This window comes from Novipirellula aureliae (assembly GCF_007860185.1).
Taxonomy (GTDB): domain Bacteria; phylum Planctomycetota; class Planctomycetia; order Pirellulales; family Pirellulaceae; genus Novipirellula_A; species Novipirellula_A aureliae.
On sequence record NZ_SJPY01000002.1, the window covers coordinates 115,343 to 173,013 of the forward strand.

The following is a 57,671-nucleotide window of genomic DNA, read 5'->3' on the forward strand; positions in this document are numbered from 1 at the left end:
CGGTGCCAAGTGATCCGGTTTCAATCCCTATCCGGCGAGCATGCCGTCAAACTAATGCGCGACGTCCACCATGTTGAGGCTGCCGAGGAAAAGATCATCGAAGCCACCGAAATCGCTGGCGGTGATATGCACGTCGCATTACACCTCTTGGGTGGACAAGCGGATCAATTTCGCGAGGCATTGTCGGCGTTGTTTGCGGCACCACAGCCCGACCCTGTCCGCATCGTCCGAGTGATCAATTCCCATATCGATCAAGCGGGGAAAGAACCTTCGAAACGTCGCGCTGCGATGCGAGACGTTTTTTCGTTTGCGGTCCAGTACTATCGTCAACAATTGCGGCGAGATGCAAGCGAACGGCTTTCAGCCAACCGATCACTCAACCGACTCGATCGATCGATACGCGCGCTTCGCGAAACCGATCGCAGCGCAAACCAAGCTAGTTTGGTGGAGTGTTACAGCGCCGACATCGCCGCCGCGATCACAGGCGACCGCGGCGAAATCGGCTAAGATGGTTTTGTCATGCTCACAATCAAAAAGCCGATGAGCGTTCTTGGAAAGCGATGCAGGTCTTCTTCAATGAGTTGTTCAGCACGAAGGCGTTGGAATCCAAGCTTTAGCCGCTCCGCGCCTCCTCGAATCGGCTAATACCTGGACTCGAACCATCACTCGCCTCCACAACGAAGAAGAAACATGAGCCTCGAAGAAATCCAACTCGCACAGCAGAAAACCGGCGCCCTTACCGACGCTTTAGCGGAGGTCATCCGTGGCAATCGCGAGTGCATCGAGGTACTGGTTCTATCGCTCTTGTCGAACGGATCGGTGCTCATGCAAGACGTACCCGGTGTGGGCAAAACGACGCTGGCAAAAGCGGTCGCTCGAGCCATTGACGTCGACTTTCATCGTGTCCAATTCACGCCCGATTTATTACCAGCCGATATCCTCGGCTCGTCGATCTACAATCCAAAGGAAGGCTCGTTCGACTTCCGACCTGGTCCCGTGTTCTGCCATGTCTTGTTGGCTGACGAAATCAATCGCGCGTCACCACGAACGCAATCGGCATTGCTGGAGGCAATGAGTGAAATGCAGGCGACGATCGAGGGAACGCAGCACGACCTGCCATCACCCTTTCTTGTTTTGGCGACCCAGAATCCAGTCGAATTCCATGGGACGTACCCGCTGCCCGAAGCACAACTCGATCGTTTTTTAGTGCAACTTGAATTGGGCTATCCCGACGCAGAAACCGAAGTTGAGATTCTTCACGCTCAAGCGATTTCACACCCTCTCGACCGCATGCAGCCAGTCTTGACCAAGGATGACGTGGTCCGTTTTCAAGACTTGGTCCGAAATATCCGTGTCGATAGAATTGTCTCGCACTATATCGTCGATCTTGTCCGACAAACTCGACACGACCCGCGGTTGAAACTGGGCGTTAGCCCTCGAGGATCTCTGATGCTGTTTCGTGCAAGCCAAGCATCGGCGTTGGCCAACGGACGCGACTTTGTTCTGCCGGACGATGTTCAGCGGTTGGCTCCTTACGTTTTACCACACCGCTTGATCATGAACCCCAAGGCAAAGTACGGGGGTGTGTTAGCGAAGGATATCGTGACTGAAATCCTCCAGGCCACGACGGTTCCATCATGAACTGGGAGCGATCGAGTGCTTATCGCTATCTGCGTTTCCTATGGCATTTTCGATTCACGACGTCGGGAAAGTGGATGGTCGCCGGTTTAATGTTATCGGCAATGCTGGGCAGTGCGTCGGTCGAAACGCCGATCTATCAGATCTTCTGTGCACTGTTTGCCTTCTTTTTTATCGACCGGATCGTCGGCTATACGATGCGGCCCAAAATCGATGTTGCCTATCAATTCCCCGATCGAACGACTGCAAAAGAGTCTGTCCAGGGAACGTTCAAACTTGACAACCAAGGACGCTGGACCGCTTATGACGTAGGCGTTCGATTTTTCCGATTGCCAAAAAACATCGAGCAGCCCGATGTCGAAACGACGTTCGGACAGATAGCATCCGGTGGTTCATTGAGAACCACGCTGCGTTTGAAGCCTAACCGCCGAGGGCTCTACACTCTTCCACGGCCTCGTGCCTACTCGACCTTTCCATTTCATCTGTTTCGAGACGGTCGTTCGAAGTCGGAAGCTCTAACGTTATTGGTCCTACCGCACTTTCATCCGCTGGTCAACCGGGCGGAATCGCATTGACGTCGGACATTGGTGAATCGCCCGAGTACATTGGAAACCGCGAATACGTTGCGGGCGATTCGGCTCGTCGGATCGACTATCGTTCATGGGCTCGGTTAGGGCGTCCAATCGTTCGCGAATATCAAGAAGAGTACTATTGCCGTGTCGCATTGGTGCTCGACACCTTCGTAGACGCACGCTCCAAGAGAAGGTTTGCCAACGCTAGTCGGGACGTTGACTGCGAGTTTGAAGCTGCGGTCAGTCTATCGGCTTCGATCGCCGATGCGCTGTCGCGAGGCGAGTACTTGCTTGACCTTTTCGCGGCTGGCCCTGAACTGTACGTCTTTCGTGCTGGGCGACATACAGCTCACCTCGAAAACGTTTTGGAGATTTTGGCTTGTGTCGATGCTTGCCCGAAAAACCCTTTCGAAAAGGTATCGCCAGCGATCTCGGAGGAGCTCAACAACATTTCAACGGTCATAGGCGTTTTTCTCGACTGGGATGCCTCGCGTGCTCAACTCGCTCGCACGGCCGCCGAGCGGGGATGTCGCGTTGTCATCTACGTCGTTCGAGATGGCGAGACGAGTGAACCGATCGAGTTTGACGAAGGCAGGGTGATTCAAATCCAAACCGATGCGATTCGCAGCGGAGGCATTGAATCGCTATGAATCCTCTCCATCTCAATCATGCCCGTATCATCGGTTTGGTACTCATCGCACTTCAAGTAGTGGCACTCGGTTTTTTTTTTAAGACACCGCTGTTTTGTGGTGGCATGTTGGCCGCCATCGGTTTTGCCGCATTCTCAAAAAAGCGATTTGCATCGCCGCAATCCGCTAAACGCTGGCCCATCATTTTCGTTGTACTCTTTGTTGTATCGCGTACGTTATTGCCGACATCGCTGTACGCGGGTCGGCAAAGCTTTCTGGTTCCCGATGCCTGCCTGATCGCGATGCACTTTGTCGTTTATCAGACGGCTCTATTCTTCGTTCGCTCCAAACGTGATCGACCACCAAATCACTTGCCCATCCTTGCGATAACGGCGATGATATTTACAGGCGATATCCAAGTCCAGACGAGTGAGCGTTTGTTCTTTCAGCTGCTCTCTATTTTGCTAGTAGTGCTTTCGATCGGATATTTTTTGGCCTGCCGCAACTCCAGTCCAACGACGGGGAATCCCATTGGCGGGTCAACGTTCACGAAACAGCGATGGTGGTTATTGGCAGGTGTGGCAATCGCTTGCTCGGCGATAGCGTGGGCCTCGGCCAGTAATCTGTACCGCTACGCTCGCGAAATCGAAGACACGATGAATCGGTTCATCCACCCATCACTCAAACCAGAATCCGTTGGCTTTTCGGGCCAGGGCAGACTGGGGAGCGTCGCGAGTCAAAAAGGTGAATCGGGAAAAAACGTCGCCCTGCGAGTCGATGCCGAGAAAATACCCGGGTACCTGCGCGGCAAAGTGTTTGACACCTACCTTCCTGGGCAATGGCAATGCGTGGCCACTTCCAAACCACTGAAACCGGCCGAGCAAGATGAATTACCAGCGGACACTGCCGCTGACCGTCGTGATGGACAACGCTTTGCCATCACGAAAAACCTCACCAAGCTCGGCGACGCGCTCGAGATTTGGCCTAACCAAAATTTCCAAAGCGTACTTTTCACTCCTCTCGATACATCGGTCGTGCAAGCACACGTCGACCACATGTCACTGAACCTTCACCATGTTGTTTCGGCTGACGAGATGCCAATCATGTCGAGCTACAAGGTTTGGACATCGCCCGTCGAGCCGATAACTGTCAACGCAAGTGGTGGACTGAGCAAAGAAGAACAGCAATGCCTAACCATGCTGCCGAGCGATCTGGATCCACGCATTTCGATGTTGGCGGAAAAGATGTTCAGTGAAGCAAACACAACGACTGAGAAAATTGCGGTTGTGGAGAATTACTTTCTCGATAACTATGAATATCAAATTGGTATCGAGATCCCTCATCAAGTCGACCCGATCAACTATTTCTTACTCGAACGTCCAGCGGGACACTGTGAATATTTTGCCAGCGGTGCGGTCGTTCTGCTGCGGGCTGCAGGCATCCCCTGCCGCTACGTGACCGGTTTTGTCGCAGCGGAAAAGAACGACTATGGAGATTACTGGATCGCCCGAAACCGTGACGCACACGCCTGGGCAGAAGCGTATGATGAACAACTCGGCTGGGTGTTGGTAGAAGCGACCCCGGCGGAAGGTGTGCCACAAGAAACCTCGGCTCAAACGAGTAACCAAATCTGGGACGCCGCTAAAGCAAAATGGCAAAAGTTGGTTCGTCAACTCCGACGCGACGGCTTGGGTTTTCTGATCCAAACGATCGGCAACTTGATCGTTCATCCGTTGACCTGGATATTGCTTTTAGTTGTTGCAATCGGCTTTACGGTTCGTCGATACTTGCAATATCTCACGCGTAAAACGACGAAACACGTTGATCCGTTGACGCGACAACTGCACGTCCTGCTTGATCGCATGGATCAATCGTGGAAACAAAAAGGACTAGAGCGTCGACCGAGTGAGACGCTGCATCAATTCGCACGGCGACTCGAACTGGCGGAGAAATCAGAGCCCTACCGAGACGCGGCCAATTGGTATCGCCGTTTTGCCGTCGTTCGTTACGGCGGCAAAGTAACCGTCAGCTCGATCGAATCGCTGCAGGATGGGTGCGTTTAATCGACGCAGAGGGTTGGCGGTAGGGGATCTTGTAAATGATCCTCGTGTGCCAGGATCTTGTAAATGATCCTCATGTGCCAGGATCTTTAACAAGATCCACTACGGTAATCACTCCATTCGCGAATCCGTCTTTTTGTGTTAGCCTACAAAGGCGGACACACAAGAATCCGAACATCCAAATTCTAACTTGAAATGACAACCACCAATCAATCGGGACTTACTTCACTGAGTCAATTCACCCACTGGATTGAACAAACCGATCACCATGCCACACACCGTTTGAACTTGATTGATCGAGTCAATGCGGCCTTGTCCGAAGACTCGCTCGCAACCCCTGAAGAACGGATTTCCATCGCCAGCCAACTGGAACGGTGGCGGTATCAATTGCTCAACGAAACTCGAGTGAATCGAGATAATAGCGACACGAATGAAAGTCAGGGCGCTAAGTTGTTAGCAGAGATGGATTACTGCTTCCAGCGACTTCGTAGTTCGGATCCAACAAACGTTGCGCTACGTTCACCACGCAGTCCGCATCTCGCCATTCGCGACGACGATGTGGAGCGTCAGGCAGTCGAGAGCTTGCAATGTCCGTCTCGGAGAGACGGACCTACGGCCATTCGCAACGACGATGTGGAGCGTCAGGCAGTCGAGAGCTTGCAATGTCCGTCTCGGAGAGACGGACCTACGGTCATTCGCGACGACGATGTGAATAGTCAGGCAGTCGAGAGCTTGCAATGTCCGTCTCGGAGAGACGGACCTACGGCCATTCGCAACGACGATGTGGAGCGTCAGGCAGTCGAGAGCTTGCAATGTCCGTCTCGGAGAGACGGACCTACGGCCATTCGCAACGACGATGTGAATAGTCAGGCAGTCGAGAGCTTGCAATGTCCGTCTCGGAGAGACGGACCTACGGTCATTCGCGACGACGATGTGAATAGTCAGGCAGTCGAGAGCTTGCAATGTCCGTCTCGGAGAGACGGGCCTACGGTCATTCGCGACGACGATGTGGAGCGTCAGGCAGTCGAGAGAGCTCGTACTTGGATCGACCGTTCCTTTCCCCTTGCGGAACTCGAAGCCTCGGCAAAACGGTTAACGGATCAACGATTCATGACTTGCGAAGCCGCGGACAATCGAGCCAAGCGGCGAATGGTCTTGTATGCTCCAATCTACGTGTCGAGTGAGTGCGTTAACCACTGTACGTATTGTGGCTTCCGATATCCGATGCAGATAAATCGTACCCATTTACATCTTGATCAAGTTCTCGACCAGTCGCAAATTTTGCGGAAACGCGGGTTTCAACATCAATTGATCGTGGCCGGCGATTACCCCAGCCGGACATCGACGGCATACTTTTGTGAGTTGATCGAAGCCCTTGAAGGGCAGGGCTTAGAGATTGGAATTGAAATTGCGGCTCAGTCGACCGAGTCCTACGCCGCCATGGTATCCGCCGGCGCAACGGGCGTGACGTTGTATCAAGAAACGTACGATGAATCCGTCTACGAATCGGTGCATATCCGCGGGCCAAAGTCGTCCTTCGCATGGCGACTTGAGGCACCCGAGCGGGCGGCGGAAGCAGGTTTTAGCCGCGTCGGTTTGGGGATCCTGCTTGGCCTTGCCGATCCGGCAAAAGATTTCCTATCGCTCGTCCGGCACGGGTTTTACTTGCAGCATCGTTTTCCCAATCTGCAATTGGCGTTTAGTTTCCCACGTATCCACGAAGCGCCGAATGATTTCGAAATCCCACACGAGATTTCGGACGATGATCTGGTCCGCTTTTACTGCGTCACTCGCATGCTGTTCCCGCAGTCCCATCTGGTTTTGTCGACACGCGAAGCGGCCGAACTACGAGCACGTTTAGCACATTTGTGCATCACCCAAATGAGCGCAGGAAGCTCGACGTCACCCGGTGGATACACGGAGTCGAAAGGGGACAAGACAAACGAGACGCAGCCCCGTTGTATGGGTGAACAGTTCCCGGTGACAGACGAACGGAGTGTCGAAGAAGTCACCGATTGGCTCGAGCAAGACGGATTCGAAGTTCGCTGGTCGTTCTAGGCCTTGTCCCAAAAGAAGACGGCCCCGTTGGGGGACGCGCAGGGCAATCGCATTGGAGCTTAGCCCAGCCCAAACGACGCCGACACTAAAAACTTAATTCGCCGCCGATGCTCAACCCTTGTGCCCAATAGTCGGTTTCGACAAACGAAAATTGCGGACGCATCGAACCACTAATTGGTAAAATCTGTTCAGGCAATAGGTTCGGGTTCACCGTGCGGTCAATCTGGTCGCCAGCGCGGACCACATTGGGGAAGTACATCAACGAATAGCCCACCGTTGCATGAAACCAATCGGTAATGCGGATGCCCAGTGTCAATCCAATTTCAGGGATCATCGTGAAATCTTTTCGCTCGTAGCTACCAATGTTGCTCGTTTGGGCCAGCAAACCACCAGCGTAATGATCGGTAACACCAAGCTCGGTGATTGCCGTCGACCCGCTAATGCGAACTTGTTGGGTATTGTTGCCGACTCCAACTCGCAACATCGACTCGAGCCAGACGCGATTGAAATCGGCTTGATAGGTCACACCAAGCTGCAAACCATTGAACTGATTTTCTGTTTCAAACGCTTCACTTAGCGACACCGTTCCCGGTGCGCTAGGGACTTGAGACTCTAAGTTTTCAGTAAACGCCAATCGATCAGAGAGTTCAAGATAGCGATAGCCGACGATCCAATCGACACGGTCTTGGCTACGACCTTCGGGGGGGCAAATCGTTGGATAGATGGGAAGCATGGAGGCACGGGCGTTGATCAAGACCGATTTCAAATCCGAATCCGATGTGATGCCAACACTGCCGTTGACGCGTCCGGGGAAGGACACCAATTGAGCCGTTTCACGATCGTTCGTCGGATCGAAAAAGGGTCGACCAATGATCGGCGATCCGTTACCCGAAGCGTTGTAACTATCATCGTCACCCCAGAGTTGGAAATACTCGCCTTCGATTCCCCAGCTCCCTTGCTGAGTTAACCAAAGGCCCGATTTGAGTCGAAATCCGTTGGCGATATCGGTATTTATCTCACCACCGCCGAAGAGGACCGACGTGTTTGGCATGCCTAAGATACCTGCCTGGTTCTGCGCGGTTCCATCCGGGCTGGTCGTAATCAACGGCGGTGTTTCCATCCCATCGGCCCACCAAGCCAAGTACTCACCACGTACCCACAATCGATCGGAAACGGTTGGCAACGAAAGCGACCAATTTGAGAACGCTGGCATCCAACCGGCGGACGAACCATATTGGTTCATCGCATAGGGATCGCCGACACCACCCGAGTAGGTAGGCGGATAATCTTGGGCTCGCACGTCCTGCAATGCAATAGGGGCGGAAACGAGCAACGTTAGTACGACCGTCGTGATAAACCTCGATGGGATCACAGAAGCAAACTCCATTTTTTTTTAATATTCGCCAGATTTCCTCAAGAGAAACGGCTTCACTACCGACACATCCACATTTTCGGGTGCGGATGTCAAGGCGAATTTGAAATAGCAGCCTTTCGCCCCTTCGCCTTAAAAGCCTTTCAACTTTATCCACGCTCTCCAAAAAATTTCTTGGCTCGGGACCAGACTTGTCATGCGATCGGCGATGAATGGATTAGCCGGCCAACGGCCATGCTTCGAAATCAAAATCCAAAGACCCTTACCAGCGAAAAATTCATCATGGCAAAATTCTATGTCCAATCAGGAAACTTACGCACCATCGTTCAAGCAGAATCGAGCCGCAAAGCGGCGATTTGGGCCGTCCATCAAGCGATGCAGCAAGTATTTCCGATTGATGACCAACCCGCGACCAACCCAACCAATCATCAAGCCGATTCGCCCCTGACCGTGATCATGCTCACGAAGAAACTCAAGGTCAGCGAACGCGGATTTGACCGCAGCGACGCGGGCGAATTATCGACGTTGGAAGTAATGAACGAGTGGAATCAGATGGTCTCGACTCTAGACCGACTTGAACGAATGATGCACGGTTGGGACAGTTGCACCGTTGGGAATGACCAGACACGGTGATGCACATGCCGCTTGTGTCTCACCAGAAAAGGTTTGTGTCTCACCAGAAAAGGGACGTGTTGGGAAAGCGGGCGTCACTTGGTATGCTTTCAACCGCTAGCAAAAAATAGCGAAGTGCTACAGCGACGGATGAACGAACGTTTTTTCCTTGGGCATTTGCCAAGCGTTTCCAAATGGCGTAATATCGTTTGTCGATTCGTATCAAAATCGTGTTTGAAGACCGAAGAGAGAATCGAAGAGTATTGACCGAGGATTCTGTCGATTACGCATTTTGTCTGTTACCCGAAGGAGTTGGAAAGATGACACGTATCCCTTTAAGCCAGGCCGATGAGGAAGCTCGTTTGAAAACGGAGCGATTGGATTTGAGCATTGCCGAGATGGGACTGTCGGTGCGAACCACGAATTGCCTGGAAGAGACGGGAATTTTGACCGTCCGCGACCTGCTTCAAGCGACCCCAAAGAAATTGATGAACATCAGCAACTTTGGCGAGAAAACGCTAGAGGAAGTCTACGAGGCCCTTGAGGCTCTAGGGTTCTATCGTCCAGGTCGCAAAACGACTCCGGCCTAGTTTTACGATGCCCCGATTCCCAAAGCCTTGGACCAAAAAACGGGGCAAACGTCAAATCGGCTACGCCCTTGGCGGTATCGTTGGCGAAGCGTTATTTTACGCTTCGCTTTTCTTCGTTGGCGTGTTCGCATTGTCGACGGTGCTGATCGCTTGGTTTGTCCCCGAGCGAGCGCTGAATGTCTCTTCCCAAACGCTTTCGAGTTCACTCAGTTACTGGGTCTTCGGAATATTGTCGATTGCGTTGATCCTCAGCGGCGTCGGCGGATTGCTCTATCGGTTGTCGGCGATTTCGACCAGTCATGAACGTCGCTTATCGGGACAAAGTATTCTAGGCCCCGGTGCCGACGCCGAATCGAAATTGCCCAGTGTCCCGCAAGGCCGGATGTTGACGGACAGTCCGGGTGAGCGACTGACGTACCGACTAGCGATGCAAAAGCCCGAGCACTCAGGAATTTTCGGGGCGGCGTTATTGGCTCTCCTTTGGAGTACCGTCTGGTTCGTTTTGTTATCCGTGGTCGTGTCAGGGTTCTATTACAATCGGCCCCGTTACATCTTAACATTCCTACTCGCTCCGCTCGGTGGAATTGCCTATTGGGCGTTCCGTTCGTTCATTATCCAACTTCGCCGAATCGCCGGAATTGGTGCTACAATCGTTGAAATCGGCGACCATCCCCTCATGCCGGGCGAGTCCTATCGAGTGTATGTTTGCCAAATGGGACGTTTGCGGCTAAGAAGAATAAAAATAATTTTGTGCTGCGAAGAACAGACATTTTACCGCCAAGGAACGGACGTTCGGGTAGAAAAACACGAAGCTTTTACACAAGTAATTTTAAATCAGCGTGATGTGGACCTTGACCCACAGGCTCCTTGGGAACAACAATTGAGCTTTGATCTTCCTGAGAACATCATGCATTCGTTCGTCGGTTCTCACAATGCGATTCGCTGGAAGATCATCGTTTCAGGAGAGTCACGACCTTGGCCATCGTTTTGCCGAAGTTTTCCCGTTATCGTTCATCCACCCGGGTTGCCACCGAATCGCAGCCCGCGTTAAACGTTTCGTTGTGCCGTGAAGACGGAACCTACGAAGCGGGGGAGCAACTCAAGGCCCAGTGGCGGATTAGCCGCATTTCGCTCGAACAACTACAAGGGCTTGAGGTTTCGGTGTTATGGCACACCGAGGGCAAGGGTGACGAGGATTTACACGTTCACCACTTCTATCGACTCGACGAAGCGGAACTTCAAGAGCTTGGAATCGACGATGCGCAAGCGATTTCTTGTAAACTGCCACTTACTCCGCTTAGTTACCATGGCCATTTGATCCATTTGCGATGGTGCATTCGCCTACGATTATTCGTTGAGGGACGCCGGGAAATCGTTGCCGAGCAACCATTTTACCTCGTGTCTTGCCGCGGAGAAAAAACGTCGGTCATGACGCTTCGGTCTCAATCAGAGTAGATGGAGATTTCGGAAGGTCACGACTTAATCTCGAACCCGTTTTGCACTCGTTTCGTTCGTCCAGGAGCGATTCCTTATCGGTTCGACGAGGCGGAGTTGCCGGGCACACACGGCGCCGATTCGGCTCTCGACCGAATGACCACGCGAGTCGTGCAAGTACGTTTCAGCGTCATCGTTGGCCCACATGGCAGCGGAAAATCCACTCTGCTGCAAACCTTACTCCCCAATCTGCAAACTGCTTTCTGCGATTTTGCCAAAGTCCATCTGATTGCATCGCAGCCGTGTCAGCGACCCATAATGGAAGCGTCGAACGGACTCGTTAGCGGTGGATTGTTGGTCGTCGACGGGATGGAACAATTAGCAACTTGGCAGCGAAAATTCCTACTGTGGCGTTCAAAACGCCGCAATCATTCTATTTTGGCAACCGCGCACCGCCCGTTGCGTGGTTTTGAAATCCTGCAAACAACGGCGTTGTCCGCGCAGAAAATTAGAGAGCTGACCAAGCAGCGAATCGCTTCGATGTCCGAGAATACCCAACAAATGATTCTAAACGAACTGTCAAACAGGCCACTGGGTCCCGAAACCAACTTGCGTGAACTCTGGTTCGACCTCTACGACATCGCCGAACGAATGATTGCCTTAGAACGCCGGGGGTGATAATCTATGTCTGTCCCGCGGTGGGAAAAATTCAATCCGTTTCACTTGTCCTTATTGAAAGCAACCCATGTCGGCTATCACGACCCAAATCAACGGCGAAATTTTGCTAGTTGGCTTCACGGATAGTAAAATTCTCGATTCTCAACGGATCGAACAAGTCGGACGCGAATTGCAAGCCGCAGTCCCTCAAGCAATCCACAAAAAGATGCTACTCGTTTTTCGTGGCGTCTCCTTCATGTCCTCGGCAATGATCACCAAGTTGGTGATGCTCAACAAAGGCTGTAAAGCTCAAGGGGTAACATTGAAGTTCTGTGAAGTTTCGCCCAATGTCATGGAGGTCTTCAAGATCACCAAATTGAATAAAATTTTTGACATACAAGAAAGCGAAGAAAAGGCAGTCGCAAGCTTTGACAAAAAAGGTTGGTTCGGTTAAGCCGATGGACGAAGACAGGTTGACGGAGCTGATTGAAAGCGAGCGTTCAGCGATAGGCCATGAAATTCATGATTCCATGCTGCCGCTTCTGTTCGGAGCCTCGGCGGTACTGCATCGAGAAATCGAGCGAGCCAACAGCGACCAAACCGATATCGAACGATTAGAAAAAGCGACGGCTTGGGTCGATGAAGCGATGCGGATTGGCCGCAACATCCTCAGCTTGGCCCATGCACCCAAATTCGACTCCGCACAAGACACAGCATCCTGGGATGCCGAAGTCGAATCGACCGTCGAGGGAGTCTTGGATGTCGGTGAAGATTTGCCGTGGACATTGAAAATGGATGTCTCGGAAAAGGCAAAAATAGTTTCCGCCCCGGTAGCGACCGCCGCCTATCGAATCTCCGTCGAAGCGGTTCGCAATGCCATCCGCCACGGCAAAGCCACCGAGGTGCAAATCACCGCGTCTGTTGAAAACAGCACTTTGCACCTGAGTGTCCACGACAACGGCAACGGTTTTGACGTTAACGCCATTCCCGACGATCGGTATGGAATCCGAACGATGAAAGGGCGAGCAAAATTGGTTGGCGGAACACTACGAGTGGAATCACGCTGTTCGGGTCCAACGATCGTCCATTTCGATTGTCATGTGAATGGTTCATGACGCAACAGCAAATCCGGGCCGAGAGCAGGTAACTGCCGTTAGGGAGCAAAGTCCCGTGCCGGTGGCGTAGCAGCGGATAGAGAAAGCACCGAATTGCCAAGTGCTTTGTCACAACGAAGCATGAGGGCAAGCATCTTTCGTGGCTGTGGCTTCCAGCCGCAGCTTACTGGGGCAAGATGCCCCAGCCACACGGTTGCCAAGCCTAAAATCAAGCCGTGACAAAGCACGAGAGCCGATACGGCTAACACGTGGATTAGGACTTCGTCGTCGCGTTCATGTCCTTGAGCGACTTCCCTAGCCGTTTCCGGCTATTGTTTGTCGTTCGCGAGCGTGTCGTGGTTTTGGTTGGTTCACCATCACCGACCAAGAGTGCTGCCACATTGGGGTGTAGCTCATCGGTATCGGTTGGCGTACCTATCTGTTCGACGGCATCGCTAACGCCTAGCAACACCGATTGGCGGACTCCGTCGCGAAGCCATTCGAAAAAATTGACATTCATTGTCTCTCTCCGTTTTTTGATTTTGTTCATGCTAGGCTCATACCGAACGAGTCTAGGCTTTGTCCGAAAAGGAGGCTGCCCCCTTTAGAAGACATTCTTTTTAATCGTTCTCGACTTGTCTGGAGAGGGTCAGACCCCTTTTCGGACAAAGCCAAGCCAACTTTCAAGTTGCTTGTAGGCAACGGACGTCGCCGGTGTCCAGAGCGGATTAACCGCTTGAAAGATCCAATTGACCGCCTGTTGAAGGGGTATGGTGCGATCGGTTGTAAACTTGATTCGCCTGGATTGCCCCGTCACTACGTAGGATTTCCTCTTCGATGCGGGTTCGGCTTTGCTCGAGTTGCCGCTCGCAATCGACCTCCATTTCCATCAACTCGGCTAGCATTTTCTCGCATTTTTCGTGTTGATGCCGACACTCGCTCCGTATCGATTGACTCACCCAAGCTCTGGCTTCGGGATCATCTTGAATGGCATGATGCAATTGCTTGGAATAGAGATTCAACCGTTCAAGCGGTTGTTGTTTTTCCGCCAACAATTGCATCAGTTCGTTCATGCGTCCCGCTTCCACCGCTGATTTTTGCTGATACGTCATTTGCATTAGCTCAGTCAATGCTTCGTACCTCCTTGCCACCAAATCAGCTACTTCGCTTCCATTCATATTGTTCGTGCCCTAAGTTTGGTTTGTTATTCCATCGGTCGTTTGAATCCCCGACTTCATCCAAGCGATCAACTGCTCCCATCCTTGGCGGTCATAGCGAGTTGTTTTAGCAAATTGGTCATTAAACGACCGCGGGATTCGTTGCAAAACAACCTCAGCTTGCCGAATCATCAGATCCGCTTCGTGAGATCGCCCGAGAGCTCGAGCACAGCTGATTTGTCCCAGAATTGCCTCGAGCGCTGGCGGTTCGTTCATATAACGAAGCGCAACGGTCCGATAGGCCGTCGCCGCCTCCTCATATTGTTCGAGTTCTTTTAGCGTGTCAGCTTCGGACAAAAAGCAATTGCGCAGCATCGCGGTAGAATCGTCTGCAAGAGTTCGTTCATCTTCTCGAATAAGAAGTTTGTCTTTGAGATTTCGAAAACCATCGAGGGCAAGCTCGAGTTCCGTGTTCACTCGATTTCTTAGTGAGCGGCGAGCCGCATCAAGGATATCAGGCATCTTGGATTCGAGCCGGGGCCACTCTGCGGCAAGCACATGACTTCGAGCAGCCAAGTATGCGGCCGACTCGGCTCGCCGAAGGGGCCAATAACGTTCGGCGGCTTCGTCCAGTCGACGAATCGCAGCAACCAGGATTGCTTGGTTGTTTTTCAACAATTCCATTCGCTCCGCAGGGTCGGCGTGTTCCGCTTTGAGATGATTTTCATAAGCCTTCTGATAGAGCAACTCGGCAAGCGTGAACAGCGAATCTCGCCACGCCGGACTTTGCGGCGTCAATTCACCATCCTGCAAATTATCGATCAAGTATTGGCGAGCCATAGGAAGATTCCCTTGTTCACCATAGGCCATCGCCAACAACAAGCGGGCATCGTAACGAAGCGGATCTCTTTCATACTCGGCAACACAGGTTTCAAGCGACTCAATCGCTTCCGCTGCCTTATTGTCGGCCAGTAACGCCCTGCCAAAAGCAACGAGTCCTCGGGGTTGTCGGCGACGTTCTTCGTAACGTAGATAGGGACGTAGCAGTCGAATGCTTCTTTCGAAATGGCGACCTTGCTGGTATGCATCGATTGCCGACCACTGCGTTTGCAAGTACCGTTCGGTATCAAAATCGAGTTCGGCGGCTCGGGCAAATGCGTCCCCAGCCGCACGAAACCGTTGGCGTGCAAGCTTCGATGCGGTGGGCGACACGTCACCACCATTGGTTGTCCCTTCCTCAAGGGTGCGCAGCGCCCAATCCTGATAAGCCATCCCCTCTTGCATCAAGGCTTCACTCGGAATAAAGACGGGCGTCAGGGTCCGTGACATGTCGATAGCTGCTTCATAATCGCCATGCAGACGAACCGTTTCAAGAGCAACAATGATCCGCCGCCGAAAGTCTTTAAGAGAAACCAAGCCAGGATCGAATCCGTTGGGATCACCAATCTCGCGGATTAAGAAGCGAAGCGTTTGAAGCATCTCCACTCCGCGATTTAACTTTGCCAGCAACTCGACCTCCTCCAAGCCACCGATGATCGCTTCGGCACCGAACGGGCGTTGTTGCCGAACAGCGGTCATTTGAATGAGCGCTTGGTCAAACAATCCTTGGCAAATCAAGGCGCGAGCGGCCCAAAGCTGAGCGCGAGCAACCGTATCGGGCAAACCTTCACGAAAGACATCTTCCAAGTCCGCCATCGTATCAGCTAGTTCCGAAATGACGGCACTGCGATCTTCACGCGTTTCCGATGGTTCTCGGCCATAGCGTTGGATCGACCGGCGAATGCGAGCGACACCACGGGCTAACTTAATTTGTTCTGCATAGTCTGGAGCATGGACGACGGATTGCGAGCGGATGACGATAGGTCTCTTCAGCATCGCGTGAGCGAGTTCTTCCGCGTCTTCGTAACGTCCCAGCTGGCCTAGTGCATCCAGGCGGATCAATTCGCCCTCGTGACGAGCTGCTTCACCCTGTGTTTGATCCGCTAAGTAAAGATCGATCGTTGACAGCGCCAAGCCAGCCGAAGGTTGCGTTGAATTTAGTTGGGACATTGCTAGCATGGGTAGCAATGACCTTCGTAGGGTTGGGTCGCGGTCAATTGCCTGCTTGAGAACACCGACCGCTTTGTCAAATTCGCCGAGTCGGTAGTAGGCTTCCCCCAAATACCGATTGCCTTCGACTTCTCGACCTAAAGGAAAACCGCTGGAGGCGACCCGTTCGAGTATTGGCAAGGCCCTGGCGAGCCATTGTCGTTTCGCTCGCGGCAACTCGCTTTCATTCGCTCTGGCAACGTATCCAACGGCCATCAGAAAGTCTCGTTGAGCCTGTAGCTCTTTCGCGTCGGCAATCTGAACGGTTTGAGCCAATTCGCCTGCTAACACCAAGTTGCCTTCGACATATTGGCGAGAAGCAATTTCTAGGGTTTCATTTGGATCGGGTGGAGCAACACCCCACCATGCTGAAAAGATTGCACCAAGTCCGACGACGGCGGCGGCGGCAGCCGTCAACATCAGCGCCATCGTCACCCGGTCATACGGACGATGCGGTGCTGCTGCTACACCTTCCGAGCCGTCTCGTTTCGGGTTCTTATTTTTAGGCATGAGTTGCTTGGGATACGCGGTACGGACGGATCGTTTGAATGACCAATACCGATTGAAACTCATGCCTTACCGAAAACAGACCTGATACGTCAAGCAAGATCTTAGCCCGGATTATTCATGCTCATTCGTAGAGTGTTTCTCCAAGGATTCCCCAAGCGAAGGATTTCCGTCAACGTCATCCCTGCTCACGGATGCCAACGCAAGTCGATCGACAAGCCACCGACCCAATATCGCATCTACTGCAATTTTGGATTATTGAGATGGCGGGTGGCGTCCCGGTTGTCTTTCTTGGCCAAATTTCGGATCAAGGCTTCGCTCAAATCGATCTTCGATTGATTTGCCAAACAGATAACAACGAATAGAACGTCCGCCAACTCATCGCCCAAATCACCGAGCCGTTCCCCTTCTTTACTCGATTGTTCGCCGCACGTTCTAGACAAGATGCGGGCAACTTCACCTACCTCCTCGATCAACTGCGCCAAGTTGGTCATTTCGTCAAAATATCGAACGCCAACGGTTTTAATCCAATCATCCACTTGTTGTTGGGCCTGCTGTATCGTCAATCTGGCGATATTTCCAGAGGTTGTTTCATTGAGCGACATAATCGTGATCGATCCAACAAACGAGAAAACGAGCGAGAAAACAAGCGAGAAAGTACTAGATTGGCGGGCGCCAGCCAACTTTACGTCTGGCTTGATACCCTACCGGATGTATACTAAACGGGTGACAGATGCGTTCAGAATGACTTTTCTATTTAGCGAGTTGCCCCATAGCAAAGCTTGCCTGGTTGCGTCAATCCGGCCGAATTACTGACCTTTTTGACATTTTGCGCAGCTTGACTGCAAAAAATATCTTCTGAAGTGGAGTCCGATGGTGCATGATGTACTCAGACGAATCATGGTTATTGTTTCGAGATAGGCAACAATCATTTCACTTTCACGTTTACTTTTATTGTTGAGCGATCCTTGAATTCTATTCCGACAGTTAAAATGATTGGCAATCCGCCTCAACAATCTGACAAATTGGATCACGAAACCGTGTTCCTGGAGGACATGGGCATCGGCGACCGCTGGTTCAGCCCCTGGCGTGATATCTCCGCTGACGATGTAGCGGAGTTTGCCGTATTGACCGGCGACAACGATCCGCTGCATAGTGATGATGCGTTGCGTTCTCCGTTTGGTGAACCGATTGCCCACGGCTTGCTCGGTCTGAGTGTGCTAGCGGGTTTAAGTAGCAAGCATCCCAATGCCGCCACGCTAGCGCTTGTTGGCATATCCGATTGGCAATTTGAATCGCCAATTTTCTTCGGTGATCGTGTTCAAGTCTGCACCGAGGTTGAACAGATTCAACAACATGGGCGTCGCAGCGGCCGAGTGACATGGATTCGCCAATTGATCAATCAAAACGGCAAAGTGGTTCAGCGAGGTCGTTTCGTCACCTTGGTCGCCACGCGTTTACGGGCTCGGCACCCATCGGGCCGCGATCGATCCAAATCGCTACCCGCGCGGTAGTCGTCTGCATTGTCATTTTCGAGTAGCTGGGTCTCCGAGAGACTCCGTAACATTCGGTGTCTCGGCGAGACGCGGTTACGTTGGTTTTCGAGCGTCCACGTTACCGAAACTGGTAAGCTGGGTTGGCGATATCGAAGTCGGAATCACGAAGCCCGACGTTCAGGTTGACGTTGAGATACGTGTACTCTTCTTCTAAGACGGGCTGTCCACCATCCGTTGTCGGCCAAGACCACGATTCGTAGCGAATCGGAATATTGAGAGATTGGTCAAAATACACCCGGGCGATATGGAAATCAAAGCAGTCTTTTTTCTCATGATGAACCACTTGTAGCATCGTGCAAGCGGTATCGCGAATTTTTGCATTCGAAAAAAACTGCACATCACATTCTCCTTGCTGGCGATCTCGCGATCCCGTTTCGATCAACTTGACCAACAAATTCTCGATACCGATTTCGGTGATCGGATGCCTTTGGCCCCGCATCGCCAAATAGCCGTTGGGATCCAAATTCACATTGATCATCCCTTTCAGTCCTGATTCATGAGCGACCATGTTTCCGTTGTTCCGGCCTTCGACCCAGATCACTTCACGGCCTTTCACCGAGGCGGGAGCGAGGAAATTCAAATAGACCGAAAAGGGTGCCGTCGTTTGTCCGGCCTGAACCTTGCGATTGCGAATTTTGACGTTTGCGTACTGTAGCTTTGGCAAAGCGCCATCGACGCGACATCGCTTTACGAAGACGGCCTCGTAATCGTGAATGTTCTCACGCAGATTTTGCAGGCTGGCGTTTGCCATCCGCAGTGCAGGGTCGAGTGGATGCTCGCTCTTGAGATCGGCAACCGCGGTACGATTGGTTTTACTAGAGACCGCAATCGCTTGCTGAGCCGAGGTCTCTTGAGAGACCGATGGCACGAGCGATAGCAAGAGGATTACACACCATTTGGAATGAGCGAAGCAAACATCGCACGAAGATCTTATCGTCATAGCGTTCTCCAACGGTACGGGGCGAAGGCGAAAGGTCGGTTTAGTGCAGTTCCGAACAGCAACAGGAGCCGTCAGCCCGCCGGCGGAGGTTAGAGAATCGTCTCGGAAAGATCTAGAGCGATTGCCGTTGCCTTGAAGTTCAAGATCAGCCTAAAAGAGCAGGAATGAGTACGAGTCAGTATTTGTCGTGTTTGTGGCCAGGACTACCTGAGATTTGGTGGCGTGGCCGATTGACGTCGCTACCGCTGGCGATCGCGTTTGCCGCTGCGCTAAATCTATTCTTGATCTGTGGCTGGATCTATCCCCATTGGTTTTCAGGGGGTCTCTTTTGGCTTGGAACCCTGTTCGCCATCGCGGTTTGGCTGTTCTACGTGGTACAAGGACTTCGGGGTTTGCCTGAATTGATCCACCCGCGCACGGTTAGCGCCGAACCGGATCGGTTCAGCGAAGCCCATCAAGCGTACTTAAAAGGCGAATGGAAGTTGGCGGAAACACTGCTCAACGGCGTCCTAGCGATAGAGCCTCGAGACCCGCCGGCGCTCATCATGCTTTGTTCGGTTTATCGTCATCAGGCACGCTTGGACGCAGCCGAAGTGTTGCTCGACGAAATTGGCCGGTTGGAGGTTGCGGACGCTTGGTGGATCGAGATCGACGCGGAGCGGCGGCGGCTTCGGCGCGAGCTCGCAGAAAAACCGGACTCACCGAGCGAGTCAGCAACTGCCGAAATGACAGTCCCCCCTGCCGCTGCGGCCTAGAAATCGAGTTCAGTGGTGGCATGCTAGCATCGTGCGAAGCCATAAAACGGAGCGGAACCTCAAAAAACCATATTTATTTTTGTCCGGTTTGGTTGGCGTAAAGTCGGGTTGCCGGCCCGTGGAAGGTCGAAACAGCTTGAACAGGGACACCACACCTATCCTTGTTTTTGCCCTGATCGCTAGAATAGGATTCACACACCGTTTTTTTGTGTTGGACGCGGTTCAATTTGTTGTGATCGCCCGTGCGTCGGTGGATGTGGCGTACGGTTTGCTATTCTTGATAATTCGCGATAACGATTCGCCAGTCTGACAGCCTGCGTAACGAGATAATAATATGTACGAACGATTTACAGACCGTGCCCGAAAAGTCATGCAGTTGGCTAATCAAGAGGCACAGCGTTTTAACCATGAATACATCGGCACCGAACACATCTTGCTGGGCCTCGTGAAAGAGGGCAGTGGCGTCGCTGCGAACGTGCTCAAAAACCTCGAAGTCGATCTACGGAAGATTCGGCTGGAGGTTGAGAAGTTGGTACAAAGCGGGCCTGAAATGGTGACCGTTGGCAAGTTGCCACAGACGCCACGTGCTAAAAAAGTCATCGAGTACTCGATGGAAGAAGCTCGCAATTTAAACCACAGCTATGTGGGAACCGAGCACATTCTACTTGGACTGCTTCGCGAACAAGAGGGCGTCGCGGCTCAAGTCTTGATGAACCTGGGCTTGAAACTCGAAGATGTCCGCGAAGAGGTCTTGAATCTACTCGGCCACGGGCTCGAAGGGGCAGAGGTCGGCGAGCGTGGCGGTCGTAGCGGTGATAGCGATAGCGGCGGAAGCCCGTCGGGGAAAAGCAGCAAGAGCAAAACCCCAGCTCTCGACAGCTTTGGGCGTGATTTAACCGAATTGGCTCGCAAGGGCGAACTGGATCCTGTCATTGGACGCGAACGAGAAATTGAGCGCGCCATCCAAATCCTCTGTCGCCGAACCAAGAACAATCCTGTTTTGCTCGGCGAAGCGGGTGTCGGTAAAACCGCGATTATCGAAGGCTTCGCCCAACAAGTCGTCTCGGGCGAAGTCCCCGAGATCTTGGCGGATAAACGAATTGTCGTTCTCGACTTGGCAATGATGGTCGCCGGAACAAAGTATCGTGGTCAGTTTGAAGAACGCATCAAAGCGGTGATGACCGAAGTCCGCCGCGTCAAAAACACGATCCTGTTCATCGACGAACTTCATACGCTGGTCGGTGCTGGTGGTGCCGAAGGTGCGATTGATGCAGCGAACGTATTGAAACCCGCTTTATCACGAGGCGAGATCCAATGCATCGGGGCGACGACGCTCGACGAGTACCGCAAGTACATCGAAAAAGACAATGCATTGGCCCGACGTTTCCAAGAGATCATCGTCGAACCGACGGGGAAAAAGGAAACCATCGAAATTTTGAAAGGGCTTCGTGAACGTTACGAAGAACACCACCGTGTCCAATTCACCGATGATGCGATCGTTGCCGCCGTCGAAATGAGCGAGCGATACATTACGGCTCGATGCTTGCCCGATAAAGCAATCGATGTGATCGACGAAGCGGGCGCGCGTGTGCGACTTCGCACCATGACGCGTCCACCCGATTTGAAAGAGATCGACGAGGAAGTCGAAAAGCTGAATAAGGAAAAAGAGGACGCGGTCGCCAATCAAGACTTTGAAAAGGCTGCCAACCTGCGTGACCAGGCCGAAAAACTTCGCAAGAAGAAAGACCAAATCACGCAAGAATGGCGAGAAAAGAGTCAACAAACCGATGGCGTTGTGGATGAGGAAATCATCGCCGAAGTCGTCAGTAAAATGACCGGTATCCCACTCACCCGCTTGTCGACCGAAGACAGCATGCGGTTGATGAAGATGGAAGAAGAACTTCACAAACGAGTCGTGAGCCAACAGCAAGCGGTCACCGCGGTTGCGAAGGCGGTTCGACGTAGCCGTAGTGGATTGAAAGATCCAAAACGCCCGACAGGCTCGTTCATCTTTGCCGGACCGACCGGGGTCGGTAAGACACTGCTCGCCAAAGCGCTCGCGGAATACATGTTCGGCGATGCCGATGCTCTCGTGCATATCGATATGAGCGAGTACATGGAAAAGCATAACGTCAGCCGTTTAATCGGTGCCCCTCCCGGATTCGTTGGCTACGAAGAAGGTGGGCAGTTGACAGAAAAAATTCGTCGCCGTCCCTACGCGGTGGTTCTGTTTGACGAAATCGAAAAGGCTCACCCAGACGTGTTCAACATGATGCTTCAGGTGATGGAAGAAGGACGTCTGACCGATTCGTTCGGTCGCAACGTCGACTTCCGAAACACGATTTTGATCATGACGACCAATGCGGGTGCCGAAGCGATCAAGAATGAATCAGCATTCGGTTTTCAAAAACCGGACGAAGACGCCAGCTATGATTCGATGAAGAGTCGCGTCATGGATCAGATCGAGCGTGTTTTCCGCCCAGAGTTCTTAAACCGCTTGGACGACACGATCATCTTCCGTCACTTGACAGCGGAAGATTTGAAGTTGGTCATCGATTACGAATTGTCGAAGGTACGCGAACGATTGCTCGAACGCGGGTTAGCAATCGTTCTCACCGACGACGCCAAGGAATTCTTGGTGAAGAAGGGAAGTAACCTTGACTACGGTGCTCGTCCGCTTCGCCGCGCGATTGAACAACGGATCGAAGATCCGCTCAGCGAAGAATTGCTGCAGGGAACTTTCGAAGGTCAAGATACGATCGTGATTGACGGCTTCAAGAACGAAAAGGGAAAGACGATTCGACTGAGCTTCCGAGGCGAAAAGCGAGGCTTGCCGGAAACCGAAGAAACGGTTGCCGCCGGTGTCGGCGACTCGGACGAGGCCGAAAACAACAACGAGTCCTAGGCTGGTGGGCTGGGTCGACCAACGGAAGACCCAGCATTCCATGCCTTCCCGTTTGATATTTTTTCGTGGCGATGGTCGCTCTGCTCTCCGAGCGGAAAACACCATCGCCTGAGGGACAATCGTTGCCCGAAGCCAACCGCTGAATGCTGGCTGCTCAGCGAACGCTGTCCGCCCTAAGGGCAAAACAACATCGCAGCGTAGCCGCCATCCCCCTAAACCTCGATTTCGAAGATCGCCTCGATCTCAACAGCCATGTTGGCAGGCAAGGCTTTGACACCGATCGCACTGCGTGCGCCGACCCCTGCATCGTCGCCAAAGATGTCCCGCATCAATTCACTGCAGCCATTGATAACGGCTGGTTGTTGATTGAATCCGTTTGTACTACGGACCAAACCGACCAGTTTGACGAGACGTTTGATCTTGTTCAAACTGCCTAAGTGAGTTTGCAGTGACGACAACATCGACAACCCGGTCAACCGAGCGGCATCGTAGCCCTCTTTGACGTCCAGATCGAATCCCAATCGTCCCGTCACCAGGGTCTTGTCTTCCGTGAGCGGTCCGTGCCCCGATAGATAGGCCATGTTTCCAACCACCAAGACTGGCTTGTAGAGCCCCATCGGTGAGGGAGCGTTGGTTAGTTGGAGATTTAGTTCTTTTATTTTTTGCTCAGCGTTCATTTTGTTGTTCCATAAACATCTCTTGGATCCACAAGCCTTTTTTCGGCTATCGTCACCCCGTTCTCAGCATCGACTTTGCGGAAAAAGCAACTTTCGTAGCCTTCATGACACGCCGCTCCGGTCTGTTCGACCATGACCAAGATCGTATCGGCATCACAATCGACCCGAATCTCGACAACCTTCTGACGATGGCCACTGGTTTCTCCCTTTCGCCAAAGCTGGTTTCGACTGCGACTAAAATAGACCGCATATCCGCTACGAAGCGTCTCTTCCCATGCCTCGGCATTCATCCAGGCCAGCATCAGCACGCGGTGACTCGACGCGTCCTGAGCAATCGCAGGAAGCAAATGGTTGGGCCCCATGTCAAAGTTTGGGATCGCTGAATTCTCGGTTTGCACGGCTATATTATCTTTCAAAAGGATAAGGTAAACGTTCTATTGCTTTCGCTAACGCCGCTTGCTCGGGCCGTTGAGCCAATCCCGTATAACGGAAACGATCGTCACAAGACGCTTAAGTGGACAATGGGTGATGAGCAATGCCATTGCGTGACGAAACAAGTCTCTGACTCTCATCGCCCCCAAGCAGAAGCAGTTCCCTATCGTACCGTCAAGCGAAGGCTGGCAAAGCCATGGACAATCCTACCAAAATTTCAGTCGTCTTGCCTGTCCGCGATGGTGAGCATCGGATCGTCGATCGCATCGAGTATCTGCTAGACGCTTTGGCAGCCATGACGGCTGATAGAGCCGAGATCGTGGTGGTCGATGATGGAAGCCAAGATGCGACGGTCGAGGTGGTTGAGGAACTTCGAACAAAGCATCCCACGGTTCGGATCGTCCGCCACTCGCGCCCTCGCGGGATGGAGGCGGCAGGACAAAGCGGATTGGAAAGAGCGTTAGGCGAGTTGGTTTTTATTCAAGAAACCGACTCCCCCATTCGCATCGAAGATCTACAGCGGCTTTTAAGGATGAGCGAGGATCACAGTATCGTCGCCGCTCGAGCAGAAAGCCGACCGCAACCCTTATCGCCAGCGCTACTGAGGCGTCTGAGCGCGTGGGGCGCTGCCGTTGAGCAGCAGTACAACGAATCGGAAAAAGCCAGATCCCCCGAGCCATGCTGTTTGCAAATGGTCCGCCGGCCTCACTTGTACCAATTGTCTAGCCCCAAAGGCGGCCGAGTTGATTTGGACAACGACACGATTCGTGCCACCTCAATCTCGTAGGGCTATCTTTGCAAGCGGCCCCCAAAAAGGAATTCCATCCTGCTCACGATTCAGGCCTCTCGTGAACATGGGCTTTCGGGCAATGCTCGGATGTCGTATCGATTCCGCTGGCCGCAGCCCTTAGCAAGATATTTTGGCTCTTCCGAAGAATTTGTGGGCTGATAGGAAGTTGCGGAAGTTTTTTTTGAGGCAGAGCAGAGCAGGGTAGGGTAGGGCAGGGCAGAGCAGAGCAGAGCAGAGCAGGGTAGGGTAGGGTAGGGTAGGGTAGGGTAGGGTAGGGTAGGGTAGAGCAGGGCAGGGCAACAAGAAGATTCATTTAGGATTCGCGACCCAACGGGTGGTTCGTCAGGGTGAAATCGAAACGCCCACGCCATTCGAGATAGGCTCGAATGGCATACACTTAAGTAATTATGGGACGTGAAACATCCTTCCATCGAGCTTGTCTCGGCAGAGGAAACAAGTGGCGGCTACCGACCGCGTGCCCGAAAGAAATTCGCCCCACCCCCACGAATCGCTCCGGGCGATTCGTGGGGGTGGGGCGAGCGTGGGATTTTGCGTTCATGGTAACTGCCACTTGTTGATCCGCCCGGACAAGCCGGACGGAAGCAGGAAAAACAGCCACTGTGAAACGCACTCCGAAAACATTCTTTTTGCCCTGGGATGCCTGAAAAACCTACCATCCTGTACTTGGGATTGATGAATCAACCCACCGGTTCTTCGCTGGAGCCTCAAAAAACGACGCGAACCTGGACGGCGTTGCCCGCGGACGGTCCTTCCCTACCTCTTCGCAGCAAGCGTCTCCGCTAATTTCGCAGCGGGAACCTCGTACCGCTGGCCCCGAGGGACGACGACGCCGCAACTTACGATAAACTGGATCGCTTCATCGACGGTGATATCTAAGTCGATTGCGTCACTCCGTTTCACCGTCACGGTAAAACCGGTCATCGGCATCGGACTCGTCGCCATCAAAACGCTCAGCATCGGTTCGCCATTTGCCATCGAGACCGCTTTCATGCCATTGCCGGTAACGAACCCAATCGACCAAATGCCTTTGGCGGGATACTCGATCGCAACGACACGATTGAACTCGATTTCGCGATCGCTAAACGCAAAATCCGTCACCTGCTTGACTCCGCCATAGACCTTGTTGACGATCGGAATTCGCAAAATGGCTGAGTCAAAGGAACGGACAAGCCAATGCCCGATCCCGAACGTAAACAAACGACCGGCAAAATAGAGAAGGGTCGTAAAAACGATCAGGAACACGGGAACGACTAACGACCGTGGCATGTAGCTCAATTCGACGTAGCGGTGCCAGTAAGCATTGGCACTGGCGGGCGACGGTGTGTAGGGCCCAAATCGATCGGCATTTTCATTGACGGTATTGACCACTTCCTCAGGCAAAAAACGACGTTTTGTCGGATCGGGAACATATCGCTCGCCCTTGTACGTGAATCCGTCTAGCCGTCGTTCGCCGGTCGCGGTCGCGCCATTTGGAACCGAGGAATGGGTTCTTCCAGGAGCGATTGCATGCACGATCGCGGAACGAATACTCGATTCAATCGGCCCCAGGACGTAACTTTCTATCGTCGTCCAGGCCCAAATCAGCACGGCGATGGTCAACAATGGCGGAAGCACCACACCAAGGCCGCGAAGCACAGCGCGGCGGAATCCACCCACTCGCTTTGAATGAGGTTCCATTGGCGTTTCGGTCTCGGGAAGGTTCGATTGCATGTTTGAATGGATTAGAGGAAAAGTCGTAGTAGCAAAATGTTTTCGCCCGATCGACCACTAGCCCGATCGGACAGATCGTGCAACCACCGCAATGGTCACCTTCGCTGCTCCGCCTTCCCGCAGCACTCCAGCAACCTCATCGGCCGTTGCACCTGTCGTATAGACATCATCGACCAATAAAATATGCCGATTGACTAAATCAGGTGATCTGCCGAAAGCATAACGAGTTTTTAGTTGGAACGCATGGCGAACGTTGTGCACTCGGGCATCATCGTCCAACCACGCTTGTTTTGCAATTCGGCGAGTCATTTTGAGTAGTTGCCGACTCGGTACCTGCAACCGCTTGGCAACCGCATGGGCCAACGTCGCCGTCCCAACGCCTCCGCGAGACAGTTGACGGGTAAAATAGGACGGTACAAAAGTCACCCAATCCGGACAATCGTCGACTAACCGCTCAGCAACTCTTATACCAAGCCGATCGCCGAGTGTCGCCGCCAGTGCGGACATGTGGACGTATTTTGCCGCGACGACAGCATCACAGACCAGTCCGTGGTAATTCCACAAGGGAATCACCGCATCAAATTGGAATGCCTTGTCCCTGCATTGGGGACACCTTGTCGCAGGCAGCTGCATTTGCGTTGGATCGACCGTCAAACGACCCATCGGAAAACCACAACAGCGACACCCGTAGCGCATTTGCGACTCACTGGACGTTAAACCAACCTCGCATTGCTTGCAAAACTCGATTCGCTTGAACAAATCGGCCTTCTGGCCCGTCAACCGATGGCAGAGTGGACAGCAGGGCGGGTACGTCAAATCGATCAATGCCGCCGCGACCGATCGGAGCGGGTTATTATTGGTCATTCGCCATTCGAAGGCTGGAGGTTGGGAGTTGGCTGGGAGTTGGTTGGGTCCTGGGCTGCTCAAAACTTGCAGTTTACGTGAAAAAGGTATCCCCACAGTCGCATTGCTTAACCCTGGGTTAGGTTATCGAACGCCGTTGGCGAATTTGACGAATGCAGGAACGAAAAGGAGAGATCCTCAAGCTGCTTAAAAGCGAAGTTTTTGAGCCCCCCAATCCCCGCCCATAAAAACAAATGACATAAATTTTTTCTGATTTTACTGTGAACCTGCGGCTTTGGCGTATGTCTAAGTAGCCATCGGAGAGAAGTTGTAAAAATCTTCTGGTTTTTTCGAGTTCACCTCGATATGTTTTATCTAGGGAGTCTGTTCTTTACGAGTTTAGAGAACAGGTTCATTCTTAATTTCCTACACTCCGCCGCCGCACCTTCTATTGACGGGTGCCGGGAGGACTGAAATGCGTTTCGTATCGATTACCGCCGCCGTCACACGCTTCTTCGCAACCACCGAAGTACGTGAGAATATCGCTGCCGTTTCGTTTACATCTGCACGAATCCTCCATCAATGTGCGGAGTGGATGCATCGCCAGCTACCAAGCGAACCGATGCCGAGTTATTCGGGCTTACCCAATCCGTGCTGGATAGGCTTACCCGGTGACAACGGCAAACACGGCAGTCGCTTGGGGCAGCTATGGCGAAGTTCGTCGAATTGGGACAGAGCCTAAGGCTCCGATCCTTTTAACGCCTGCAATCTTGATGCTCCTTTTTGATTCGGTTCGGAATCTAAACGTGTCAAACCCGCCCGGCGACGACTGAAAACGGCCCCCATTTGGCTTCGACTTTGTTTCGGTGCGTCAACCAGAACGCACCGAAAGCTAGAGCGAAGCACCAAGGCCGCCGTTTTGCATCCGGCTAGCCAGTAAACCACGATCGAAATTGGTCGTTCGCTGCTGGTCAAGCCAAAACACGAATTGAATTCATCCTGCCCTTTTTTTGGGCAAGCATTCGGACAGGAACCGAGAATGAACATGACGCAAGACAACAAGACGGAAGACTCATTGATCGCTCCCCAAACGGTGGCTCAATTGGTGGCCTTGGCACAATTGGGCGACCGGGAGGCATTTGGAGCTCTGTTTGAGCGATACCGATCAGGGATCGTTGCGCTTGCGATGCGCCGCGTTCGAAATGCCGATGAAGCGGAAGAATTGGCTCAAGATGTTTTCATTCAAGCAATGCAAAAGATCAACCAATTGCGAGTCCCCGCAGCGTTCGGTGGTTGGCTGCGGCAAATCGTGCACCGTATGGCGATCAACCGTGCAACTCGATCCCGTCACGCGGTCGCATGCGACCCCGAGACGCTTGAGGCAACCTGCTATGCGGTTGGGACACCCGATGCATTTGCCCAGGACCGCGAACAGGCCGAGGCCGTTCGCGACAGCATCGACCGACTCGGATCACTCGATCAGCAAACGCTAACAGCGTTCTATTTGCATAGTAAATCGCTGATCGAGATGAGTGACGAATTCGACGCGCCAATCGGAACAATCAAGCGTCGTTTGCACGTCGCTCGCAAGCGATTGCAAAAGGAAATGAAAGAAGACATGCTGCAAGCTGTCTAACGGGACGCAAGCTTCTCGCTTGCGTCTTCTTCAAGCCTACCGCTTGATCTTAAGAGTGGCTGGGGCATCTTGCCCCAGTAAGCTGCGGCTGGAAGCCACAGCCACGAAATTCGATGGGATTTGCACCCTACATCGCTTGGAGCCCCAGCAAGCTGCGGCTGGAAGCCACAGCCACGAAATCCGATGGGATTTGCACCCTACATCGCTTGGAGCCCCAGTAAGCTGCGGCTGGAAGCCACAGCCACGAAATTCGATGGGATTTGCACCCTACATCGCTTAGAGCCCCAGTAAGCTGCGGCTGGAAGCCACAGCCACGAAATCCGATGCGATTTGCACCCTGCATCGCTTGGAGCCCCAGCAAGCTGCGGCTGGAAGCCACAGCCACGAAATTCGATGCGATTTGCACCCTGCATCGCTTGGAGCCCCAGTAAGCTGCGGCTGGAAGCCACAGCCACGAAATCCGATGCGATTTGCACCCTGCATCGCTTGGAGCCCCAGTAAGCTGCGGCTGGAAGCCACAGCCACGAAAGATGCTTACCCTCATTCTTCGTGGTCACAAAGCCCTACCATCTCAGCAGGGCCGTTCCCCAGGACAAACCGGCACCGAAGCCGCACAGTAGTACCAAGTCGCCCCGCTCGATTCGCCCCGCCTGCATCGCTTCATCGAGCACCAGCGGGATACTGGCGGCCGACGTGTTTCCATACCGATCCAAATTCATCAGCACTTTCTCCGACGGCAGTTTGAGACCAGCGACTGCGGAATCAAGAATTCGCTCGTTCGCTTGGTGCATGACGACCAACTTCAAATCGTCGGCGCAAACGCCAGCATCCTCGAGCACCTGCTCGATACTCTCGTCAATCACGCGGACCGCCCATTTGAAAACACCACGGCCATCCATCGCCAGGTATTGTTCGCCTCTTGCGTATGCCTCGGGGGTCAGCGGGCGTCGGGTTCCGCCCGCTGAAACTCTCAACATGTCGGCTCCCCAACCTTCGCTGCAAAGTTGGTAGGAGACAATTTCGGATGCGTTGCCCTTTGCCAGGTTCGAGTCGGGGCCAGGCGACTTGGAGCTTGGCGTGATGATCACCGCACCAGCACCGTCACCGAAAAGCGGATAGGTTTTGACGTCATTTGGATCGACCGAGCGACTCATTAAGTCCGTTCCGACGACCAGAGCACATTGGCTATTCCCGGCGGCGACAAATTGGCCAGCGGTCAAGAGTGCGTACATAAACCCGGCGCAAGCGGCATTCAAATCCATCGCTGGTGCGACGGCGCCGAGCCGATTCTGTAAGTAACACGCCGTCGATGGAGACGGGTAATCGGGAGTCATGGTGGCGACCAGAACCAAATCGACCTCGGCCGCTGTAGTTCCCGCCGATTGTAGACACTTGATTGCCGCTTCATAACACATGTCGCTGGTGAATTCGTCAGCTGCAGCATGCCGTCGCTCTTTGATCCCCGTTCGACGGACAATCCAATCGCTGTCGCAACCCAGCGCGGCTAGATCCTCATTGGTGACAACTTTTGTGGGTACATACGAACCAATGCCAGCGATTTGAATTCCGCCAATTCTCCCCATCCGCCCGCGAGTCGAAAGGGCTTTTGCGGTAGAGAGAGAGTCCGTATCCGTCGATTTTGAAGGGTTTGATTTCAATTTGGGAACTGTCATTCAGAAGTCAAAATGGTTGATTCCCGCCATCGATCGTTGTCGAACAGGTTGTCAGACAGCGGGAAATTCATGTCTGGCCGCCGAGTATAGCTTTCCCATGCCCCCAGTGTTAGACGTGTTCCTTTCGACGTTTGCTGGCACCGTGTTTTGTTTGACCGTGTTTTGTTTGACCGTTGGAGTCTCCTGGAGAATATTTTTGCCCGAATCCCTCAACTTGACAGCCATCCAATGAGCCCAGCATTCGCGAGCATCCGTGTCATTGGTGGCAAAAAACAGGCAACTTTCAAAGCATGCTTCCTGGGTTCAAAACGCAATTCCCAGAAATCTGCCTTCCGGTCAACGCGGCCCTTCGCTTAGACTGCCCTCGGAAGCGACCGTTAAGGAACCTTCGGATGGAAGCCGAAGCTTAACGGCAAAATTGCATAAAAATGGACAGCGAGTGCTTTGTGCCAGATGAAACATTAGGGCGAGACCGGACGGCTCGCGGGCTGTCGATTTAATCGTTTAACGCTTAGCCGAAGGCGTCAGCTTTTCCATAAGCGATCGCCTATAGCTTGGCGTTAAACAATCAGTCGAGTCAAACCGATTAAATCGACAGCCCGCAAGCCCTCCGGTCCTCCGAAACCTAAAGTTCAATTGTGTTGAAGCACTCGCCTGAATCACTAACCCAAATTTCGGGAGCGGTACGGCATGGAAGCCGGATACTTGATGCGTCGTTTGTACGTCGCGGTAATCATAGTTGTCGCAGTCTTCGCGACGGCTAGCACTGGCGAGGCAGCCGACTATCGGACTCGCAATTTCCTCGTTCAAGCTCCTAACGCTCAATTGGCGCGGACCGTTGGTGATGCGGCGGAGCGATATCGCGACGATCTCTCACAATATTGGCTTGGCCGTCGATTGCCGCCATGGTCCTCGCCGTGTCCCGTCCGCGTGGTTGCTGGAAATTTACCGGCCCAAGGGGTCACGACCTACAATCGATCGCCGGTCCGCGATTTCCAAATGGAAGTCGTCGGCACCCCCGAACGGATTCTTGACAGCGTGCTGCCACACGAAGTCACGCACACGGTCCTGGCAACCCACTTTGGACGTCCATTACCGAGATGGGCTGACGAGGGTATCGCAACCACGGTCGAACACCCGTCGGAAAGACAGAAGCACGAACACAAACTACGTGAATTCTTGCGAACTCGTCGCGGAATCCCGATGAACAAACTGTTTCTGCTGACCGAATATCCGAGCGATGTGCTACCGATGTACGCACAAGGCTATTCCGTCTGCAGCTTTCTGATCGAACAACGCGATCCCGAAACGTTTATCGCATTCTTGGAAGACTATATGAAACACCCCTCATGGACGTCGAATATCCAAAAGCACTACGGCTACGATTCCTTGGCCGAATTACAAGATTACTGGCTGAGTTGGGTAGCCGATGGCAGCGGACCGGTTGAAAAATTCGCAAAAAACTCAGCTCTACCCACAAACTCGGTTCAGCCGCTACCGCAGGCTATCCGATCGAACCCCCAACCTGGTCGCCCGATTGGAAGTGTGGCAAGCAATGCCACAACTGCGACCGCGCCGGGATCGACCGCGCCGGGATCGACCGCGCCGGCAACGACTTTGGCATCGACCGAACCAGGTGGTTGGTACATGAGGCAAAAGAGAGAGGCTGGCAAACAACCTTCGAACGACAGAAAACCGGAAGCGATCGCCAGCGAGAGTTCAAATTCGCGATTGATGCCCCCTTCGGTGCGCAACAATCCACGCTACATGTCAGCCCAACCGCAACCCGAACAGGGTATGTCGCGGCCAAGTTCAATCTATTAGGACGCGATCCCATTCGATAATTTCCAGAATCGATACGGGTCCCCAGGTTGGTTGGCTACCAGCGAGTGGCAAATCATGCTACGATCCCTCTTCAAAAGTCTCACTCGAAACAACTCAAGAGCATATAAAACCATGGCTAAACCGCAGCACAAGTTAAAAAAGGCAAACCACGGGCAACGCCCGGCTAACGCGAAAGCCCGCAAAGCAAAACGCAAAAAGATCAAAACCTAGGCCTCTTTCGGTAAACTAAATCCGTGGCGAAAAGCGAATTCATTTTTGATCTCGATACGCTGGACTTCGATAATCCAATTGCGGATATCGAAACGATTCACAAGCTGATTCCCCAGCGATACGAAATGGCTCAGGTGACCGCGATCCTCCGTGAGGATCTCGACCGATTGGCGTGCGCTGGCTACAAAGAAGTGACCGAGGATGAGTTTTGGGTTCGCGGCCACATGCCCGGAATGCCAATCATGCCTGGGGTGATTCAGCTAGAAGCGGTCGCCCAATTAGCCAGCTATTTTGCTCAAGCGCACGATTTGCTCGGAGCCGAAATGGTCGGTTTCGGTGGCCTTGATGAGGTCCGCTTCCGCGGTATCGTCAACCCCGGGGATCGCCTGATCCTAATGATCGAACTGAAGAAAACTCGGCGAGGACGCATGATCGTCGCTAGTTTCCAAGGCGTTGTCGACGGCAAACTAGTCGTTGATGGAGTGCTGCGGGGCATCCCTATCCCAATCGAAATGGTCCAAGCGCAACGAAGCCGCGGCGATGAGGGCGGACGCAAAGCCTCCTCAACGTGATCAACAAACCGATTCGACCATCGCGTGGTGCTGCTTGACCATCACCACTTCGGTGTAGTCACCGTTGAAAATCATTTCATCCATGAAGCTGGTAATGAGCATCATGCCGCGGCACTGCTCCAACTCAAAGGACTCGGCGGTTCCAGGAGCGGGATGAAACCGAGCGATTCGGCCCGGGCCGTCGTGAGCTACCGAAATTCGCGTATCGTCTTCTCCCACAGAGACCTTCAGATGGACAAAACGCTTGCGATACGGATGCGTCTGAGCCAATTCGGTTAATTCTTGCCGACTGTCTCCCTTGCGATGAATCGCGTTGGCAATTCGCGGGTCTTCGTCTTGCAACTCGAGATTCCCGTAGCAGATCGAGTTGAACAACGCGCTAGCAACCGCCATTCCAATTCGAAGCCGGACATTGGCCGTCATTTTTCCCGCGGCAGACAAAGCCTCGATCACGAATCGCGATGCAGGGTTGATCGAATCTAACGAATTTCGCAACTTATAGTAGAACTCGGGCAGAACCAACTTGCCTGCCGACGAATGGTAGGATTGGTCGCTTTGTGAAAAACGCAGCGTTCGCCGGACCGCTGGGTTCAAGAGAACGTTTAGCGAGGCTTTGGGGACAAAGTTGACCGCTCCAAGCGCCAAGGCGTCGACTGCCAAATCTTCACTGCCCCGCGCTGTGACGACAATCGTAGGCAAGTCTGGATACCGATCAACGATCGTTCGGACCAACTCAAGCCCATTCATCTCAGGCATCCGCAAATCGGTGACAACCATGTCTGGCATCGCTTGCTCGACTTGCTCCAAACCTTCACGTCCATCCGCCGCCGCACGGACGCTATGCCCATCCGCCTCTAAAATCGATTGCATCAAAACCGAATGGGTGGGACTGTCTTCACAAAGCACAACGGAGGCCATAGAAAAATTCCTTTGTAAAAAAACCAAAAGGGAAATCAGGCGGCCTAATGAACGAGATAAGCGTCGATGCCCAGCATTGTAACACATTTTCAGCTCAATCGGATCGCATCAATCTTACGAATCACTCGCTTTGAGAGGACGAGTCAAGCCACCAAGTCCGAATCGGAGCCGTCGAAGCATTCCTCAAAAACCTGCCAATGCTTGCCCATGTTTGGGAACTTTCCGTGCCGCAAAACATCCAAAGCCCTAGCGTCGTTGGCCCGTTTTGCCCTTTTTAGCGGTTTTATGTGCCAACGAGGTTAGCCGATTGTGCGGAAGTTCCATTCTTGAAGTGATTGACCATGCGGGGGTGTGATCACACGAGTTTCTCATTTTGAGACTTCTCCGCATTGTCGTTACGACCATTCTGGGTTACCAGATTCATGGAACCACTTTCGTTGCGAATCCAATGATTTATTTGATGGCAGAAAAGCCGCAACTATACTTGGCGAGAGTGTTTGTATGAATCCGTAAGCGTATCTCATACGCTGCAACCCTAGAATCGATCACAAACAACGTATTTTACCTATCTTTCGCATTTATTTGTGTGGATAGGCGCGTCCCCAATCACATCCTCCTCACTGCTGCGTTTCAAACACGATTTGTCTGCTGGCATCCTTTGGAAGGTTCGGTCTATGACCTCGCGTAAGCGATTTTTATCGTCGACAACGTCAAATTCAACTTCTCGTCCGTCTCGAATTCGATCGCAAAAGCGGTCTAAGTCGGTGGCGAAGAAGCTACGTCGTCAATCTTTGCTCGAAACCCTTGAAGCACGCCAATTGTTGGCAGGGCCTCAATTAATCGGCATCCAGCCGAACGAGGGGGACTTGATTGTCGAAGGCTCAATACGCAATAACGCACCAAGCGTGTTGACGTTCCGATTCGACGAGAACCAGCAGATCGATCCCGATACGCTTGGTGGTATTCAAATCACACGCAGCGGTCCAGACGATCTGTTTTTCACCGACGATGACGTCCAAATCACGCCCGGACTTGTCACCATTGGCGACCCCAACGAAAACGAAGTGATCGTCCGATTTGCCGAGTCGTTGCCAGATGACAACTATCGGATCGAGGTCTTTGGGTACGACGACGCCCAGCGTGGCATTACTGGAATTCGCAATCTTGATGGGGAGCTTCTGCAGCCACGTACGAGCGGTGCGCGCTCGGAGGTAATCAATTTTGATTTGCGGCTCGGGGCATTGGTCGAATCGGTCGTTCCCCAACCGGTCATTCGGGTGCGCGAGCAGCTTGGAGACGGGACGTTCCAAGAGACGCTTAAGCAAAACCGCAATGAGATCGTGGTCTATTTCAACGAAGACGAACTCTTCGTCGAAAACGATGCAGCGGGAAATCCGACCGATCGTTCGGCTGAGAATCCTCGCTTCTACCAGCTTTTGCTGACCCAGGACACCGCTCGCACGACGGATGATTTGCTGTTTTATCCGGAGAAAGTGGTCTACGATGCAGCGACGTATACGGCCCGTCTGTTTTTTGAAGACGACATCAACAATTTGCCAAATGTTCCTGCAAGTGGTGGAACGTTCCGTTTACGAGTCGGTTCAGCGGTCGATGATCGTCTTGACTTGATCATTCAACCCACGCGGGTGTCCATCAGCGCAGGCGATACTGGCGAAACCCTTGACACCGCCTACGACGTGGGGACGATCGGTATCGGCCCGATTTTCAACGAGGTATACGTTGCCGCGATTGAGCCAACATCGTTCGATATCAATTTGCCTGGTGGTAACGATGACCCAGGTCACCGAGAATTCGATGACGATTCCGACAGCATCCTCGAGCACATCAACGCAAACTTTGGGGCCGACGCGACCGATGGCATTACGGAGATTTCGTATAATTTCAACGACATTTTCGATACAAATGCTGCCGGCGCATCGTTTTTGAACCAGATTCGAGAGGTCCATAAGTCTCGCATTCGTGAAGCGTTGAGCTTGTGGTCGGCAAAGATTGGCGTTCAATTCCGCGAGACCCAGGATCAGGGGATTACGTTTGCAATCGGTAACCGCAATAACTTGCAGCCTGTCGCTGGAACGGAAATCTATTCTCAATCCGCGATCAGTGCTACCGTGCGCATCGACCCCACGTTTGCTGATTCAGCGATCGTTCTGACCGACCAGACCGACACCGCTTATGGCGAAGGATTCTTCCGCAACGTAGCCGCTGGTATCGGCTTGCTTCTGGGCTTGGAAACCACCCCCGATTTGCCAGCTCAAACGTTGATGAGTCTCAGTTCCAGTTTCTTGAATGCATCGATCAACACGCTCGGCGATTTAGAACCGGTCTTCCCAGGCAATTTTGATGTTTTGCATGGCCAGTACCTTTACAACCCCGACTCCGTCGACCTCGACTTGTATCGCTTCGTGATCGATTTGGATGATGCTAACAAGGTTGGAACGCTGACGGCGGAGACGTTTGCTGAACGACTCGCTGATTCGAGCATGCTAGACACAACGCTGACGTTGTTCCAAGAGATCAAGGCATCGCTCAACACCAACTTTGGGGTGGCGGGCGATTTGAACGTTCGCTTTGATTCCCTGCTGAACGGTCGCATCGGCGACCATTCAAAGATCAATTTCGTCGAGTCGGATCGAGCCGCGGGTGATACTGCGGTCATCGTTCGACGTGCGCTGGATTCGGAGGGCGTTGTTTTGGACAACACCGTCACGCTGGATCTACCGCGTGGCTCAGCCGTATCGGCCCAGGCGGTCATCGACGCGATCAATGGCGATGCATTCGCTAGTTCGATCATCCAAGCGAGTTTGATTTCGGGCGATGGGTCCACCGACATTTCGGGCAACATCGTCAACTTTTCGACATTGGAACTATCGGGTGGCGGCTTGTTCCAACTCAGCCGCAACGACGACTATTTTAGTGAAGATTCCATGCTGTCCGCCTCGCTCGGCGAAGGCACCTACTATATCGGCGTTGCAGCGAGTGGTAACGATCACTATGACCCAACCATCGCCGGCAGCAGCATTGGCGGTTTGAGCCAAGGCAACTACGAATTGAACCTAAAGTTCGAACCGAAGGTCGACGAGCGGGATGTGATCCGGGATTTAGATAGCGATCGGGAAGGCGTTCCTGGTTCGATCTTGGACGGAGACGCGGATGGCGAGCAGGGCGGCAACCATAACTTCTGGTTCCAAACTCGACCGATCAACCGTCGTTTGGAGTTTATCGATAGTGGCAGCCAAATCGTACCGGGACAGACCGTTCGCATCATCGGGACGACCCCGGGAAGTTCCCGAACTTACGAATACGTCTTGAACGGTTCCACCGCGGAACTTGGCAACATCCCCATATTCTATAGCGATGGCAGCACGGCCCCCGAAACCCCTGCGACTCAGCTCGCCAATGCGCTCAGTGAAGCGATCAATTTGAGATCGGCTGAAACCGGCGTTACCGTGACACGGTTGAACAGCAATACGATTGAAATTCTAGGTGAGCAACAGGTCACCATGTCGGATGATGCGATTGGCATCAACATCACAGGGCGTAACATTTTTGTCGACAAGTCTTCGGAAGTCCGCGCGGACGGTAGTCTTGCCAAACCGTTTAACAACATTGCCAACCCCGACGTACCGAATGCGTTTGCTGCCGCGCAGCCAGGCGATATTGTGCGAATCATTGGCAATGGTGGACTTGATGGGGACATGTCTACCGAAGCCGACAATCTAAGTTACCAGATCGGCATTCCGGATGTCGGCGGCGGTACGTATGCGGATGGGCGGGCGATGGAAGTGCCTAAGGGCGTAACCACGATGATCGATGCCGGTGCTGCATTTAAATTACGTTCCTCTTACATCAGTGTCGGCAGTAGTACGATCCAAGTCGACCGCAGCAATGGGGTGCTGCAAGTCCTTGGCACACCCCGATTGATCAACTTAACTGAAACGAACAATCTCGTTCCCGACGAGCGTGAAGTCCCAACCTTGTTGGCAGACGAGAACGCCGGTCTAACCGGGTACGACGATGGCAGTGTTATCTTCACTAGCTTTAATGACAAAGCGGTTGATGCGGCGGCGGCCTCAAGCACACCCACCGCAAACGCTGGCGATTGGGGCGGCATCCGATTGCGAAACGATATCGATCTTGCCGAAGGTCGCCGTGGGTTGGAGGATGAAGCAATCTTCTTAGATCGGATCAACCATGCCGAAATCCGCTACGGCGGTAGTCGCAACGTGATGATCGATTCGGTTTCACAATTAGCGAACCCGATTGACATCTATGATCGACGGCCAACGATTTCGTTCACGGAAATCTCGCATAGCGCCGACGCGGCGATTAGTGCGTTGCCGGATAGTTTTAAAGAAACAAGCTATCAATCACCCGAGTATCAAGCTAGCGGCATCTTCACGCCCGATTATGACCGCGTCGGTCCTGACATTCACAACAACCAACTGTTCAATAACAGCATCAACGGGCTGTTCATCCGGGTGGCCACAACCAGCAATGAGTCCCCCAAGGAGCTGACCGTTGCAGGGCGATTCGACGACACCGACATTGTCCACTATGTCGCTGAGAACATCATCATTCAAGGAACACCCGGTGGTTCCATTCAAGACGGTTTTGCACCGAGTGTGACGCTGGTCAGTGCTGCGGAACTTCGCAACGGCACGTTGAATGCCGGAACCTACAATTATCGAATGACGTTTGTCGATGAAAACGGGTTTGAATCGCTTGCGAGTCCCACCGAGTTTTCGTTCAATGTGACGACAAGTGGTTCGGCGGTCAAACTGTTTGGTTTGCCGCAAGTCCCCAATGATTCGGATTATTTGACACGCCGCTTGTATCGCCAAGACAGTCCTACCGGCCCGTTCTATCTGATCACAAATTTGGATGCGACAGGGGATAGCTTTTTGGACCAAGGAACACGAACCGACGGCGTGCTCGATACGACGCGAACGGGGATCCGAGGTCGGTTGGACGCGTCGCTCGTTGTCGACCCTGGCATGGTCATCAAGATGCGCAGTGCACGCATCGAAGTCGGCCACGGTGCCCAATTGCTGGCGGAAGGAACCTCCGCGGAACCGATCGTCTTTACCAGCGTGTTTGATGACCGCTTTGGCGCCGGAGGAACGTTCGATTCGAACAACGATGCCGACGTGCTCGGCGGTTCCACCGACGCTGACTACGGAGATTGGGGCGGCATCTATGGCAGTCCGACATCGACGATTAGCTTGGATTATTCCACGGTTGCCTATGGTGGCGGGATAACACTCATGCCCGGTGGTGAAACCGGGAGCTTTTTGGCTTTGGAACTCCATCAAGCCAATGGCCGCATCACCAACTCGCAATTCGAGTATAACGATAGTGGCCAGGATGGATCGGCACCCGCGGGCCGCTTCGGACGCTTAGCGATCAATCCGGCAACCATCTTTGTCCGCGGTGCCCAGCCGATTATTGTGGGCACGACCTTCACCGATAATCATGGGGCGATTATCGATATCGATAGCGAGTCGTTCACGGCGGAACGATTGATTGACGCAGGGCGTCAAACGGGCTCCAACGAACGGTTAAGTGTTCTCGATGATAACTTTGGTCCGATGGTTCGGTTCAATCGCTATGTCGATACGGTTGGAGAAGCTTCCGTGGGGCTTCGTCAGATTTCGGGAATGGAGATTCGTGGCGGGACACTGACCACCGAAAGTGTTTGGGACGATACCGATATCGTTCACGTTCTACTCGACTCCATCGAAGTCGAAAACTTCCATTCTTCGGGTGGACTTCGTCTGATGAGCCGAGTCGACGAGAGCTTGGTTGTCAAATTGTTCGGCGAGGGATCGGAAACCGGCGATACCGAGGGGACCGGCTTCACCGCGACGGGCAGCCCTAGCAACATCTCAGATCGCATCGGCGGTACGATTCATATTCTTGGTCAACCGGGTGCACCGGTCATCCTGACCAGCTTCCTTGACGACACCGTCGGCGCGGGATTGCAACCGGACGGAACTCCGTTCACCGATACGAACGGCGATGCGCTTCGCTCTCGCGCCGAGCCCAACGATTGGCGAAGCGTGCTGCTTGACCAGTTCAGCAATGACCGCAACGTGAGCACGACGTTGGAATATGAACTCAACACGGAATTGGCACCCGGCATCAACGGAGAACTGGAAACAGCACAGCTGCTCGGCGAATTAGCGGCCGATACCAATACGGCCAACGACGTTTATCGGCTTGGCTTTGAGGTAGAAGGGTATTTGGCAGGACAGGGTGACATCGACACCTATAGCTTCTTCGGCTCTCCTGGAACCGAGATTTGGATTGATATCGATCAAACGAGTTATCATCTTGACACGGTTATCGAGCTGCTTGACGAAAGCGGTAACATCATCGACCGTAGCGATGATGGCTTTGCGTTGAGTGCCGGCAATATTGATTTTGAATCTCAAAATCCTCGCGACGCAGGCATACGCTACATCTTGCCCGGTAGCACAGCCGACGCCAATGCACGTAGCGTTTACTTCTTCCGTGTCCGTAGTGCTTCGGTCGATCCTGACGATGCCAATGGAGGTCTTACCAGCGGTGGCTATAGCGTCCAATTGCGGCTTCAAGAGGAACAAGAATTCCCTGGAAGCGTCGTTCGTTATACGGACATTCGCTATGCCAATCATGGGATTCACACGCAAGGCTTACCGAGCTCATCACCACTGCTCGGTGAAGCCCAAGAGAATGAGCAGATTTCCTTCGCCAGTAGCAATGACAGTTTGGAATTCGATGATGAAAATCCAGGTCAACGCCCGCAGTACCTTGGCGATTTGCTAAACAGCAATAACAAGGTGTTTAGCGTGGGTGGCGAGCTTTCGAGCGGTTTCGACGTTGACTTCTATCAATTCGATGTCAACCCAACGGTAGGCGGAGTCCAACAAACTTCGGTCGTATTTGACCTCGATTATTCCCAGACCGATACGTCGATGTACGTCTTCTACGATCCCGATGGATTCGATGAGGGTGTTGCCCCACGTTTGATCTTGGCGAGTGAAAGCAGCAATATCGTGGATGACCAGGCCAATGTGGTAACCACAGCGCTTGGCAGTAGCGATCCATCCGACGTGCTATCGCGTGGTTCGGATACCAGCGACGATCCGTTTATCGGACCGATCTCGCTTGATGCTGGCTCTTACTTCGTCGCACTCGTCGCGGATGGCCGGGTTGCGGAAGCGATCACCGATCCATTAACACGACGTGAACCACTCGAATCCGTATTGCGAATTTTTGAAGACCACATCGGTGAGATTGGTGGCGGTACCGCCGAAGCACCTCGTGAAGGAGCCATGTTTGACACGACGGCATTGCCTGCCGGATGGGAGGTCACTGTCGATCGAGCGTCGGATCGTGGCCACGGCGGCGAAGAAACGTTTAACGGTTCTCGCACAGCCGCATACTACCCAACCAGTGTGCAATATGAAATCAATGGGCTGGGCGACACGTTTGCAACGGCCCAAAATTTGTCGCTCAATGATCCGTTGTGGAGTTTGGCGGATAACCAAGACATCGGTGACCAGGACCGTAATACCTCTCGCACGATCCCCCATACGACCGTCAACGGAACCACGCCGGACGAGGTTGTCGACATCTATCAATTCGAGGTAACCGAGGATTTTGCTCAAGTCATTCTCGACATTGATTACGGAGCAAATTTCTTTGATTTTGGAAACAACCGGAACAGTGTCGACCTGAAGCTTCAGCTATTTGATGCGACCTTCAATCAACTCGCGATTCGAACGGATTCGCAAGTCAGCGATGGAGCAAGTGGCAGTTCGCCAAATTCTGGAAATGGAGGGCCTGGAGGACCTGGAGGACCTGGTCGTTCTGTCAGCGATGACCCGTACTACGAGACAAGATTGGCGGCGGGAACCTATTACGTGGCCATCTCTCCCGAAGCAACCACGTTTGATGCAGCCACCGGAACGTTTGCCCTCGACGCTGATGCACGCCCCACGAGTGGAACCTACACGCTACAAGTCTCGGTCGAAGCACATCCAAGTGATGGTGGGGATCCGACGAATCAGTCGCTGCATTTCGATCGTAGCGAACCGAGTGGAACGCTCGAAAGTGCTCCGTTCGACTTAGCAGGCTACGGAGCCGAAGATCTTCCTCGCTTCTACTTCAACTACTTCTACGACCCAGCGGGTAACGACAACGTCACGATCCGGGCACGAAGTAACGAAAATCCTACAGGAATGGAACTTCCCGATACGGAATTGACTCCGTCGAACCAAACCAATTCGAATTGGAACCAAGCGGTTTCCTCGCTAGCCAGCTTTGCTGGCGATACGGGCATCGTCGTTGAAATCACCTATACAACCGACACGACCTCCATCGAGACCGCCGAGGGATTGTACCTTGACGATTTCATTGTTGGTTTCGCAGAACGAGGCGAGCTGATTACCGGTGCACCACTCGGTGACGTCGACATCACCGGCTTTTCTCAAGCATCAGGCGGCCAATATCAACTGGAAATCCGTGAAGGAGCAACTTATGCAAACGCTAGTAACGGTGGGTTGATTCTCGAGAACACGTTCGACACCAACCAGCGGCAATCGGTGTCGACGACGATCGTTGCACCGTATGCGGACCAAATTGCTGATAAAGACACGTTTGTTCTGAGCGATGGAACGAAAAGCGTTACCTATGAATTCGATCTCGATACCTCCTCGGGTATCACCGCTGGTAACATCCGCATCCCCTACTCCGCAACCAGTACTCGGTCCGAGATTGCCGATGCCATTGTCAGTGTGATCAACTCTCCGGTTTCCCAAGGCCGGATCAATGTCCAAGCAACCGACTCCACCGGGTCAGCAACCGGTGGAAACGGCGATGTGACGATCGCTTTGGCGGGGAGAGTCTTCGGCGATTTCCTTGAACTCGATTCACCAAGTGAGCTGCCCCCCTCGGGCACTCCGCTTGGCGGAGCAGGTGCATCCTTCCAATTGCCGGTGGTTCGAAACAACGGCATTGGCGACTCGAACGTGAGTCGTGCCCAAAGCCAAGTGATCATTGAAAACAATGTCATTCGCGATGTTCGAGCGATTGGTGTGTTTAGTGAATCCGCACCGCGTGACGTGGACCCACGCGACCCGATCAACAACTACCTCGATCAAGCCCCAATCGGTAACGCTTATCCCGGAGCGGTTCGAAATTTCTTAACAGCCAACGATGATGTCATTGGTGGTCAGACCCCAGGAATCGTGGTCCGTAATAACATCATCGATCAAGCGGGTTTTGCAGGTGTGAAAGTGGAAGGGGACCTGCGCCCACTGGTTATCGAATCCGACTTGTACGGATTGGAAAGCTTAGCGTTCGGCGATTCGATCAGCGACGGTTTGGTAATGATTATCGACGCCGCGGACACTCGCGTGGTCTTCGAGTTCGAAGACATTGGCGGCGCTGCTGCGAATCTCGGTGGTAGCGGAACCGGCGGTGGTAATGGGTTTACAGATGGTCACGTGCCGATCTACTATCGTCGATCGGACGCAACCCCCTACAACGGGCGTACCACGGCACACACTCGCCACGAGGTGATGTTGGCGATCTACGATGCGATCAACTCGAGCATTTTGGTCAGCAATGGCTTGGTGCCGCTTGTGGATGTCACACTCGGTTCCTCGCTACTTGGTAATGACCCGTTCTTCGACGGGGGGGGAGGGCCGATTGGAAACCTGGTGACCCCCAATGCGTCGGTGTATATCGAGGGAGCGACCGATATTAACTTCAGCTTCAGCTTCACGGGCGCAGGCCCCTCGCAAAACCCATTCGGTGCAAGCGGTTTTGCACCGATTCACGAGTCGGCACAACCGATTAGTCGAATCATCAACAACACAATCTACGGCGCGGATGGAACTCAGGCGCAGTTCACGGGGTCCGCTCGCACCGAATCAAACGATCTCTTGCAGAATGCCATCGAAACTCAAGTTGGTATCGCTCATAACGGGCCGTATATCGCATCGGATACAAGCAGCGGCATCATCGGCGATTCGGTTGGACTGGTCACCGGATCAGCGGATGTCGACATGTACCGCGTCCAACTTGGTCTTGGAGAACGATTGGTTGTGGATGTCGATACGGTAGAGGGTGGTCCCGACACCGTTTTGAGACTATTTGATTCCAATGGTATCGAGGTCGCGTTTAACGATGTCGGCACGGTAGCGGATCACTTGGAAACCGGAATGGGTGGCGAAACGACGGATACCGTGAATACTCGAGATCCGTCCCTTGACTATACCGCGCTGAGCGAAGGCACCTATTACGTGGCTGTCTCTTCAGCGGGGAATCAAACCTACAGCGCACGTTCACTTTCGGATCGAGTCAACGGGACTGGCGGTGAAGGCAATTACGACATTGCAATCGAGGCCTATGCTTCACGTTCATTCGTATTGGCAATCGATAGCGGGTCCGGCACAATCGATGCGTCAGCATTGACTGGCACAACCTTTACAATCACGCAAATTCCAGATTTGGCAGGCGGGACCAATTCCCAGACCTTCGAATTCAACGGCGGCGGCAATGGCAACATCAACATCCCTCTCGTCGGTGGCGATGTCTATCGCGTTGGTGACATTTCCAGAGCGATATCGGCTGTGATTAATCGAAGCGCTTCGCCACTTCCCAACCATGCCTCCAACAATGGCCCATTAGGCGTCTCCGGTCCGATCGCTCCCGTATCGGCTCAAGCGATTGGGGGAATTGAGGGATACAATGGTGGACTGCGTTTGTTCAATACAATTGCCGACCACAATACGACGTTCGGACACAACCGATCCGGCGCAGGCAACGGCGTGTCGGAGCAATACGTGCTGATCGAACGAGCGGCCGAGATTACGATTAGTCCAGAGGCGGCAGCAGCCGGACTCCATCTAGCACCAGCGGATGGATCAAATATCGATCAAGTGTTGCCCGAAACCGGCATTCTGTTGACCGGCGGCAGCAGTGGAACGGTCCTCAATAATGTGCTCTCGAATCTGCATCAAGGGGTGGTAAACGAGATCACCTATTCAGGTGCTCATCCCAAGCCGGGTGAAACGATTGTTGTGTCCAACACGTTCCAAAACATTGCCTTGGGAACCGGCGTTTTACGGCCTTTGATCAATTCGCCCATCGGTGGATTGACGATCACTCCTGGTCCGAGCAACGTCAACGGTGGCACCGACGACTTCAACGAAACACTTGGTGGCAATGACGTTTTGTTCGTCAACCCAGCTGGCGATAACTTTTTGCCAGCTCCTAACGCTCACATCATTGATACGGCGGTCAACTCCATTACCGATCGCGAAGGTTTCATCGAAGTCAAGAACTCAATCGGCATCGATGCCAACAATGTGATTGCACCGAGCAGGGATGTGTACGGCGTTTTCCGCGCGGACAATCCGCTGTACGCCCCGCCGCATACCGTTGGCGAAACGATTTTCAAAGATCGTGGTGCCGTGGAACTTGCCGATTTCGTCGGACCGGTTGCGATCCTCAACGTGCCTCGTGATAACGATGCCGAAGTCATTGACGTCGATGGTACGACGACCTATGTCAAATTTGAAAACGAAATCTATAAAGAGTTCCGTATTCAACTTCGCGACAACGGGGATGAATCCGATCCGTACTTAGGTCACGGAGTCGACGATAGTACCATCGTGGCACCAAACGGCCCGAGCCTTCGACTGAACGGTTCGAATGTAACCGTGTTCGAAAACGAGCAATTGCTCGAAGAGGGGATCGACTATTCGTTCGATTATGATGTCACGAAGAGCACAATCATCCTGACGCCACTTGCCGGCATTTGGAAAAACGATCGCGCCTACCGCATCGCGGTCAATGGCATCGACCGATCGGTCTTGGTCGCGCCAAACGCTCAACAAGTTTCGGATGGCGACCAAATATCGATCACCGATGTCGGTGGCGGCAACATCGTCTTTGAATTCGAGACGGGCTATCAATTGCTGGTTCCCGATACGATCGCGTTGACCGTTCCGGTCAATGGCTCGAACCTAGGTGGCGTTCGCGACGGCGATTTGTTCCAAATTGACGATGGCACCAACCCCATCGTTGTCTTCGAGTTCAATCGTCCTGGCGACACCAAACTTGCCAATACAGTCGAAGTCCTCCTGCCAGCTGGCTTGACGCCGGAAGAACCCGTCGCCCTTCAAGCTTACCGCGAAACAATCGCCCAGAACATTCAAACGGCGATCCAGTCACAAGTCGACGCTGGGACATTGGATGTCGAAGTCTCACTCGATGGCGTGACGGTCCAGATCGGCGCCGAGCCAGGCGCGGTTGTTGATACTCGCGGAAATGGTTTGGTCCAAAACGCTAGGACCGTCGCCCTGCAATTGCCCGCGTTGGGTGCCGGGGTGGGTGGGGTTGTCGATGGCGACACCTTTACGATCTTTGATGGTACCGAAACCGTCACGTTCGAATTCGACGATGCAGGAGTCTTGAACGACCTCAACAATATCGCGATCCCGATTGCTGACAACCTGCCTGTGGCAGATTTGGCTATCGCCATTGAAACGGCGATCCGTGACGCCATGCGGTTAACACCAACCGTCTACGATAACGTTGTCTACTTGGACCTTGATATCAACGGCACCGCTTCCGCTTCGCCGGGACAATTGTCGGTTGTTAGCTTTAGCCGGACGCCAACCGATGGCGATTTGATCTCGATCACGCCAAATGATGGATCGGCCCCTGTTATTTTGGAGCTCAATCGGACGGATGAACCCAATGCGATATTGGGCACCACGTTTGACGATGGCGTCGACATGGGCCACATCCCGGTCAACATCACTCGGATGACGTCGGGTGAAGAACTCGGACAAATGATCGCCGACCTCTTGAAGGCCCCCAACCTGATCATCGCTGGTTTGGAACAATCGGCAATCACCGTTTTGGATGGCGGTCAAGTTTCACTAGGTGGTGAAGCAGGACTACTCATTGAAACAACCGGTACGGAACTTGAACTCGTCGGCCAACCCGATGTCGAAGGCAGTTCGAGTATCGAAGTCTTCGGATCGCTACTACTTCAATTGCCACCATCTGGAGGTGCGGGCTTTACCGGAGGCAGCGTACTGATCCTTAAAGATCCACTAGGCAATGACGTTATCTTCGAGTTTGTCGTAACCAATACGCTTCAACAAGTTCCAGGGGCGATTCCGGTAACATTCAATACCTTTGATCCTGTTAACCTGATTGCCGATGCCTTGGTAGCTGCGATCAATGGTTCGACCGCTGAAATCACCGCAACCGTCCAACTCGGCAGCAGCGGACGCATTTCACTGGGGCGAATTACCGATGATCGCGTCATTACAACGGGCATTGAAAACGACCCTCTCGATCCGACAGACGATGTCTCGGGGGTCCCAATCACCACTCGCCGCGGTATTGTTACCGACGGAGAACAACTCACGATTCGCCAAGGCGACGTCGAGGTGACCTACGAGTTCAACTCGATCCTGGGTGGCGGTGGTGTCGAGGTTGGACATATCGAGATCCCCTTCCAATCGTCTAGCACGGCGGTGGAGATTGCGACGAGTTTGGCGGCGGCCATCAATAACAATCCCGGCAGTTTGGTTTTCGCTAGCGATCCAGGTACGCTACCTGCAACAGTCGTTGGAAACATCGTGGACATCGCTGATGTTCCAGGGACAATCGTTGACGCCTCCTTGGCGCCAACGTTGAACGTGACGGGTACGCCGGGTGGTGCTCAGCCAATCTTTATCTCTCCGACATCGAGTACGGAAGATTTGAAACGTGCCTTCATCCAAGCGATCAATCGTGAGGAAGTCGCTCAGTTCACCGATCTGATCGCAACCGATCGTGGTGGCTCGACGTTCTTTGTCGAAAACGCACTCGGTTTTGAGGGTGATATCGATTCCTTCTTCCTGACGGGTATCAAGGATGTCGATGGCAATTCGCTCGAACCCAATCGACCGGACCAAACGACTCAGTTCACCATCCTCATGCCAGGAATTGGCATGGACTTTGGCGATGCTGCCGATCCCGTCGGCGGTGTTCCAGGACGTTATCCAACAACGCTTGACAACAATGGACCAAGGCATGTGGTCAGTGATAGCATTATGCTCGGCAGTAGCGTCGACATCGATGCCAATGGCCAACCAAGCAACCAAGCCGACGGTGACAACTTAGGCCTAGTGGTCACGACCGATAGCGATTTGTTTGTTCTGACGACTGTCAATGGTGAGACCACCATCTCGCTCGATCCGACCGTTTCGCTCGCCAATCGTGACGGTGATACGATCACGGTTAGCACGGGGTATGCGACGGCGACGTTGGAATTCGATCTGGACGGTCAGTTCAACGAAGACCACTATGAAATCAAAGCTTCGGAATCGAGCACGCCAGAACAAATCGCTCAAGCGATTGCCGATGCGATTGCGGAAAGCCCGGTCAATCCTGCGTCCGTCGATGTCGTCGGTTCCACGACCGTCGTCAGTGGCAACGACGAGGAGGGTGTTAGCTTCGTCAGTGACATTAATCCGCAAGGCATTCTCAACAAGGGTGTCGGAACGATCATTGATGGCAAATTGATGCTGCCAATCACCGTCACGGTTACCGGTGGTGGGTTTGTCGATGGCTGGATTGACTTCGGTGCCGATGGCGACTTTACCGATCCAGGGGATCAGATCATGTTCAGCGAGCGTTTTGACGCTGGCATGGATGGCGCTGCCGTCACTCGGACGATCTACGTGAACTACCCCGACTACCCTTGGAACTTGAATGAAGAAGCGACAACGTTCGCTCGGTTCCGCGTTTCCCGCGAAGGTGGCCTGAGTTCCGTCGGCATGGCACTTAGCGGTGAAGTCGAAGATTATGCACTTCGGTTGCTGCCGGGCGTACCGCCGATCGTCAGTGAAGCCCAAGCAAACCGAGTCTTTTCGACTCCGGAGGATTCTCCGCTTATCGTTCAAGACGAAGACGGCACGTTTACGCAAGGGACGTCAGATGATGACGGTTTGCTCGTCGGAATCGTCGACCCCAACACCGGCGACATTCCCGTGATCCTTGCAAGTGACGTTGGCGTCCGAACGTTGATGAGCGGTAGCGAGATCGCGGGCAGCTTGAATTTGAAGAGTGATGGCACGTTCTCCTTCAATCCAGCACCCGATTTCTATGGGACGACATCGTTCACCGCTAACGTGACCGATGGAACATTGATTAGTTCCCGCACGATTACCGTGACGATCAACGTGCTGCCCGTCAACGATGCTCCGTTTGCGACCACCACCGACGTGGTCACCAACGTCACGATCGACGAAGACACCGTGACAACGTTCGATCGTGCTCAATTGATCACGCCGTACTACTCGGCAGGTCCAGCGAACGAAGTTGCAGCGGCTCAACCCTTGGCGTTCACTTCGGTCGGGTTTAACAACGTTCCGTTCACATCCGAAAATGGAGGAACGATCGCGATCGTCGATGGTGGAACGCGGTTGGTTTATACACCGCCGAAGGATTTCAATTCGGCTTTGGGCGATAAGTTTACTTACTTCGTTGCCGATGTGCCTGGCACAGGACAAACGGCTGCAACGGCTGCCAATCCCGGCACCGTTTCGATCTCGTTCGACGCCGTGAATGATCCTCCGAGATTGGTCAATGATTATTACGATGCCGATGAGGATACCGAATTAACGATCGCCGTTCGCAATGCTGCGGAAACCGGCATCCTTGACAACGACGCTGCAGGACCGACGGACGAAGTCGCCGCTGGACAAACGATTTCGCTTGTCACCACCGACTTCCCACTCACGACGTTCCGCCGAGGAACCGTTCGCATTGCGAATGGCAATTTGATTTACTCTCCGCCCGCACAATTTAGCGGCATCGATCAATTCCAGTACAAGGTTCGCGATAACCTTGGCTTGGAATCGACGGCGACGGTGGTCATCAATGTGGGTGGCGAGAACGATCCGCCATTCTTTGTCGGCGTCAACGGCGTCCAAGGCGAAACATCGCTGTCGATCGACGAAGGCAAAGCGGGCGGCAAGACCGTTAACTACGACTTGTCAACTTGGTTCGAGGATCCTGAGAACGACGCGGTTAGCTATGCGGTGGCGTACGAAAACACGTCAGCAAAAATGGCGATTTCCGATGCGAAAGTCGTTGGCGATGTCTTGTCGATCACAATGCCTGCGTATGGATTCGGCACGGCAACATTGACGATCACTGCAACCGATTCGACCGGCTTGCCTACCATCCAACCGATCGACGTCACGGTCAATGACACGCCCGACGCCCCCACCAAGATCGGCACCCTCGATCCGTTAGTCACTCCAGAAGATGTCAACGTGGTTCGTGATTTGACGACGATCTTCTTTGATCCCGACGGCACTCCGCTCGAATACTCTGTCACTCGGATTGGAAACCAATTCAATCCGACGGCGGCTCAAATTGCAGCCAGTAGTGTTGTCGAGTCGGTTACGTTCGATGGCAACAACATGACGATCGCTGTCAAACCGAATCAATTTGGTTCGATCGAGATGGAGATTGCTGCCAATGATGGTTCACCAGCGATTAGTGACTCATTCACATTCACCGTCACCTCTCAACCAGATGCACCGGTTGCTGTCGATGACAACTATGGTGTGTCCGAGGGCTTTGACGTGTCGGTGGGCTCGATACTAAGCATTCAAAATCCAACAAGCGGTTTGCTGCAGAATGATTTTGATGCTGATTTTGAAGCGATCCAGGTCGATGTGAATTCAATCTCGCCTGCGGATCCGAACTTTGTTGTGTCGGCGGATGGAACGTTTACCTACAAGGCCATTGACGGCAGCATCGGTCAAACAAAATCGTACACGTATAGCGTGCTCGATTCGACCGGCCGACGAAGCAATACCGCGACGGTATCGTTTACGCTAAGTCAATCTCGCTACCAAAATCCGAACAAGGACTTGGTCACCGACGTGACAGCGGATGGCAATATCTCGCCAATCGATGCACTACGGATTATCAACCTGCTAAGCAGCCCGATCATGAACGGTCGCTCAACGCTTCCGGTGAGCGAAATTGGTGACCCGCCGCCAGACTTTGTTGACGTCAGTGGTGATGGATTTGTGACTGCCTTTGATGCGTTGATTGTCATCAACACGTTGAATGCGCGATCGACCACCCCACAGCGTGCGACCGGCGAACAGGTTACCGGCGAACAGGTTACCGGCGAACAGGTCACCACGACAGCGAATGCGGCGGCGAGTCTGTCCTACGCGGCGATGTCGGAAGTCAACCTGCCCGTTCGCAACGCGATGGCGGTAAGTCCTGATCCGGAAAGCCCCGAAACGTTGATTGCAGCGGGACCCACCACGATCGATTCGCGAGATGCGGTTTTGCAGGCTGGATTCGAAATCGGTAACGCCTCGCTCGAAACGGTCGTCGATTCGTTCGAGTCGGCCTCCGTGGACGAGATCGATTCGGAATCCAAAGCATCCGAGGTTGACGAAGCACTCACTTCACTATTTGATGAAGCATCTAGCAACGGATTGTTTTAGCAGCATTTAGCGACGCTCCATGAATGTGGGTCCGCTGCAAGCCCCGCACTCATGGACGAATAATCAGAACAAACACGACTTTCCACCCCCACACGATCCCTTTGAGGTTCGGGCGACTATGACTAAGCGACGATACTCTCGCAAAGCGACCAAAGCATCGAAACTAGCTACCAAACTGGTTTCGCGACGTTTACACCACGAAGCGTTGGAAAAACGTGAACTTTTGGCCGCGGAATTAGGGCTGCCGGGCACCAATACGCCAGCGGCATTGAGCTCGCAACTGCATCTTGATGAGCTATCGCAGCAGAACACGATGCAGCAAATGATCGCAGACAACGATCCTGCGTTGCAGTCCTCGTTCGTCGGTCCTGTACAAAACGGTTTTGCCCAAACCGAGTTCTCAACAGACTTCTTGCAAGTTCAAGACGAGTATGGCACGCAAATCGCCGTGGCGTCTTCGTTTTTGGACGAATCGCCGCTAGCGCATCCGATTTTTGCCGAGGGTACTGACCCCGATTACATGGACCAGTGGGAAAGCGACAATCGGTACGGAGGTCATTCGGGTTCACCGTATGATCCCGTCAATATCGCAGGATCGCGTTGGACGGACACCGCACTCGACACGAGTCCTGAAACAGGTGATGCCGTCCGTTTGACCTGGAGTATTGTTCCCGATGGGACGATGACCAACGACGGCCAACCAAGCAATCTCATCGCATTTATGGACGGGATCTATGGAGGTGACGGCGCCACGATTGCGGACCGTCCTTGGTTCCCGATCTTCGAAGAGGCCTATTCCGGCTGGAATGGTGTCAGTGGAGTCGAGTTCGTTTATGAACCCAACGACGACGGTGCCGCCCAGGGCAATGACGCGACCGGCGAACTGGGGGTCCGAGGCGACGTGCGTATTTTCGGTGCTAACATTGACGGCGATTACAATGTCTTGGCGTTCAACTATTATCCCAATGGCAGTGGGAGTAGCGGCTTCGATGGTGACCAAACGATCGATACCAACGATAGCTTTTACCAAGACTATTCGGATGGCCCCAATGGAGAAAACCGTGGCTTAAACAACGTGATTATGCACGAAGCTGGTCACGGCCTTGGGTTGGCGCACACCATTCCGGTCGACGGTTCTAAGTTGATGGAACCATCTTTGTCGACCAGTTTTTTCGGCCCTCAACCTGACGACATCCTCGCGGTCCAGTCGCTTTATGGTGACCGCTTTGGCGACAATGACACGATCGATAAGGCGGTTCCAATCGGCACCGTCGGCGAGAATCCTTTGACGGTCATTGACGTTTCGATTGATGCCAACAGCGATACCGATTGGTATTCGTTCGAAGGCACAACCGATGACTTGGTATCGATTGTCGCGGCACCTGCTGGGCAAGTCTACAACATTGGCCCAGAAGACGGCACGATCCTACAAACCGATTCGAATCGGTTCAGCGATCTTCGTATCGAACTTCATGGTCCCGATGGAGCTCTCCTTCAAGCGGTCGACGCCGGCAATCTTGGGCAGCCCGAGTTTGTCTCGTCGCTTCGACTGCCAGCCGACGGAACCTACTCGATCGGCGTCTTTGGCAACTCGACGCTCGGAGACACCAGCGGCACGAACACGCCGACTCAAATGTACTCCTTGGCCGTTTCTCGAAGCGATGTATCCGATCCAACATTGATCGCGGTCGCGCCCAATGGTGGCGAATTGTTTGATCTCGACCCGTCGGATCAACCCAACGCAAACATCCGAAAAGTGGCACCGAGACAGTTGGACGTGACCTTTACGGGATTGAATCCATTGGACGCGGGAACGCTTGATGCGATCTCGGTCTACTACAGCGAAACCGGTAATTTCAGAACCGATTCGGTTTTAGTGACCGGGGTTGAGAGCCTGCTTGAAGCAGATGGCTACACCGTGACGCTTCGCTTTTCGGAAAATCTCAAAGACGGTTTTTATCAATTATCGGTTACCGATCAATTGATGAGCATCAATGGATTCCCGTTTGCTCCAACCAATCCCGAAGCCGATCCTGATAACCTTGGTGGATTCCGCGAAGTCATCAATTTCGAACTCGAACTCGGCGGAAAGGTTACCGCCGTGGTGCCTCAGCCGATCGTGGGCGGTGTTCCTCGCTCGGACCAAATCGATGTCTACTTCGACGACTTGGACCTCTTCCGAGGCGGAACCAACATCACTCAGCCCGGCTTCTACCAGCTTGTCGACACCCAAAATAGCGTCACCACCGAAGATGACGTTGTGCATTTGCCAACGAGTGTGGCAATGGATTTCGAGAACCGTAAAGTGACGCTCACTTTCGCTTCGAATTTAAATAGTCTGGTAACCGCTGGCGATTCGCTGCGTCTCCGCGTTGGTGACACGAACGCGTTCGAATCCATCAGTGTGACCAATCACGTCGTCCCCAACAACTTCCTATCCGATCCCGGACTTTCCGCAGGAACAGCCAACACGATCCCCTCAGCAGCCACGGGAAGCTGGTCGACGATCGTGACCGGACAAGAAATCCGCAACAATACCGCCAGCGATCTACCGTTTGCGGTCGACAATCCTGGGGGTACCACGGAACCGGGACACCGGGACGTCGAAATCGAGAATCACTACTTGTACACATGGGATAAGGACTACGACAACGAGATTACGCAGATTCCTTATACATTTTTGCGTAACGTTCCCTATGCGAGCAATAGCCAAGGAACTCCACTTTATAACCAGATCAATCCTGACCAAGAGCAACGCTTCCTTGAGATATTAGAGATTTTCGAGACTCAATTGGGAATCGATTTCTATGAAGCCGATAACGGTTTGGAACTGATCGTCGGCGATTTGGCAACCGTTTCATCAACCGCACAAAGTGCTCCCGGTGGGATCAGTGGCATTGGCGGGCTAGACCGTGTGACGATGGATGCTCTCGACTTCACCGATGCGACCGACAACGCATTCGGAGGCGAATTCTTTGTTTCTGCGTTGAAGACGTTTGGTTTTGCAATGAAACTCGGCTATGCCGACGACTTGCCACCTGGTACGACAATGAGTCTCCAGGATGAATATCCTGACCCCGAGCGTACCGGCCCATTTGTGACCGAGTGGGCTTTCCCAGGTACGAATGACATCCTCCACGGATTGTATCTGTACCAAGCCGAATCGCTCGACGTCGACTTGTACCGCGTCGATGTGACGGAACCGGGAACGTTGAAGGGGCAAACACTGGCAGAGCGGCTCAGTGACGCCAGTTTGCTCGATACACGTTTACAGCTGTATCGCCAAGAATCCAGCGGGCAACTGACACTGCTGTCGGCAAACGATGATTATTTTAGCAGCGACTCGTTTATCGAGTTTGACGTCCAACCCGGCACGTACTTCTTCGGCGTATCCTCCGAAGGGAATAACGATTACGACGTCAACGAAGGCAAGACGTTCTCGGGAGGTGTCAGCGAAGGTCAGTATGAGCTACGGGTTGACTTCGTGTCGAACACGGGATCAACGATCGTCGATGCAGGCGGCAGCGAGCTCGATGGCGATCGCGACGGCGAAGCGGGTGGCAACTACAATTTCTGGTTCAAACCGGCTACAGCCAACACGATTTACGTTCGCAAATCCGCTGCTTTTTCGACTCCCGGTACGGGCACGATTGGATCGGTTTCCAATCCTTACGACAACATCCCTGCTGCGATCGCTGCGGCCGATGCGCTCGTACAAAATGGGCGCCGCGATGTCGTCATCCGTTTGCTACCCAATGCAGGTGCCGACAATGACGTCACCACCGTGGGCGATAATCTTGCCTACGAAATCGGCTATATCGACGCATTGAATCAAACCCTTGAAGATGGGCGCAATCTCGATTTGCCCGGCGGCATCCAATTGGTGATCGACGCAGGCGTGATCATGAAATTCTTGGACAGTCGCATCTCCGTCGGCAGTGACGACGATGGTTTCGACCGAAGCGGGAGCTCGATTCAAGTCCAAGGCACTCCCGATTTACCGGTCTACTTCACCAGCTACAACGATCGCACGCTCGGTGCCAACAGCAACCCGCTCACGTCGGTGACGCCAGCGACGAGCGATTGGGGTGGGATTGAAATCCGCAATGATATCGATCGTCTGCAAGGCCGCGACGACTTGGAACGAAGTGGTATCTTTGGCAACTATATCAACCACGCCCAGTTTACTTTCGGTGGCGGTGAAGTTTCCACGATCGGACGCGTCGTTTCACCGATCCAGTTGTCGGAAGCTCGGGCAGAAATATCGTACAACGATCTGCAAAATAACACGTCTGCGATTTCTGCCGACGCCAATACATTTGAATTCACCACGTTTGCCTCGCCTCGCTTCCAAGATCAATCGGTCAGCGGAAACGGATTCGTCGCCGACTATGATCGAGTCGGCCCGAGTGTCCATGGCAACTTCATTGCCGATAACTTTAACAACGGCTTGGTCATTCGTATCGACACCCCCGTCGGAGGCGAACTTGAACAACTAGACGTTGCCGCACGGTTTGACGATACCGATATCGTCCACATTCTGACCGAAAACTTGATTGTCTCCGGAAATCCCGGCGGCCCCGTCGATCAAACCACTCGCCCAAGCCCGATCATCGGTATCCAAGCGGGTGGCCCAGGCACGATTGCGGCGGGCACCTATCAATACAGCTACACCTTTGTCGATCGTTTTGGTGCTGAATCCCTCGCTTCGTCGCCCCAAACGATCGACTTGATCCCAACGGCACGGACGATCAACCTCAGCAATATCCCGGCTGCTACCGGCGATTATGTTGGACGTCGCTTGTACCGTAGTGTTGGCGGTGGACCGTTTCAACTCGTTGCGACCCTAGACAAATCGTCGCCCAGTTACGTCGACAATGTTGCCACCCCGTCCACATCCGCAGCCAGGTTGGATGTAACGGCTGATAACATATCGCGGGCACGCCTCAATGCTTCCTTGATTATTGATCCTGGAATGATCATCAAGAACCAAGGCGCTCGGATCGAACTCGGTTTTGGTGCGACGATGATCGCCGAAGGAACCGACGGAAACGAGGTGATCTTCACTTCACGCGACGATGATCGCTACGGTGCAAGTGGATCATTTGATACCGCAGGAGACGGCGATAGCAGTGGTGCGTCAGGCGATTGGGCTGGCATCTATGCATCGCCAACGAGCCGACTCAGTATCGACCATTCGCTTCTCACGTTCGCAGGCGGAATCACCGGCATCGGTGGCGGTACCGGATCGTTCAATGCGATCCAAATCCATCAAGCGGATGCTCGCATCGCCAACTCGGTGTTCGAAAGTAACGACGGTGGTGTTGGTGGTACACAAAACGATGGCCGCGTTGGGTACGCCCCCAACGATAGCGCGACGATTTTTGTTACCAACGCGCAACCTACCATTGTTGGCAACACGTTTGCCAACAATGCCGGATCAGCCATCAATATCAACGTCAACTCGTTGAACGCCGAATTCAACCACGACCTTGGGCGGCAAACCGGTGCCTCGGACAGCTTTGCCATCCCACCTGCGAACCAAGGTCCGGTCATACGTGGCAACCGCATGTCCGGCAACGACACGAACGGATTGGATATTCGTGGTGAAGTTTTGACAACGGAAGTGGTTTTTGACGACACCGATATCGTTCATGTGCTTCGCGAAGATATCGAGATCCCCGATTTCCATACTTACGGCGGAATGCGACTCGAAAGTAGTTCGACCGAATCCTTGGTCGTGAAAGCAGACGGAGCCGAGATTTTGGCGACCGGTCGGGCTTTGGATATTGACGATCGAATCGGTGGACGATTGATGGTTGTCGGACAACCCGGCTTCCCGGTCGTCATGACGAGTATTCATGACAATACGGTCGGTGCAGGGTTTACCCCAGCCGGTGAACCGCAAAACGATACGGTTTCGGCGACCACAGCTCCAAGCCCTGGTGATTGGCAAGGCTTGAAGTTCGACTCTTACAGCTACGACCGTAACGTTGCGGTAGAGACCGAACGCGAAGGTATGATTGCGGGAACCGGCGATAGCAATTCGGTGATCGGCAATCAACAAGATCTTGGCCAGCTTGCCGAAGATGAAAAATCAGGCGACGAGAATATCCGGCTTGGCTTTAACGTTCACGGCTCCATCGCCGCAAACGAGGACCA

Annotated in this window: 37 protein-coding genes (2 of these 37 running past the window's edge); 25 read left to right on the plus strand and 12 right to left on the minus strand. The window is 53.2% G+C overall.

Annotation, left to right across the window (positions count from 1 at the left end):
* From Q31b_RS06420 to Q31b_RS06440, 6 genes are all read left to right on the plus strand, one after another.
* On the plus strand, nt 1-507 hold the 3' end of the coding sequence (locus tag Q31b_RS06420) for a DNA polymerase III subunit (RefSeq protein ID WP_146598878.1). The gene continues 510 nt to the left of window position 1, outside the view; the window shows 507 of its 1,017 coding nt (coding positions 511-1,017); the start codon falls outside the window, past its left edge; the stop codon is at nt 505-507.
* 183 nt (nt 508-690) lie between these two features.
* Nucleotides 691-1,641: an AAA family ATPase gene (locus Q31b_RS06425; protein ID WP_231617354.1), complete on the plus strand. Its 951-nt coding sequence runs from the start codon at nt 691-693 to the stop codon at nt 1,639-1,641.
* The gene (locus tag Q31b_RS28890; protein WP_231617355.1) at nt 1,638-2,213 is read left to right on the plus strand and encodes a hypothetical protein; all 576 of its coding nucleotides are present in this window, start codon (nt 1,638-1,640) and stop codon (nt 2,211-2,213) included. The genes Q31b_RS06425 and Q31b_RS28890 overlap by 4 nt, the downstream gene beginning before the upstream one ends.
* Nucleotides 2,210-2,860, plus strand: a complete 651-nt coding sequence (locus tag Q31b_RS28895) for a DUF58 domain-containing protein (protein WP_231617356.1) — start codon at nt 2,210-2,212, stop codon at nt 2,858-2,860. The genes Q31b_RS28890 and Q31b_RS28895 overlap by 4 nt, the downstream gene beginning before the upstream one ends.
* The gene (locus Q31b_RS06435) at nt 2,857-4,902 is read left to right on the plus strand and encodes a DUF4129 domain-containing transglutaminase family protein (RefSeq protein WP_146598879.1); all 2,046 of its coding nucleotides are present in this window, start codon (nt 2,857-2,859) and stop codon (nt 4,900-4,902) included. The genes Q31b_RS28895 and Q31b_RS06435 overlap by 4 nt, the downstream gene beginning before the upstream one ends.
* Before the next feature lie 192 nt (nt 4,903-5,094).
* Nucleotides 5,095-6,957 (plus strand): radical SAM protein, encoded by a 1,863-nt coding sequence (locus Q31b_RS06440; protein WP_146598880.1) that lies wholly within the window; start codon nt 5,095-5,097, stop codon nt 6,955-6,957.
* Between the two features lie 85 nt (nt 6,958-7,042).
* On the opposite strand, the gene Q31b_RS06445 is transcribed toward Q31b_RS06440, so the two are convergent.
* Nucleotides 7,043-8,344 carry a BBP7 family outer membrane beta-barrel protein gene (locus Q31b_RS06445; RefSeq protein WP_146598881.1) on the minus strand — a complete coding sequence of 434 codons (1,302 nt, stop codon included), beginning with the start codon at nt 8,342-8,344 and terminating at the stop codon, nt 7,043-7,045.
* Nucleotides 8,345-8,611: 267 nt separating this feature from the next.
* Between Q31b_RS06445 and Q31b_RS06450 the strand changes: the two genes are divergently transcribed.
* The 7 genes from Q31b_RS06450 to Q31b_RS06480 all read left to right on the plus strand — a co-directional run bounded on the left by Q31b_RS06450 (nt 8,612) and on the right by Q31b_RS06480 (nt 12,737).
* Nucleotides 8,612-8,962, plus strand: coding sequence for a hypothetical protein (locus tag Q31b_RS06450; protein WP_146598882.1), 351 nt, complete (start codon nt 8,612-8,614; stop codon nt 8,960-8,962).
* 299 nt (nt 8,963-9,261) lie between these two features.
* Complete coding sequence (locus tag Q31b_RS06455) at nt 9,262-9,531, plus strand: DNA-directed RNA polymerase subunit alpha C-terminal domain-containing protein (RefSeq protein WP_146598883.1); 270 nt, start codon at nt 9,262-9,264, stop codon at nt 9,529-9,531.
* A 7-nt stretch (nt 9,532-9,538) separates the two neighbouring features.
* Nucleotides 9,539-10,582, plus strand: coding sequence for a hypothetical protein (locus tag Q31b_RS06460; RefSeq protein ID WP_146598884.1), 1,044 nt, complete (start codon nt 9,539-9,541; stop codon nt 10,580-10,582).
* Between the two features lie 8 nt (nt 10,583-10,590).
* On the plus strand, nt 10,591-10,986 hold the full coding sequence (locus Q31b_RS06465) for a hypothetical protein (RefSeq protein WP_146598885.1): 396 nt from the start codon (nt 10,591-10,593) through the stop codon (nt 10,984-10,986).
* Nucleotides 10,987-11,643 carry a hypothetical protein gene (locus tag Q31b_RS06470; protein ID WP_146598886.1) on the plus strand — a complete coding sequence of 219 codons (657 nt, stop codon included), beginning with the start codon at nt 10,987-10,989 and terminating at the stop codon, nt 11,641-11,643.
* A gap of 67 nt (nt 11,644-11,710) precedes the next feature.
* Entirely contained in the window at nt 11,711-12,076 is a 366-nt protein-coding gene (locus Q31b_RS06475) for an STAS domain-containing protein (protein WP_146598887.1), read from the plus strand.
* A complete protein-coding gene (locus tag Q31b_RS06480; protein WP_146598888.1) occupies nt 12,051-12,737 on the plus strand; it encodes a sensor histidine kinase in 687 nt (228 codons plus the stop codon). Before Q31b_RS06475 ends, Q31b_RS06480 begins: the two co-directional genes overlap by 26 nt.
* Before the next feature lie 253 nt (nt 12,738-12,990).
* Here Q31b_RS06480 and Q31b_RS06485 read toward each other — a convergent pair whose 3' ends face one another.
* The 4 genes from Q31b_RS06485 to Q31b_RS06500 all read right to left on the minus strand — a co-directional run bounded on the left by Q31b_RS06485 (nt 12,991) and on the right by Q31b_RS06500 (nt 17,073).
* Nucleotides 12,991-13,236: a hypothetical protein gene (locus Q31b_RS06485; protein ID WP_146598889.1), complete on the minus strand. Its 246-nt coding sequence runs from the start codon at nt 13,234-13,236 to the stop codon at nt 12,991-12,993.
* Nucleotides 13,237-13,444: 208 nt separating this feature from the next.
* Nucleotides 13,445-13,894: a flagellar export chaperone FlgN gene (gene flgN, locus Q31b_RS06490; RefSeq protein WP_146598890.1), complete on the minus strand. Its 450-nt coding sequence runs from the start codon at nt 13,892-13,894 to the stop codon at nt 13,445-13,447.
* Between the two features lie 12 nt (nt 13,895-13,906).
* A complete protein-coding gene (locus Q31b_RS06495; RefSeq protein ID WP_197171052.1) occupies nt 13,907-16,471 on the minus strand; it encodes a tetratricopeptide repeat protein in 2,565 nt (854 codons plus the stop codon).
* 236 nt (nt 16,472-16,707) lie between these two features.
* Nucleotides 16,708-17,073 (minus strand): nucleotide pyrophosphohydrolase, encoded by a 366-nt coding sequence (locus Q31b_RS06500; RefSeq protein ID WP_197171054.1) that lies wholly within the window; start codon nt 17,071-17,073, stop codon nt 16,708-16,710.
* A 387-nt stretch (nt 17,074-17,460) separates the two neighbouring features.
* Here Q31b_RS06500 and Q31b_RS06505 point away from each other — a divergent pair, with 387 nt between their 5' ends.
* Nucleotides 17,461-17,982 carry a MaoC family dehydratase gene (locus Q31b_RS06505; protein ID WP_146598892.1) on the plus strand — a complete coding sequence of 174 codons (522 nt, stop codon included), beginning with the start codon at nt 17,461-17,463 and terminating at the stop codon, nt 17,980-17,982.
* Nucleotides 17,983-18,082: 100 nt separating this feature from the next.
* Here Q31b_RS06505 and Q31b_RS06510 read toward each other — a convergent pair whose 3' ends face one another.
* Nucleotides 18,083-18,964, minus strand: coding sequence for a DUF1571 domain-containing protein (locus Q31b_RS06510; protein ID WP_146598893.1), 882 nt, complete (start codon nt 18,962-18,964; stop codon nt 18,083-18,085).
* A gap of 164 nt (nt 18,965-19,128) precedes the next feature.
* Here Q31b_RS06510 and Q31b_RS06515 point away from each other — a divergent pair, with 164 nt between their 5' ends.
* Nucleotides 19,129-19,719 carry a tetratricopeptide repeat protein gene (locus Q31b_RS06515; RefSeq protein WP_146598894.1) on the plus strand — a complete coding sequence of 197 codons (591 nt, stop codon included), beginning with the start codon at nt 19,129-19,131 and terminating at the stop codon, nt 19,717-19,719.
* Between the two features lie 334 nt (nt 19,720-20,053).
* Nucleotides 20,054-22,624 carry an ATP-dependent Clp protease ATP-binding subunit gene (locus Q31b_RS06520; protein WP_146598895.1) on the plus strand — a complete coding sequence of 857 codons (2,571 nt, stop codon included), beginning with the start codon at nt 20,054-20,056 and terminating at the stop codon, nt 22,622-22,624.
* A gap of 212 nt (nt 22,625-22,836) precedes the next feature.
* Here Q31b_RS06520 and Q31b_RS06525 read toward each other — a convergent pair whose 3' ends face one another.
* Both Q31b_RS06525 and hisI read right to left on the minus strand, forming a co-directional pair.
* Nucleotides 22,837-23,301, minus strand: a complete 465-nt coding sequence (locus Q31b_RS06525; protein ID WP_146598896.1) for a RidA family protein — start codon at nt 23,299-23,301, stop codon at nt 22,837-22,839.
* Nucleotides 23,298-23,717, minus strand: a complete 420-nt coding sequence (gene hisI, locus Q31b_RS06530) for a phosphoribosyl-AMP cyclohydrolase (protein ID WP_449289927.1) — start codon at nt 23,715-23,717, stop codon at nt 23,298-23,300. The genes Q31b_RS06525 and hisI overlap by 4 nt, the downstream gene beginning before the upstream one ends.
* 212 nt (nt 23,718-23,929) lie before the next feature.
* On the opposite strand from hisI, the gene Q31b_RS06535 reads away from it, so the two are divergent.
* Nucleotides 23,930-24,520 (plus strand): glycosyltransferase family 2 protein, encoded by a 591-nt coding sequence (locus Q31b_RS06535; protein ID WP_146598897.1) that lies wholly within the window; start codon nt 23,930-23,932, stop codon nt 24,518-24,520.
* Between the two features lie 417 nt (nt 24,521-24,937).
* Nucleotides 24,938-25,087 carry a hypothetical protein gene (locus tag Q31b_RS27965; RefSeq protein WP_197171056.1) on the plus strand — a complete coding sequence of 50 codons (150 nt, stop codon included), beginning with the start codon at nt 24,938-24,940 and terminating at the stop codon, nt 25,085-25,087.
* Between the two features lie 210 nt (nt 25,088-25,297).
* On the opposite strand, the gene Q31b_RS06540 is transcribed toward Q31b_RS27965, so the two are convergent.
* Nucleotides 25,298-26,254, minus strand: a complete 957-nt coding sequence (locus Q31b_RS06540) for a DUF502 domain-containing protein (RefSeq protein ID WP_146598898.1) — start codon at nt 26,252-26,254, stop codon at nt 25,298-25,300.
* Nucleotides 26,255-26,311: 57 nt separating this feature from the next.
* Nucleotides 26,312-27,118 (minus strand): ComF family protein, encoded by an 807-nt coding sequence (locus Q31b_RS06545; RefSeq protein WP_146598899.1) that lies wholly within the window; start codon nt 27,116-27,118, stop codon nt 26,312-26,314.
* Between the two features lie 454 nt (nt 27,119-27,572).
* Here Q31b_RS06545 and Q31b_RS06550 point away from each other — a divergent pair, with 454 nt between their 5' ends.
* Together Q31b_RS06550 and Q31b_RS06555 are read left to right on the plus strand one after the other, a co-directional pair.
* A complete protein-coding gene (locus tag Q31b_RS06550; protein ID WP_146598900.1) occupies nt 27,573-27,839 on the plus strand; it encodes a hypothetical protein in 267 nt (88 codons plus the stop codon).
* A 303-nt stretch (nt 27,840-28,142) separates the two neighbouring features.
* The gene (locus Q31b_RS06555) at nt 28,143-28,733 is read left to right on the plus strand and encodes an RNA polymerase sigma factor (RefSeq protein ID WP_231617358.1); all 591 of its coding nucleotides are present in this window, start codon (nt 28,143-28,145) and stop codon (nt 28,731-28,733) included.
* Between the two features lie 563 nt (nt 28,734-29,296).
* Here the strand turns inward: Q31b_RS06555 and Q31b_RS06560 are convergent.
* The gene (locus Q31b_RS06560) at nt 29,297-30,406 is read right to left on the minus strand and encodes a beta-ketoacyl-ACP synthase III (RefSeq protein ID WP_231617359.1); all 1,110 of its coding nucleotides are present in this window, start codon (nt 30,404-30,406) and stop codon (nt 29,297-29,299) included.
* A gap of 708 nt (nt 30,407-31,114) precedes the next feature.
* Here Q31b_RS06560 and Q31b_RS06565 point away from each other — a divergent pair.
* From Q31b_RS06565 to Q31b_RS06570, 3 genes are all read left to right on the plus strand, one after another.
* Nucleotides 31,115-32,230 (plus strand): hypothetical protein, encoded by a 1,116-nt coding sequence (locus Q31b_RS06565; RefSeq protein ID WP_231617360.1) that lies wholly within the window; start codon nt 31,115-31,117, stop codon nt 32,228-32,230.
* Between the two features lie 132 nt (nt 32,231-32,362).
* Nucleotides 32,363-32,461 carry a 50S ribosomal protein bL37 gene (locus tag Q31b_RS29600; protein ID WP_390622309.1) on the plus strand — a complete coding sequence of 33 codons (99 nt, stop codon included), beginning with the start codon at nt 32,363-32,365 and terminating at the stop codon, nt 32,459-32,461.
* Nucleotides 32,462-32,484: 23 nt separating this feature from the next.
* On the plus strand, nt 32,485-33,033 hold the full coding sequence (locus Q31b_RS06570; RefSeq protein ID WP_146598902.1) for a 3-hydroxyacyl-ACP dehydratase FabZ family protein: 549 nt from the start codon (nt 32,485-32,487) through the stop codon (nt 33,031-33,033).
* Here Q31b_RS06570 and Q31b_RS06575 read toward each other — a convergent pair whose 3' ends face one another.
* Nucleotides 33,034-33,951 (minus strand): ATP-binding response regulator, encoded by a 918-nt coding sequence (locus Q31b_RS06575; RefSeq protein WP_197171060.1) that lies wholly within the window; start codon nt 33,949-33,951, stop codon nt 33,034-33,036.
* Nucleotides 33,952-34,715: 764 nt separating this feature from the next.
* Here Q31b_RS06575 and Q31b_RS06580 point away from each other — a divergent pair.
* Entirely contained in the window at nt 34,716-51,509 is a 16,794-nt protein-coding gene (locus Q31b_RS06580; protein ID WP_197171062.1) for a tandem-95 repeat protein, read from the plus strand.
* Between the two features lie 118 nt (nt 51,510-51,627).
* Nucleotides 51,628-57,671, plus strand: the start of a protein-coding gene (locus Q31b_RS06585; RefSeq protein WP_197171064.1) for a DVUA0089 family protein. Its footprint extends 12,700 nt past the window's final position; the window shows 6,044 of its 18,744 coding nt (coding positions 1-6,044); its start codon is at nt 51,628-51,630; its stop codon lies off the right edge, out of view.

Excerpts from the sequence above, each read along its gene's own strand:
- Q31b_RS06425 (WP_231617354.1), top strand. The coding sequence starts at position 691 with ATGAGCCTCGAAGAAATCCAACTCGCACAGCAGAAAACCGGCGCCCTT.
- Q31b_RS28890 (WP_231617355.1), top strand. The coding sequence starts at position 1,638 with ATGAACTGGGAGCGATCGAGTGCTTATCGCTATCTGCGTTTCCTATGG.
- Q31b_RS06435 (WP_146598879.1), top strand. The coding sequence starts at position 2,857 with ATGAATCCTCTCCATCTCAATCATGCCCGTATCATCGGTTTGGTACTC.
- Q31b_RS06440 (WP_146598880.1), top strand. The coding sequence starts at position 5,095 with ATGACAACCACCAATCAATCGGGACTTACTTCACTGAGTCAATTCACC.
- Q31b_RS06445 (WP_146598881.1), bottom strand. The coding sequence starts at position 8,344 with ATGGAGTTTGCTTCTGTGATCCCATCGAGGTTTATCACGACGGTCGTA.
- Q31b_RS06450 (WP_146598882.1), top strand. The coding sequence starts at position 8,612 with ATGGCAAAATTCTATGTCCAATCAGGAAACTTACGCACCATCGTTCAA.
- Q31b_RS06455 (WP_146598883.1), top strand. The coding sequence starts at position 9,262 with ATGACACGTATCCCTTTAAGCCAGGCCGATGAGGAAGCTCGTTTGAAA.
- Q31b_RS06460 (WP_146598884.1), top strand. The coding sequence starts at position 9,539 with ATGCCCCGATTCCCAAAGCCTTGGACCAAAAAACGGGGCAAACGTCAA.
- Q31b_RS06470 (WP_146598886.1), top strand. The coding sequence starts at position 10,987 with ATGGAGATTTCGGAAGGTCACGACTTAATCTCGAACCCGTTTTGCACT.
- Q31b_RS06475 (WP_146598887.1), top strand. The coding sequence starts at position 11,711 with ATGTCGGCTATCACGACCCAAATCAACGGCGAAATTTTGCTAGTTGGC.
- Q31b_RS06485 (WP_146598889.1), bottom strand. The coding sequence starts at position 13,236 with ATGAATGTCAATTTTTTCGAATGGCTTCGCGACGGAGTCCGCCAATCG.
- flgN (WP_146598890.1), bottom strand. The coding sequence starts at position 13,894 with ATGAATGGAAGCGAAGTAGCTGATTTGGTGGCAAGGAGGTACGAAGCA.
- Q31b_RS06495 (WP_197171052.1), bottom strand. The coding sequence starts at position 16,471 with ATGCCTAAAAATAAGAACCCGAAACGAGACGGCTCGGAAGGTGTAGCA.
- Q31b_RS06500 (WP_197171054.1), bottom strand. The coding sequence starts at position 17,073 with ATGTCGCTCAATGAAACAACCTCTGGAAATATCGCCAGATTGACGATA.
- Q31b_RS06505 (WP_146598892.1), top strand. The coding sequence starts at position 17,461 with ATGATTGGCAATCCGCCTCAACAATCTGACAAATTGGATCACGAAACC.
- Q31b_RS06510 (WP_146598893.1), bottom strand. The coding sequence starts at position 18,964 with ATGACGATAAGATCTTCGTGCGATGTTTGCTTCGCTCATTCCAAATGG.
- Q31b_RS06515 (WP_146598894.1), top strand. The coding sequence starts at position 19,129 with ATGAGTACGAGTCAGTATTTGTCGTGTTTGTGGCCAGGACTACCTGAG.
- Q31b_RS06520 (WP_146598895.1), top strand. The coding sequence starts at position 20,054 with ATGTACGAACGATTTACAGACCGTGCCCGAAAAGTCATGCAGTTGGCT.
- Q31b_RS06525 (WP_146598896.1), bottom strand. The coding sequence starts at position 23,301 with ATGAACGCTGAGCAAAAAATAAAAGAACTAAATCTCCAACTAACCAAC.
- Q31b_RS06535 (WP_146598897.1), top strand. The coding sequence starts at position 23,930 with ATGGACAATCCTACCAAAATTTCAGTCGTCTTGCCTGTCCGCGATGGT.
- Q31b_RS06540 (WP_146598898.1), bottom strand. The coding sequence starts at position 26,254 with ATGCAATCGAACCTTCCCGAGACCGAAACGCCAATGGAACCTCATTCA.
- Q31b_RS06545 (WP_146598899.1), bottom strand. The coding sequence starts at position 27,118 with ATGACCAATAATAACCCGCTCCGATCGGTCGCGGCGGCATTGATCGAT.
- Q31b_RS06550 (WP_146598900.1), top strand. The coding sequence starts at position 27,573 with ATGCGTTTCGTATCGATTACCGCCGCCGTCACACGCTTCTTCGCAACC.
- Q31b_RS06555 (WP_231617358.1), top strand. The coding sequence starts at position 28,143 with ATGACGCAAGACAACAAGACGGAAGACTCATTGATCGCTCCCCAAACG.
- Q31b_RS06560 (WP_231617359.1), bottom strand. The coding sequence starts at position 30,406 with ATGACAGTTCCCAAATTGAAATCAAACCCTTCAAAATCGACGGATACG.
- Q31b_RS06565 (WP_231617360.1), top strand. The coding sequence starts at position 31,115 with ATGCGTCGTTTGTACGTCGCGGTAATCATAGTTGTCGCAGTCTTCGCG.
- Q31b_RS29600 (WP_390622309.1), top strand. The coding sequence starts at position 32,363 with ATGGCTAAACCGCAGCACAAGTTAAAAAAGGCAAACCACGGGCAACGC.
- Q31b_RS06575 (WP_197171060.1), bottom strand. The coding sequence starts at position 33,951 with ATGGCCTCCGTTGTGCTTTGTGAAGACAGTCCCACCCATTCGGTTTTG.